Source organism: Streptomyces sp. NPDC002181 (assembly GCF_042890485.1).
Taxonomy (GTDB): Bacteria; Actinomycetota; Actinomycetes; order Streptomycetales; family Streptomycetaceae; genus Streptomyces.
Genome location: NZ_JBIASC010000002.1, coordinates 621,962 through 679,632, shown reverse-complemented (window position 1 = coordinate 679,632; position 57,671 = coordinate 621,962). Strand labels below are relative to the sequence as shown.

The 57,671-nt window shown below is 73.4% G+C and carries 43 protein-coding genes and 1 riboswitch (2 of these 44 running past the window's edge); of the genes, 28 read left to right on the top strand and 15 right to left on the bottom strand.

Annotated elements, in window-relative coordinates; all coding sequences use genetic code 11:
• Positions 1-393 carry the beginning of a germacradienol/geosmin synthase gene (locus ACFYXV_RS09215; RefSeq protein ID WP_389382446.1) on the bottom strand. The gene continues 1,839 nt to the left of window position 1, outside the view, so only the first 393 of its 2,232 coding nucleotides appear in the window; the start codon lies at positions 391-393; its stop codon lies beyond the left edge, outside the window.
• Positions 394-600: 207 nt separating this feature from the next.
• Between ACFYXV_RS09215 and ACFYXV_RS09210 the strand changes: the two genes are divergently transcribed.
• Positions 601-1,095, top strand: coding sequence for a hypothetical protein (locus ACFYXV_RS09210; RefSeq protein ID WP_389382445.1), 495 nt, complete (start codon positions 601-603; stop codon positions 1,093-1,095).
• A 75-nt stretch (positions 1,096-1,170) separates the two neighbouring features.
• Here ACFYXV_RS09210 and cobN read toward each other — a convergent pair whose 3' ends face one another.
• Positions 1,171-4,779 carry a cobaltochelatase subunit CobN gene (cobN, locus tag ACFYXV_RS09205; RefSeq protein ID WP_385466933.1) on the bottom strand — a complete coding sequence of 1,203 codons (3,609 nt, stop codon included), beginning with the start codon at positions 4,777-4,779 and terminating at the stop codon, positions 1,171-1,173.
• Positions 4,780-4,811: 32 nt separating this feature from the next.
• Positions 4,812-4,949, bottom strand: a riboswitch (cobalamin riboswitch).
• A 139-nt stretch (positions 4,950-5,088) separates the two neighbouring features.
• Between cobN and cobG the strand changes: the two genes are divergently transcribed.
• Genes cobG through ACFYXV_RS09190 form a run of 3 tightly spaced genes read left to right on the top strand, consistent with a single transcriptional unit; the run spans position 5,089 to position 8,626 of the window.
• Positions 5,089-6,480, top strand: a complete 1,392-nt coding sequence (cobG, locus tag ACFYXV_RS09200) for a precorrin-3B synthase (RefSeq protein ID WP_389382444.1) — start codon at positions 5,089-5,091, stop codon at positions 6,478-6,480.
• Complete coding sequence (locus ACFYXV_RS09195) at positions 6,477-7,124, top strand: precorrin-8X methylmutase (protein ID WP_385466939.1); 648 nt, start codon at positions 6,477-6,479, stop codon at positions 7,122-7,124. The genes cobG and ACFYXV_RS09195 overlap by 4 nt, the downstream gene beginning before the upstream one ends.
• Positions 7,121-8,626 (top strand): precorrin-2 C(20)-methyltransferase, encoded by a 1,506-nt coding sequence (locus ACFYXV_RS09190; protein WP_389382443.1) that lies wholly within the window; start codon positions 7,121-7,123, stop codon positions 8,624-8,626. The genes ACFYXV_RS09195 and ACFYXV_RS09190 overlap by 4 nt, the downstream gene beginning before the upstream one ends.
• 49 nt (positions 8,627-8,675) lie before the next feature.
• Here the strand turns inward: ACFYXV_RS09190 and ACFYXV_RS09185 are convergent, their stop codons facing one another.
• From ACFYXV_RS09185 to cbiE, 4 genes are read right to left on the bottom strand one after another with little or no spacing between them, the layout of a single operon-like run.
• Entirely contained in the window at positions 8,676-9,344 is a 669-nt protein-coding gene (locus ACFYXV_RS09185; RefSeq protein ID WP_389382442.1) for a hypothetical protein, read from the bottom strand.
• 42 nt (positions 9,345-9,386) lie between these two features.
• Positions 9,387-10,157, bottom strand: a complete 771-nt coding sequence (locus tag ACFYXV_RS09180; RefSeq protein WP_389382441.1) for a cobalt-precorrin-6A reductase — start codon at positions 10,155-10,157, stop codon at positions 9,387-9,389.
• The gene (cobM, locus tag ACFYXV_RS09175) at positions 10,147-10,896 is read right to left on the bottom strand and encodes a precorrin-4 C(11)-methyltransferase (protein WP_389382440.1); all 750 of its coding nucleotides are present in this window, start codon (positions 10,894-10,896) and stop codon (positions 10,147-10,149) included. The genes ACFYXV_RS09180 and cobM overlap by 11 nt, the downstream gene beginning before the upstream one ends.
• Entirely contained in the window at positions 10,893-12,191 is a 1,299-nt protein-coding gene (gene cbiE, locus ACFYXV_RS09170; RefSeq protein ID WP_389382439.1) for a precorrin-6y C5,15-methyltransferase (decarboxylating) subunit CbiE, read from the bottom strand. The genes cobM and cbiE overlap by 4 nt, the downstream gene beginning before the upstream one ends.
• Before the next feature lie 169 nt (positions 12,192-12,360).
• Between cbiE and ACFYXV_RS09165 the strand changes: the two genes are divergently transcribed.
• Together ACFYXV_RS09165 and ACFYXV_RS09160 are read left to right on the top strand one after the other, a co-directional pair.
• Complete coding sequence (locus ACFYXV_RS09165) at positions 12,361-13,293, top strand: oxidoreductase (RefSeq protein ID WP_389382438.1); 933 nt, start codon at positions 12,361-12,363, stop codon at positions 13,291-13,293.
• A gap of 127 nt (positions 13,294-13,420) precedes the next feature.
• Positions 13,421-14,836 (top strand): NAD(P)/FAD-dependent oxidoreductase, encoded by a 1,416-nt coding sequence (locus tag ACFYXV_RS09160; protein WP_389382437.1) that lies wholly within the window; start codon positions 13,421-13,423, stop codon positions 14,834-14,836.
• A gap of 13 nt (positions 14,837-14,849) precedes the next feature.
• Here the strand turns inward: ACFYXV_RS09160 and ACFYXV_RS09155 are convergent, their stop codons facing one another.
• Positions 14,850-15,815, bottom strand: coding sequence for a trypsin-like serine peptidase (locus ACFYXV_RS09155; RefSeq protein ID WP_389382436.1), 966 nt, complete (start codon positions 15,813-15,815; stop codon positions 14,850-14,852).
• Positions 15,816-16,041: 226 nt separating this feature from the next.
• Here ACFYXV_RS09155 and ACFYXV_RS09150 point away from each other — a divergent pair, with 226 nt between their 5' ends.
• From ACFYXV_RS09150 to ACFYXV_RS09100, 11 genes are all read left to right on the top strand, one after another.
• Complete coding sequence (locus ACFYXV_RS09150) at positions 16,042-17,109, top strand: phosphatidylinositol-specific phospholipase C domain-containing protein (protein ID WP_385466964.1); 1,068 nt, start codon at positions 16,042-16,044, stop codon at positions 17,107-17,109.
• 46 nt (positions 17,110-17,155) lie between these two features.
• Positions 17,156-18,220 (top strand): tRNA (adenosine(37)-N6)-threonylcarbamoyltransferase complex transferase subunit TsaD, encoded by a 1,065-nt coding sequence (gene tsaD / locus ACFYXV_RS09145; protein WP_385466967.1) that lies wholly within the window; start codon positions 17,156-17,158, stop codon positions 18,218-18,220.
• 110 nt (positions 18,221-18,330) lie between these two features.
• The gene (locus tag ACFYXV_RS09140) at positions 18,331-18,987 is read left to right on the top strand and encodes an O-methyltransferase (RefSeq protein WP_389382478.1); all 657 of its coding nucleotides are present in this window, start codon (positions 18,331-18,333) and stop codon (positions 18,985-18,987) included.
• Between the two features lie 48 nt (positions 18,988-19,035).
• A complete protein-coding gene (locus ACFYXV_RS09135) occupies positions 19,036-19,809 on the top strand; it encodes a tyrosine-protein phosphatase (RefSeq protein WP_389382435.1) in 774 nt (257 codons plus the stop codon).
• 128 nt (positions 19,810-19,937) lie between these two features.
• Positions 19,938-20,771, top strand: a complete 834-nt coding sequence (locus ACFYXV_RS09130) for a serine protease (RefSeq protein ID WP_385466976.1) — start codon at positions 19,938-19,940, stop codon at positions 20,769-20,771.
• Between the two features lie 105 nt (positions 20,772-20,876).
• Complete coding sequence (locus ACFYXV_RS09125; RefSeq protein WP_383343797.1) at positions 20,877-21,209, top strand: DUF6968 family protein; 333 nt, start codon at positions 20,877-20,879, stop codon at positions 21,207-21,209.
• 25 nt (positions 21,210-21,234) lie between these two features.
• Positions 21,235-21,834 carry a DUF421 domain-containing protein gene (locus ACFYXV_RS09120; protein WP_383494418.1) on the top strand — a complete coding sequence of 200 codons (600 nt, stop codon included), beginning with the start codon at positions 21,235-21,237 and terminating at the stop codon, positions 21,832-21,834.
• A gap of 240 nt (positions 21,835-22,074) precedes the next feature.
• A complete protein-coding gene (locus ACFYXV_RS09115) occupies positions 22,075-23,322 on the top strand; it encodes a hypothetical protein (protein ID WP_389382434.1) in 1,248 nt (415 codons plus the stop codon).
• A gap of 113 nt (positions 23,323-23,435) precedes the next feature.
• Complete coding sequence (locus ACFYXV_RS09110) at positions 23,436-24,317, top strand: hypothetical protein (RefSeq protein ID WP_389382433.1); 882 nt, start codon at positions 23,436-23,438, stop codon at positions 24,315-24,317.
• Entirely contained in the window at positions 24,314-25,426 is a 1,113-nt protein-coding gene (locus ACFYXV_RS09105) for a hypothetical protein (RefSeq protein ID WP_389382432.1), read from the top strand. The genes ACFYXV_RS09110 and ACFYXV_RS09105 overlap by 4 nt, the downstream gene beginning before the upstream one ends.
• A 68-nt stretch (positions 25,427-25,494) precedes the next feature.
• Positions 25,495-27,852 carry a hypothetical protein gene (locus ACFYXV_RS09100; RefSeq protein ID WP_389382431.1) on the top strand — a complete coding sequence of 786 codons (2,358 nt, stop codon included), beginning with the start codon at positions 25,495-25,497 and terminating at the stop codon, positions 27,850-27,852.
• On the opposite strand, the gene ACFYXV_RS09095 is transcribed toward ACFYXV_RS09100, so the two are convergent.
• From ACFYXV_RS09095 to fxsA, 3 genes are all read right to left on the bottom strand, one after another.
• Positions 27,833-28,846, bottom strand: coding sequence for a hypothetical protein (locus tag ACFYXV_RS09095; RefSeq protein ID WP_389382430.1), 1,014 nt, complete (start codon positions 28,844-28,846; stop codon positions 27,833-27,835). The two genes, ACFYXV_RS09100 and ACFYXV_RS09095, sit on opposite strands and share 20 nt — an antisense overlap.
• 102 nt (positions 28,847-28,948) lie before the next feature.
• Positions 28,949-32,635 (bottom strand): FxSxx-COOH system tetratricopeptide repeat protein, encoded by a 3,687-nt coding sequence (gene fxsT / locus ACFYXV_RS09090; RefSeq protein ID WP_389382428.1) that lies wholly within the window; start codon positions 32,633-32,635, stop codon positions 28,949-28,951.
• Positions 32,636-32,798: 163 nt separating this feature from the next.
• The gene (gene fxsA / locus ACFYXV_RS09085; RefSeq protein WP_385466999.1) at positions 32,799-33,014 is read right to left on the bottom strand and encodes an FxSxx-COOH cyclophane-containing RiPP peptide; all 216 of its coding nucleotides are present in this window, start codon (positions 33,012-33,014) and stop codon (positions 32,799-32,801) included.
• Between the two features lie 240 nt (positions 33,015-33,254).
• On the opposite strand from fxsA, the gene ACFYXV_RS09080 reads away from it, so the two are divergent.
• From ACFYXV_RS09080 to ACFYXV_RS09065, 4 genes are all read left to right on the top strand, one after another.
• The gene (locus ACFYXV_RS09080) at positions 33,255-34,502 is read left to right on the top strand and encodes an FxsB family cyclophane-forming radical SAM/SPASM peptide maturase (RefSeq protein ID WP_385467002.1); all 1,248 of its coding nucleotides are present in this window, start codon (positions 33,255-33,257) and stop codon (positions 34,500-34,502) included.
• Positions 34,499-35,881, top strand: a complete 1,383-nt coding sequence (locus tag ACFYXV_RS09075; RefSeq protein WP_389382427.1) for an aKG-HExxH-type peptide beta-hydroxylase — start codon at positions 34,499-34,501, stop codon at positions 35,879-35,881. Before ACFYXV_RS09080 ends, ACFYXV_RS09075 begins: the two co-directional genes overlap by 4 nt.
• Before the next feature lie 153 nt (positions 35,882-36,034).
• Positions 36,035-40,717 (top strand): HEAT repeat domain-containing protein, encoded by a 4,683-nt coding sequence (locus ACFYXV_RS09070; RefSeq protein WP_389382426.1) that lies wholly within the window; start codon positions 36,035-36,037, stop codon positions 40,715-40,717.
• Positions 40,718-40,813: 96 nt separating this feature from the next.
• Positions 40,814-42,292, top strand: coding sequence for a protein kinase (locus ACFYXV_RS09065; RefSeq protein ID WP_389382425.1), 1,479 nt, complete (start codon positions 40,814-40,816; stop codon positions 42,290-42,292).
• Between the two features lie 177 nt (positions 42,293-42,469).
• On the opposite strand, the gene ACFYXV_RS09060 is transcribed toward ACFYXV_RS09065, so the two are convergent.
• Positions 42,470-42,664 (bottom strand): hypothetical protein, encoded by a 195-nt coding sequence (locus tag ACFYXV_RS09060; protein WP_389382424.1) that lies wholly within the window; start codon positions 42,662-42,664, stop codon positions 42,470-42,472.
• Between the two features lie 1,101 nt (positions 42,665-43,765).
• On the opposite strand from ACFYXV_RS09060, the gene ACFYXV_RS09055 reads away from it, so the two are divergent.
• From ACFYXV_RS09055 to ACFYXV_RS09040, 4 genes are all read left to right on the top strand, one after another.
• Positions 43,766-45,010 carry a helix-turn-helix domain-containing protein gene (locus tag ACFYXV_RS09055; protein ID WP_389382423.1) on the top strand — a complete coding sequence of 415 codons (1,245 nt, stop codon included), beginning with the start codon at positions 43,766-43,768 and terminating at the stop codon, positions 45,008-45,010.
• 318 nt (positions 45,011-45,328) lie between these two features.
• Positions 45,329-46,123 (top strand): TIR domain-containing protein, encoded by a 795-nt coding sequence (locus ACFYXV_RS09050; RefSeq protein WP_389382422.1) that lies wholly within the window; start codon positions 45,329-45,331, stop codon positions 46,121-46,123.
• The gene (locus ACFYXV_RS09045; RefSeq protein ID WP_389382421.1) at positions 46,120-48,105 is read left to right on the top strand and encodes a hypothetical protein; all 1,986 of its coding nucleotides are present in this window, start codon (positions 46,120-46,122) and stop codon (positions 48,103-48,105) included. Before ACFYXV_RS09050 ends, ACFYXV_RS09045 begins: the two co-directional genes overlap by 4 nt.
• Positions 48,102-49,436 (top strand): hypothetical protein, encoded by a 1,335-nt coding sequence (locus tag ACFYXV_RS09040; protein WP_389382420.1) that lies wholly within the window; start codon positions 48,102-48,104, stop codon positions 49,434-49,436. The genes ACFYXV_RS09045 and ACFYXV_RS09040 overlap by 4 nt, the downstream gene beginning before the upstream one ends.
• On the opposite strand, the gene ACFYXV_RS09035 is transcribed toward ACFYXV_RS09040, so the two are convergent.
• Together ACFYXV_RS09035 and ACFYXV_RS09030 are read right to left on the bottom strand one after the other, a co-directional pair.
• The gene (locus tag ACFYXV_RS09035; RefSeq protein ID WP_389382419.1) at positions 49,418-49,984 is read right to left on the bottom strand and encodes a very short patch repair endonuclease; all 567 of its coding nucleotides are present in this window, start codon (positions 49,982-49,984) and stop codon (positions 49,418-49,420) included. The two genes, ACFYXV_RS09040 and ACFYXV_RS09035, sit on opposite strands and share 19 nt — an antisense overlap.
• A 1,351-nt stretch (positions 49,985-51,335) precedes the next feature.
• The gene (locus ACFYXV_RS09030; RefSeq protein WP_385467021.1) at positions 51,336-52,508 is read right to left on the bottom strand and encodes a magnesium and cobalt transport protein CorA; all 1,173 of its coding nucleotides are present in this window, start codon (positions 52,506-52,508) and stop codon (positions 51,336-51,338) included.
• A 157-nt stretch (positions 52,509-52,665) separates the two neighbouring features.
• Between ACFYXV_RS09030 and ACFYXV_RS09025 the strand changes: the two genes are divergently transcribed.
• Positions 52,666-53,835 (top strand): winged helix DNA-binding domain-containing protein, encoded by a 1,170-nt coding sequence (locus ACFYXV_RS09025; protein WP_389382418.1) that lies wholly within the window; start codon positions 52,666-52,668, stop codon positions 53,833-53,835.
• A 45-nt stretch (positions 53,836-53,880) separates the two neighbouring features.
• On the top strand, positions 53,881-55,563 hold the full coding sequence (locus ACFYXV_RS09020; protein WP_389382417.1) for an AMP-binding protein: 1,683 nt from the start codon (positions 53,881-53,883) through the stop codon (positions 55,561-55,563).
• 105 nt (positions 55,564-55,668) lie between these two features.
• On the opposite strand, the gene ACFYXV_RS09015 is transcribed toward ACFYXV_RS09020, so the two are convergent.
• Both ACFYXV_RS09015 and ACFYXV_RS09010 read right to left on the bottom strand, forming a co-directional pair.
• Complete coding sequence (locus ACFYXV_RS09015; protein WP_385467030.1) at positions 55,669-56,160, bottom strand: glutathione peroxidase; 492 nt, start codon at positions 56,158-56,160, stop codon at positions 55,669-55,671.
• 158 nt (positions 56,161-56,318) lie between these two features.
• Entirely contained in the window at positions 56,319-57,206 is an 888-nt protein-coding gene (locus tag ACFYXV_RS09010; RefSeq protein ID WP_389382416.1) for a hypothetical protein, read from the bottom strand.
• Between the two features lie 303 nt (positions 57,207-57,509).
• On the opposite strand from ACFYXV_RS09010, the gene gcl reads away from it, so the two are divergent.
• On the top strand, positions 57,510-57,671 hold the 5' portion of the coding sequence (gene gcl / locus ACFYXV_RS09005; RefSeq protein ID WP_383343722.1) for a glyoxylate carboligase. 1,626 nt of this gene lie beyond the right edge of the window; only the first 162 of its 1,788 coding nucleotides appear in the window; its start codon is at positions 57,510-57,512; the stop codon falls past the right edge of the window.

The following is a 57,671-nucleotide window of genomic DNA, read 5'->3' as shown; positions in this document are numbered from 1 at the left end:
CAGGCCCGCCTCGACCGGGTTCGCCGGCTCGGGGAACCCGTCGGCGAGGTCCATCGGCATGAAGGCGGCCAGACCGTCGAGGTACTTCTTCGCGCCCGCACGGTCCTGGGTGCGCTTGTAGACCTCCAGGAAGTGATCGTCGAAGAAGAAGACCCACACGTACCAGTCGGTGACCAGGTTCAGCGCGTCGCCGCCGCAGTCGGGGTGGGTGTACGAGCACAGCAGCGCGTAGTCGTGCGAGTCGAGGTCCCGCTCGTCCCACACGCCCGAGCCCTCCAGCATCCCGAAGCCGCGGGCCCACCGCTTGGTGTGGGCGCGCGCGGCGTCCAGATGGGGGTTCAGGCGTGCCGGGTACGGCACGTAGAAATCCGGCAGTTGAAACGGCTGCGTCACGGCGGGCTGGACCTTTCGTCCGGGGGCGCGGAGGGCTCCCTTGCCTGCGGCCCCCCGCACGAGATCAGCACCCGCCTACCCCTGCCGCCCCCGGGATAAGGAACACTTCACCGCATCAGGTGACGTGAGAGCCGTTCAGTGGCGGCGGGGGCGCGTGGGAGATAGGCCCCGCGCCCCGGAGTCCCGTCGGGGGGAAGAGTGGTGGCAGTGCGGCGCGGCAGAGTGTCCGGCGTGATGGTGATCGCGGCAGCGAGCGTGACGGTGCTGAGCGGATGCGTGCCGTTCGGTTCCGGTGGGGCCCCGGCCGCGCGTTGCGTCTCGACACCGGTTTCCCCCTCGGTCCTGGAGAAGTACTCGCTGCCCGAGCTACCCCGCAGCGACGACGTGCGGTTCTGTGAGGCGCCGGACAAGGACGGCTCCTCGGCGCAGCTGTCGTTCCGGAGCGGTCCGGAAGACGCCGACTCCTACCTGAAGAGCCTCGACCTCGATCCGGCCACGTTCACCGACCTGCCGCCCGACACCCTCGCGGAGCTGGCGCGGGAGGACGGCGACGGCTGGAGCCTGACGCGGGGCGAGGCGTACCGGCGGGGCACGAAGGCGAGGGATTGGAACGGCCAGTGCCTCGTGGACTACACGGCCTACGTCCGCAAGAGCGCCGACCGGGACGGACGGGTCTACCTCGCCATGTACTGCCAGAGCTGAGCCGGGCGCCCGACACGCAGGGCGCCCGGCCCGCCGAAGGGGTGGGCCGGGCGCCGTTCGGTGTGCCGGGGCCGGTTACTCCGCCTCGGCCTCCAGGTTGCCTTCCGTGTCCAGGTAGACCTGGCGCAGGGCTTCCAGGACCTGCGGATCCGGCTTCTCCCACATGCCGCGGGACTCGGCCTCCAGGAGACGTTCCGCGATGCCGTGCAGGGCCCAGGGGTTGGCCTCCTCCAGGAAGGCGCGGTTGGCCGGGTCCAGGACGTACGTCTCGGTCAGCTTGTCGTACATCCAGTCGGCCACCACGCCCGTCGTGGCGTCGTAGCCGAAGAGGTAGTCGACCGTGGCCGCCAGCTCGAAGGCGCCCTTGTAGCCGTGGCGGCGCATCGCCTCGATCCACTTGGGGTTCACCACGCGGGCGCGGAAGACGCGGGAGGTCTCCTCGACGAGCGTGCGGGTCTTGACCGTCTCAGGGCGCGTGGAGTCGCCGATGTACGCCTCCGGGGCCGTGCCCCGCAGCGCGCGGACCGTGGCCACCATGCCGCCGTGGTACTGGAAGTAGTCGTCCGAGTCGGCGATGTCGTGCTCGCGGGTGTCCGTGTTCTTCGCGGCCACCGTGATCCGCTTGTACGCGGTCTCCATCTCCTCGCGCGCCGCCCGGCCCTCCAGGCCGCGGCCGTACGCGTAGCCGCCCCAGACCGTGTAGACCTCCGCCAGGTCGGCGTCCGTACGCCAGTCGCGGGAGTCGATCAGCTGGAGGATGCCGGCGCCGTACGTGCCCGGACGCGAGCCGAAGATGCGGGTCGTCGCACGGCGTTCGTCACCGTGGACGGCCAGGTCCGCCTGGGCGTGGGCCCGGATGAAGTTGTCCGAGGCGGGTTCGTCCAGGCCGGCCGCCAGCCGTACCGCATCGTCCAGCAGGCCGATGACGTGCGGGAACGCGTCGCGGAAGAAGCCCGAGATGCGCAGGGTCACGTCGATGCGTGGACGGCCCAGCTCGTCGAGCGGGATCGGCTCCAGGCCCGTGACGCGGCGCGAGGCCTCGTCCCAGACCGGGCGGACGCCGAGCAGGGCGAGCGCCTCGGCGACGTCGTCGCCGGAGGTGCGCATCGCGCTCGTGCCCCACAGGGACAGGCCGACGGAGGCCGGCCATTCGCCGTTGTCCGTGCGGTAGCGGGTGAGCAGGGAGTCGGCCAGGGCCTGGCCCGTCTCCCACGCGAGGCGGGAGGGTACGGCCTTCGGGTCGACGGAGTAGAAGTTCCGGCCCGTGGGAAGGACGTTCACCAGGCCGCGCAGGGGGGATCCCGAGGGGCCCGCCGGGACGAAGCGGCCGTCGAGGGCCGCCACCACGTGCGCGATCTCGTCCGTCGTGCCGGCCAGGCGCGGGACCACCTCGCGGGCGGCGAAGTCCAGTACGGCGACCACGTCCGCGGAGTGTCCGGCCGCGACCGAAGCCACCGCCTCCGGCGCCCAGTGCGCGTCCTCCATCGCCTGCACCAGCGCGCGGGCCGCCGCCTCCGCCTCGTCGGCGGTGGTGCGGGTGGCGGCGGACTCGTCCAGGCCGAGCGCCTCGCGCAGGCCGGGCAGGGCCGTCGTACCGCCCCAGATCTGGCGGGCGCGCAGGATCGCGAGGACCAGGTTGACCCGGGCCTCACCGGTCGGGGCGCCGCCCAGGACGTGCAGTCCGTCGCGGATCTGGGCGTCCTTGACCTCGCAGAGCCAGCCGTCGACGTGCAGCAGGAAGTCGTCGAAGCCCTCGTCGTCCGGGCGCTCCTCCAGACCCAGGTCGTGGTGGAGCTTCGCGGCCTGGATCAGCGTCCAGATCTGCGCGCGGATCGCCGGCAGCTTCGCCGGGTCCATGGCCGAGATCTGCGCGTACTCGTCGAGGTGCTGCTCCAGGCGCGCGATGTCCCCGTACGACTCCGCGCGCGCCATCGGCGGCACGAGGTGGTCGACCAGGGTGGCGTGCACGCGGCGCTTGGCCTGGGTGCCCTCGCCCGGGTCGTTGACCAGGAACGGGTAGATCAGGGGGAGGTCGCCGAGCGCGGCGTCCGGGGCGCAGGCAGCCGACAGGCCGGCGTTCTTGCCCGGCAGCCACTCCAGGTTGCCGTGCTTGCCCAGGTGGATCATCGCGTCGGCGCCGAAGCCGCCGTCCTCGGCCCGTGCCTGGATCCAGCGGTACGCGGCCAGGTAGTGGTGCGAGGGCGGCAGGTCGGGGTCGTGGTAGATCGCGATCGGGTTCTCGCCGAAGCCGCGCGGCGGCTGGATCAGGACGAGCAGGTTCCCGCGGCGCAGCGCCGCGAGGACGATGTCGCCCTCCGGGTTCGCGGAGCGGTCCACGAACATGTTGCCCGGCGCCTCGCCCCAGTGCTGCTCCACGCTCTCGCGCAGCTCGGCGGGGAGCTCGGCGAACCACCGCTTGTAGTCGGCGGCCGGGATGCGGACCGGGTTGCGGGCCAGCTGCTCCTCGGTCAGCCAGTCCTGGTCGTGGCCGCCGGCCTCGATCAGGGCGCGGATCAGCTCGTCGCCGTCGCCCGAGACCAGGCCCGGGACCTCCTCGACGGGGCCGAAGTCGTAGCCGCCCGCGATGAGGGTGCGCAGCAGCTCCACGGCGCTGGCCGGGGTGTCGAGGCCGACCGCGTTGCCGATGCGGGAGTGCTTGGTGGGGTACGCGGACAGGACGAGCGCGACCTTCTTGTCGCGCCGCTCGATGTGCCGCAGCCGGGCGTGGCGGACGGCGATCCCGGCGACGCGGGCGGCGCGCTCGGGGTCGGCCACGTACGCCGGCAGCCCGTCCTCGTCGAGCTCCTTGAAGGAGAACGGGACGGTGATCAGGCGGCCGTCGAACTCCGGGACCGCGACCTGCGTCGCGGCGTCGAGCGGGGAGAGGCCCTCGTCGTTCTCCTCCCAGGCGCTGCGCGAGCCGGTCAGGCACAGGGCCTGCAGGATCGGCACGCCGAGCCCGGCGAGCGCGCCCGCGTCCCAGGACTCGTCGTCGCCGCCGGCCGAGGCCGTGGCGGGCTTGGTGCCGCCTGCCGCGAGCACCGTGGTGACGATCGCGTCCGCCGACTCCAGTTCGGCGATCAGCTCCGGCTCCGGCGCGCGCAGGGAGGACACGTACAGGGGTACGGGCGTGCCGCCGGTCTCCACGATCGCGTCGCACAGCGCGTGCACGAAGGCGGTGTTGCCGCTCATCTGGTGGGCGCGGTAGTACAGCACCGCGATGCGCGGCCCGTACGGGCGCACCGGCGTGCGCTCCAGCGGGCCCCAGGTGGGCGCCGCGGCGGGCGGCTCGAAGCCGTGGCCGGTGAGCAGCACGGTGTCGGAGAGGAAGCGCGCCAGCTGGTCCAGGTTGGCGGGGCCGCCGTGCGCGAGGTAGCCGTGCGCCTCGGCCGCGATGCCGATCGGGACCGTCGAGGCCTCCATCAGCTGGGCGTCCGGGGCCTGTTCGCCGGTGAGGACGACCACCGGGCGGGTCTGTTCCGGCGCCAGGAGCAGGTCGAGGCCGTCCTGCCAGGCGCGCAGGCCGCCCAGGAGGCGTACGACGACCAGGTCGACGCCGTCGAGCAGGGCGGGCAGGTCGTCCAGGGGAAGGCGGGAGGGGTTCGCGAACCGGTACGGCACGGGGCCGTCCGCGGCGCGGGCGCTGAGCAGATCGGTGTCGGACGTCGACAGCAGCAGGATCATGCGGCGGCATGCCTTCCTCGGGGTTTCCGCGCCCCGGGCAGTGTGGACAGCGGGAGTTCCTGACTCACCCGGCGGATCGCTCCGCGGGTTCACAGTGGCGGGACCGCGCCGGATTCGCACCGGGCTTCCTCCCAGCGGGCCACGTGGCTCCGCCGGGGGTCATCTTAGGTGGCGTTCTCCCTGGCCGGGAGTGGGGGTGGTCCGCGCACGGGGAGCGGATCGGGGCAGGTCGGGCGGAGGGTGGGGCGCAGGGGGAGGGTGGTGACGGACACAGGTCGAGGTCGGTCAATCGTGGGTATGCTCGCCGCCATGCCGCCCCAGCCCCCTTCCGCCGCAGTGCGGGACGAACCGGTCATACGTGACCGCGGTGACGCCTGCCCCGGTGCGCTGCGGCTGCACGCGGCGGACGACGGGTACCTGGCCCGGATCCGGATACCCGGCGGGATGCTCGACGCGGACGCGGCCCTGCTCCTGGCCGACGCGGCGGACCGGCTCGGCGACGGGCACGTCGACCTCACCTCGCGCGGCAACGCGCAGCTGCGCGGGCTCGGCGCGAGCTGCGGGGGCGAGCTGCGGGGCGTGCTCGTACGCGCCGGGCTGCTGCCCGCGCCCACCCACGAGCGGGTCCGCAACATCGTCGCCTCGCCCCTGACCGGCCTGGACCGGCGCGGTCTGCCCGACGTGGCCCCCTGGGTCGCCGAGCTGGACCGGCTGCTGTGCGCGAGCGCGCCGGCGGCCGGGCTGTCGGGGCGCTTCCTGTTCGCCCTCGACGACGGCCGCGGGGACGTGACCTCGCTCGACGCCGATGTGAACCTGACCGCCGTCCGGGACGGGGGCGGGGACCGGGCGCTGCTGTGGACCGCCGACCCGGCGGACGCGCTGCTCGTCGGCGCGGCCGACGCGCCGAAGGCCGCGCTCGTGGCCGCGGAGTACTTCCTGGACGCCGTCCGGGCGGCCGGTACCCGGGCCTGGCGGGTGTCGGAGCTGCCCGCGGAACACGCCCTGGACCGCGAGGGGTTGGGCGGGAGGCTGGCCGCCGCCGGGATCCCGGCCCCCGCCGCGCCGGGCTCCGCGGCCGCCTCCTTGCGCGGACCGGCCCCCGAACCGGGTGTGGTCGAGGGGCCCGGCGGCGCCGCCGCGCTCAGCGTGCTGGCGCCGCTGGGCCGTCTGAGCACCGCGCAGTGGCGCGCCCTGGCCGCGCTGACCGGCCGTATCCGCCTGACCCCCTGGCGGGGGATCGTCGTCCCCGGCCTGCCCGCCGGAGCCGCCGGGGAGGCGCTCGCCGCCCTCGCCGAAGCCGGACTCGTGACCGGCTCCGACGATCCCTGGCGGTCCGTCACCGCCTGTACCGGGCAGCCCGGTTGTGCGAAGTCCCGCGCCGACGTGCGCGCCGACGCGCGTGCCGTCGTAGCGCAGGCGCAGGCGCAGGCGCAGGCGCAGGAACGGGAACGGGAACAAGCGCGGGCACGGGTGCGTACGCCGGCGCAGGGGACCCGCCTGCTGCCCGTGCACTGGTCCGGCTGCGAGCGCCGGTGCGGGCACCCCCGCGGCACCGCCTGGGCGGACGTGGTCGCCACCGCCGACGGGTACGACCTCTCCGCGGCCGGACAGACCCCGCGCCGGGGCGTCCCGGCCTCCGAACTTCCCGCGGCCCTCGCGGCCGTACGCCGCACCACCTCCCACGACGCAGCGAAGAAATGAGCGAGTACACAGTGTTCGAGTACGAGAAGGACGGCGCGGCCATCTACCGCCAGTCCTTTGCCACGATCCGCGCCGAGGCGGACCTCTCCGGGCTGCCCGCCTCCGTCGCCCAGGTCGCGGTGCGCATGATTCACGCCTGCGGAATGACCGACCTGCCCCGGGACCTCGGCTACACCCCGGAGGTCGTGCTCCGCGCACGGGCCGCGCTGCACGCCGGCGCGCCGATCCTGTGCGACGTCCAGATGGTCGCCAGCGGGGTCACCCGCAAGCGGCTGCCCGCCGGCAACGAGGTGATCTGCACCCTCTCCGACCCCGCCGTGCCGGCCCTCGCCGCCAGGATGGGGACCACGCGCAGCGCCGCCGCGCTCGAAGTCTGGCGCGACCGCGGGCTGCTGGAGGGATCGGTGATCGCCGTCGGCAACGCGCCGACCGCCCTGTTCCGGCTGCTGGAGATGATCGAGGAGGGCGCCCCGCGCCCCGCCGCCGTCATCGGCGTCCCCGTCGGCTTCATCGGCGCCGCCGAGTCCAAGGACGCGCTCGCCGCCCACGCCTCCGGGCTCGACCACCTGATCGTGCGCGGCCGGCGCGGCGGCAGCGCCATCGCGGCCGCCGCCGTCAACGCGATCGCGAGCGAGGAAGAATGAGCAGCGCAACCACCTCCGGGAAGCTGTACGGCGTAGGGCTCGGCCCGGGCGACCCCTCCCTGATGACCCTGCGGGCCGTCGAGGTGATCGCCGAGGCGCAGGTCATCGCGTACCACAGCGCCCGCCACGGCCGCTCGATCGCCCGCTCGATCGCCGCGAAGCACCTGCGGGCCGACCACATCGAGGAGCCGCTGGTCTACCCGGTCACCACCGAGACCACCGACCACCCCGGCGGCTACCAGGGCGCGATGGAGGAGTTCTACGAGGCCTCCGCCGCCCGCCTCGCCGCGCACCTGGACGCCGGGCGGACCGTCGCCGTGCTCGCCGAGGGCGACCCGCTCTTCTACGGCTCGTACATGCACATGCACAAGCGGCTCGCCGACCGCTACGAGGCCGAGGTGATCCCCGGCGTGACCTCGGTGAGCGCCGCCGCCGCCCGCCTCGGGACCCCGCTCGTCGAGGGCGAGGAGGTGCTGACGATCCTGCCCGGCACCCTGCCCGAGGAGGAGCTCACCGCCCGCCTCGCCGCCACCGACTCCGCGGTCGTGATGAAGCTCGGCCGCACCTTCCCGGCCGTGCGCCGGGCCATGGAGGGCAGCGGCCGCCTCGCGGAGGCCCGGTACGTGGAACGCGCGACCATGGAGGGGGAGCGGACCGGCGTCCTCGCCGACACCGACCCCGACAGCGTCCCGTACTTCGCCGTCGCCGTGGTGCCCAGCCGCATCGGCAACCCGGGCAGCGTGCCGTCCGGGCCCGGCGAGGTCGCCGTCGTCGGCACGGGACCGGCCGGACCGCTCTGGCTCACCCCCGAGACGCGGCGTGCGCTGGCCGACGCCGAGGTGCTCGTCGGGTACACCACGTACCTGGACCGCGTCCCCGCCAAGCCGGGCCAGATCCGGCACGGCTCCGACAACAAGGTGGAGTCGGAGCGCGCCGAGTTCGCGCTCGACCTCGCCCGGCGCGGCAGGCGCGTGGCCGTGGTCTCCGGCGGGGACCCGGGCGTCTTCGCCATGGCCACCGCAGTCCTTGAGGTCGCCGGGCAGCCGGAGTACAAGGACGTGCCCGTACGGGTCCTGCCGGGGGTGACCGCCGCGAACGCGGCGGCCGCCGCGGCCGGGGCCCCGCTCGGCCACGACTACGCCACCATCTCCCTGTCGGACCGGCTCAAGCCGTGGGAGGTCGTCGCGGAGCGGCTGCGCGCCGCCGCCGCGGCGGACCTGGTGCTCGCCCTGTACAACCCGGGCTCGCGCAGCCGGACCTGGCAGGTGGCCCAGGCCAAGGAGCTGCTGCTGGAGCTGCGTTCGGAGCGGACCCCGGTGGTGGTCGCGCGGGACGTGGGCGGCCCGGAGCAGTCGGTCCGCATCCTCGCGCTCGGCGAACTGGAGCCGTCCGAGGTGGACATGCGCACGATCCTGCTGATCGGTTCCTCGCAGACACAGGTCACCGAGCGGCCGGACGGCTCCCGCGTCACGTGGACCCCGCGCCGCTACCCGGAGCTCTGACCGGCCGGCCGGCCGGCCCCGGGCGTGGCGACACGTCCGGGGCCGGGGCTCAGCACTGCCAGAGGAAGGCCGCCCGGCCGCAGGGCTCGCAGGCGTGCGCATAGGCGCTGCCGGAGCCGAAGTTGGGGGCGGTCAGGGGATCCGGACCCTCCTCCAGCTGCGCGACGAACTCCATCGGACGGCCGCAGCCCGCGCAATCGGGCGTCTCGTCGTACTGGAGCCAGTCGGCGACGCCGCCCAGCTGACCGAGGACGTGGCGCCGGGGGCGCCCGCTCCGCTCGGACCAGGCCTTGGCCGCGGCCCCGTACTCCGGCCCGGCCACCGCCACCCGCTCGACGGTACGGACCGCCCCGGGCTGCCGGACGTCCTCGTCGTCCTCCTCGTCCGCTTCCTCGTCCGTGTCCCCGTCCTCGGAGGCGGGGAGCGCGGGCAGCGGTATCGGCACGAGCCCGGCCGGCGGGAAGAGGTACGCCCTGTTGCCGCCGGCCGTGGCGCTCCACTCCTCGCACCCGCCCGGGTCGTTCGCGCACATGAAGACGGCGAGGACCCCGCGCCCGCCGTCGAGGACCAGGTGCGCGATGAACTGCAGCGGCCCCGAGCAGGCCGTGCAGGTGGGCCACGGGGTGCCCGCGGGGGCCAGCGGAAGGCCCCCGACACGGGTGACGGGGGCATCGGGTGCGGCGGAGCCGTCGTGGATCAGCAAGGTGGTGGCGCTCATACCGAAGAGAGTAGGAGCAGCCGCCGACAACAGCCGGGCGGGTCAGGCCCGGGCCGCCCCGAGCCATTCCAGGGCCGTGTCCGTGTCCCCCGCCTCCGCGACGCCCTCCGGGACCCGGGGCCTGCGGACCAGCAGGACCGGGATCCCCGCCTCGCGGGCCGCGGTCAGTTTGGGGGCGGTCGCGGAGCCGCCGCTGTCCTTGGTGACCAGGACGTCGATCCGGTGCCGCGCGATCAGCTCCCGCTCGCCCTCCAAGGTGAACGGGCCCCGGTCGAGCAGGACTTCGAGCCGCGGCGGTACCGGCGCGTCCGGCGGGTCCACCGAACGCACCAGGAACCAGGTGTCGGTGAGGTGCGCGAAGGTGTGCAGGCCCATGCGGCCGGTGGTCAGGAACGCGCGGGAGTCCAGGCGGGGCAGCCGTACGGCCGCCTCGTCGAGCGAGTCCACGAAGGTCCAGTCGTCGCCCGGCCGCGGAGTCCAGCCGGGGCGCCGCAGCGCCAGCAGCGGCACCCCCGTGAGCGCCTGCGCCTCGGCGGCGTGGAAGCTCATCCGCTCCGCGAAGGGGTGGGTGGCGTCCACGACGCGGGTGACGTCGTGGGCGACGATCCAGGCGGCCAGGCCCGCGATGCCGCCGAAGCCGCCGATCCGCGTATCGCCCGGCGGGAGCACCGGTGAGGCGACCCGGCCCGCCAGCGAGGTGGTCACATGGCAGGAGGGGTCGGCGGCCAGCGCCTCCGCGAGGCGGCGCGCCTCCGTTGTGCCGCCCAGGATCAGGACGTGGTGGGCCGGGAGGGGGGCCGGTTCAGCAGGCATGCCGGTCGCGCTCGGCGGAGTAGAGGTGGCTGTCGCGGAACTGCTCGGCGCCGAGCGTACGGCCGACCACGATGACCGCGGTGCGGACCAGGCCCGCCTCCTTCACCTGCGCGGCGATGTCCTCCAGCGTGCCGCGCAGGATCAGCTCGTCGGGGCGGCTGGCCATCGCCACCACCGCCACCGGGCACTCGGCCCCGTAGTGCGGCAGCAGTTCGGCGACGACCCGGTCCACGTAGCGGGTGGCCAGGTGCAGCACCAGCAGCGCCCCGCTGCGGCCGAGCGTGGCCAGGTCCTCGCCGGGCGGCATCGGCGTGGCCTGCTGGGCGATCCGGGTCAGGATCACCGTCTGGCCGACGGTGGGCACCGTCAGCTCCCGCTTCAGCGCGGCCGCCGCCGCGGCGAACGCCGGGACGCCGGGGACCACCTCGTACGGGATGCCGGCCGCGTCGAGCCGCCGCATCTGCTCCGCCACCGCGCTGAAGATCGACGGGTCGCCGGAGTGCAGCCGCGCCACGTCCTCGCCCGCCGCGTGGGCCCGTACGCATTCGGCGATGATCTCGTCGAGGTTCAGCTGCGAGGTGTCGACCAGGCGGGCGTCCGGCGGGCACTCGGCCAGCAGTTCGCGCGGGACCAGGCTGCCCGCGTACAGGCAGACGGGGGCGGCGGCGATCCGTCGGGCACCGCGCACCGTGATCAGGTCGGCGGCGCCGGGGCCCGCACCGATGAAGTACACGGTCATGTCGTCTGGTCCTCTTCCTCGTTCTGGTCCTGCGCTGTGGGATCGTCCGGCCGCGGCCAGGGCTTGGTCACGGTCCACTGGGTGACCGGCATAGCCTGCCGCCAGCCCGTGAAACCGCCGACCGCCACCGCGTGCGCGACGGCCAGTTTGACCAGGTCGCCGCCGTGGCGCCGGTAGCGCTCGGTGAGGACCGCCTCCGATTCCAGGGTCACGGTGTTGACCACGAGCCGGCCGCCCGGGGCCAGCGCCTCCCAGGCCGCGTCCAGCAGGCCCGGGGCGGTCAGCCCGCCGCCGATGAACACGGCGTCGGGGGAGGGGAGTCCGGCGAGCGCGCCGGGCGCGGCGCCGGTGACCACGCGCAGCCCCGGGACGCCGAGCGCCGCCGCGTTGCGGGTGATGCGGGCCGCCCGCTCCGGGACGCGCTCCACGGCCACCGCCCGGCAGGAGGGGTGCGTGCGCATCCACTCGATGCCGATCGAGCCGGAGCCGCCGCCGATGTCCCACAGCAGTTCGCCGGGGGCCGGAGCCAGGGCGCACAGGGTGGCGGCCCGGACGTGGCGCTTGGTGAGCTGGCCGTCGTGCTCGTACGCGGTGTCGGGCAGGCCGGGGGTCGCGCCGAGCCGGGGGACGGAGCCGTCACGGTCCCGGCGGCACTCCACGGCCACCACGTTGAGGGGGTCGCCGGGCGCGTGGTCCCAGCTCTCGGCCCGTCCCTCGTACGCGTCCTCGCGCTCGGAGCCGAGCTGTTCCAGCACCCGCATCCGGCTCGGCCCGAAGCCCCGCTCCCGGAGCAGAGCGGCGATCTCGCCCGGGGTCACCGCTCCGGCGCTGAGCACCAGCACCCGCCGCCCCTCGTACAGCGCGGCCGCGAGCCGGGCCACCGGGCGGCCGACCACCGTCACCACCTCGGTGTCCTCCACCGGCCAGCCCAGGCGGGCGCAGGCGTACGAGACGGAGGAGGGGTGCGGGTGGACCCGCAGGCCGTCCGGTCCGAGCTCCTCGGCCAGGGCCCGGCCGATCCCGTAGAACATGGGGTCGCCACTGGCCAGCACGGCGATCCGGCGGCCCGCGTGCTCGGCCATCAGCTTCGGCACGGCGGGCCGCAGCGGGCTCGGCCAGGCCACCCGCTCGCCGGCGCAGTCGCCGGCCGGCAGCAGGTCCAGCTGGCGCGGCCCGCCGATCAGCACCTCGGCCCCGGTCAGCGCGGACCGCGCGGCGGCGGTGAGCCCGGCCCAGCCGTCGGCGCCGAGGCCGACGACCGACACGGGTGGGGGGAGCGGCGGTGCGGAGCTCACTGCGCGGTACCTCGGGAACGGGAAGGGGAGCGGGCGGACGGACCCGCAGCCTACTGGCCCGGGGGACCGGCCCCCGGCTCCGCCCCCGCGTCAGGGGAGGTCTACCCTCGGTAACCCCAAGGTGACCGCACCGCGCACCCCACCGTCCCACCGTCGCGAGGGAGCTCACATGCCTGGCTGGAACGCCGAGAACATCCCCGACCAGAGCGGCCGCACCGCCGTCGTCACGGGTGCCAACAGCGGGATCGGCTACGTCGCCGCCCGCGAGCTCGCGCGGCGCGGAGCCGACGTGGTGCTGGCCTGCCGCAGCGCCGCGCGCGGCCGGGCCGCGGTGGTCCGGCTGCGCGCCGAGGTCCCGGGGGCGAAGGCGGACTTCCTCCCGCTGGACCTGGCCGACCTGGCCTCCGTACGGGAGTTCGCGCACGTCCACGGGCAGCGCAGGCGCTCCCTCGACCTGCTCGTGAACAACGCGGGCGTCATGGCCCTGCCGTACGGGAAGACCGCCGACGGGTTCGAGACCCAGTTCGGCGTCAACCACCTCGGCCACTTCGCGCTCACCGGACTGCTCCTGCCCCAGCTGCTGTCCGCCGCCCCCGGGGCCCGGATCGTCACCGTCTCCAGCGGGTTCCACGCGCTCGGCGACGTCGACCTCGACGACCTGAACGGAGAGCGCGGCTACCGGCGCTGGATCGCGTACGGCCGTTCCAAGACCGCCAACCTCCTCTTCACGCACGAGCTGGCCCGGCGCCTCGCAGCCGCCGGCTCCGGGATCGTCGCGGCCGCCGCGCACCCCGGCTACGCCTCGACCAACCTGCACGTCGGTGCCTCGCTCCAGGAGGGCCACCGGCCCATGTCGCGGCTGATGGGCCTCGGCGCCGCCGTCCTCGCCCAGCCCGCGGCCTCCGGCGCGCTGCCCACGCTGTACGCGGCCACCGCCCCGGAGGTACGGCCCGACGCGTTCTACGGGCCGCGGCTCGGCTGGCGCGGGGCGCCCGCTCCCTCCTGGCGGGCGAAGTGGACCTTGGACGACACCTCCGGCGAACGGCTCTGGGCCGCCTCGCAGAAGCTGACCGCCGTCGCGTACGGGTTCTCCGCGCGCTGAGCCGGCGGCGGTGCGGGTCCCGGGCGGGGCCGCTCCCGCGTGAGCCCCCCGTCCGCCCCCGGGGTGCCTCGGGGCGCCCCGGACGGGACCTGATCCGCCGGGCGGCCGGCGCGGGAGACTCGGCGCCATGGACGACGACACGGACAACCACCCAGAAGTCCACGAAGCCCACGATCATGCGGTGGTCCTCGGCGCAGGCCTGGCGGGGCTGCTGGCGGCGCGGGCACTCGCCCAGCGGTTCGCGCGCGTGACCGTGGTGGAACGGGACGAACTGCCGGACACCGGACCGGCCTTCAGGCCCGGTGTACCGCAGTCCCGGCACGTGCACGTGCTCTGGTCGCGGGGCCTGGACCTGATGGAGGGGCTGCTGCCGGGGGTCACCCGCGAGCTGCTGGCGGCCGGGGCGGCACTGATGGAGACGCCGCGCGACTTCCTGTGGCTGAGCCCGGCCGACTGGTTCCACCCGGTTCCGGGGTCCCGGATCCTGATCGGCAGCCGGGAGCTGCTCGACTGGACGGTCCGCCGGGAGGTGCTGCGGGACGAGCGCATCCGGGTACGCTCCGGCGCCATGGTGACCGGGCTCGTCGCCGGTCCCGACGGCCGCTCCGTCACCGGCGTACGGCTGCGCGAGGGCGACCCGCTGGCGGCCCGCTTCGTGGTCGACGCGACCGGGCGGACCTCCCGGGCCCCGGCCTGGCTCGCCGCCCTCGGCCACCCGGCCCCGGCGACCACCCGCTACGACTCCCACCTCGGCTACGCCAGCCGCTACTACGAGATCCCGCCGGATCCCGCGCGCCGCTGGCAGGGGATCTACGTACAGGGCCGCCCCGAGAACCCGCGCGGCGGCGTGCTGGTGCCCCTCGACGACGGCCGCTGGCTGGTGACCCTGACCGGCAACGGCGAACACGCCCCGCCGACCGGGGAAGAGGAGTTCCTCGAGTTCACCCGGAGCCTGCGCTCCCCGGTGCTCTACGACGCCCTCCGCGACGCCAAACCGCTCTCCGCGCCGACGAGCTACCGCAACACCGCCAACGAATGGCGCCACTTCGAGCGCCTCGACCGCTGGCCGGCCGGATTCGTCGTGATCGGCGACGCCGTCTGCCGGGTCAACCCCGTGTACGGGCAGGGGATGACGGTGGCCGCCCTCGCGGCGGACGCGCTGGCCGGCGCCATCCGGGGCCTGGCACCCCGGGAGATCGCCGCGGCCTCCCGGCGGATCCAGCGCCGTACGGCCGCCGCCTCCGACGTGGCCTGGCAGATCGCCACCAGCGAGGACATGCGGTACCCGGAGACCGACGGGCCGCCGCCCGACCGGGCCACCAAGGTCCTCCAGGCCTACATGTCCCGGGTGATCGTGGGCGCCAACGCCGACCCGGAGATCTCCCGGCCCTTCTTCGGCGTGCTGTCGCTGGCGCTCTCGCCGAACGTCCTGCTCAGCCCCGGCACCGTGATGCGGGTCCTGTCCAAATGGCGGCTGCCGACGGCCCCGGAGACCGCCGACTACCCCTCGCACCACAAGGCCCCGGCGGACTCGGGCCCGTAGCGCGGGGGCATCGCTAGCGGGCCGCCGCGGCGCGCTCGTACACGGCCCGCACGCCGTCGCCGAACAAGCTGCTGTACGAGGTCTTCTCGTCGCCGCCCCCGTCGCGGCCGCCGACCACCCCGATCAGGGTGTGCGCCTCGGTCAGCACCGGACCACCGCTCGTGCCGTCGGGTACGTCCGCGCAATCCAGCCGCAGTTGCGCGGGCCCCTCGGCGCGGGCGGTGTTGAAGCACTCCACCGGGTACTCGGTGGCGTTCGGATAGCCCACGACCCGGGCGGGTACGGGCAGTTCGGGCCCGAACCGGACCGTCTGGGCCCCGGTGGCGTCCTCCAGCCGCTCGCCGGGGTGCCCGGGGCGGCGCACGCGCAGGAAGGCCACGTCGTAGTCGGGGTCCTGATCCTCGGTCCAGCGGGGGTCGACGTCGATCCGGGTGGGCACCCAGACCCCGTACGGGGCCCCGCCGTCGCGGTAGCCGGGGGCGAAGACGAGGTTCGTACGGAACCCGAGGACCCCGCGGTACACGCAGTGGGCGGCGGTGGCGACGAGGTCGCCGCCGGGGGAGTGGACCACGCTCGCCGAGCAGTGGTGGTCCTGGTCGGCGTCCTCGCCGGGGGAGAACAGCGCCCCGATCGCGGGCTCCGCGGCGGCGGGCCGCGCGATCAGGGGGTCGGAGGGCCGCCAGCCGCCCGTGCCCTGCGTGCCCGTGTCCCGCGTGCCCGTGTCCCGCGTGCCCGTGTCCTGCGCGGCCGGGCCCGGACGGGGGACCTCCCGCGCCGGGCCCGCCAGTACGGCAGCCGCCGCGCGGTCGCCGGACGCGGCGTCCTGTACGTAGCTGCCCTCCGCGGGATCCCCGTCCGCCACGTACGCCGCCATGTCGTGCAGCTTCCACAGCAGCCCGGCGCACCCGATCAGCACGGCGCAGCCGACGCCGACGAGCAGGGTGACCCGTACGGCCCGCCCGCGAACCCTGGTGAACATGCCGTGCCACTCTCCGCCGGGAAACGCCGGTCGGCGTCCCGAGCGGCTCCCTGTTCGACGGACGGCGCGGCGGCGCCGGTTCCGGCTCGGAACGTGTCCGTCCTCACAACGGCGGCGCCCGGCCGGGGTACGTCATCCGCCGTCCTTCCGCCCTTCACCCGACTCGCCTAATCTCCGCGCGAGTTGAGACACGGGCGCATCGACTGGACGGACAGGAGCCGAAAGCATGAGATTGCGGAACCGGATGGCGGGCGCGGTGGCGGCGGGCCTCGCGGCCCTGACGGCGGCCCTCGTACTGGGCGCGGCCCCGGCGGGGGCGGCCCCGGCCAAGGCGGTACGGGCCGCCGCCGACCTGCCGTACGCGGGATCGACGGGCGTCGGCGTGCACAACGCGTACGAGAAGGCCAAGTACCCGTACTTCGCGGACGCCCTCGACTCGGGCGCGGCGATGCTGGAACTCGACGTGTGGACCAACTTCTTCGGCAGCTCCTGGCGGGTCTCGCACGACAACCCCTTCGGCAACGACAACAACTGCGAGAACGCCACCAGCCCCGCCCAGCTGCGCACCAAGTCCCGCAACCAGAACCTCGCGGGCTGCCTCTCCGACATCCGCAGCTGGCACGACGCCCACCCCGGGCACCGCCCGGTCGTCCTCAAGCTGGAACTCAAGGACGGTTTCGCCGCCAACCTGGGCCGCGGTCCGGCCGAGCTCGACGCGCTGCTGAACTCGAAGCTCGGCGACGCCGTGTACCGACCCGGCCAGCTCGCGGCCGGCCACCCCGACCTGGACACCGCGGCCCGGGCCGGCGCCTGGCCGAGCCGCGCCGCGATGGCCGGGAAGTTCCTGGTGGAGCTGATCCCGGGCACGCTGGAGGAGGGCAACGCGAACGACACGCTGTGGACCGACCGGGAGTACGCCCAGTACCTGCGCTCCCTCGCGGCCGCGGGGCGGCTCGGCCAGGCCGCCGCCTTCCCGGCCGTGCACCGGGCCGAGGCCGGCGACCCGCGGGCGCGGTACGCGGACGTGGCGCTCCGCCCCTGGTTCGTGGTCTTCGACGGGGACGCGAGCGCGTACGCGGGCGGCTCGATCGACACCGCCTGGTACGACCGCAACCACTACCTGCTGATCGCCACCGACGCCCAGGGCGTGGCGCCCGCCATCGACGGGGTGCATCCGACCGAGGCCCAGGCGCGGGACCGGGTCGCCCTGATGGCCGCCCACCACGCGTCCATCGCCTCGGCGGACTGGTACCCGCTGCCTTCGGTCCTGGCCACGGTGGTCCCGCGAGGCTAGTACCCTTATTGCGAACTATTCGCAATAAGGGTCGGGTGCAGGTGTGATGGCGGGTTCTCCGGTGGTGCTCGGCATCGAGTCCTCCTGCGACGAGACGGGCGCGGGCATCGTGCGGGGCGGCCGGCTCCTCGCGCACGTCGTCGCGTCGAGCATGGACGAGCACGCCCGCTTCGGCGGGGTCGTCCCCGAGATCGCGGCCCGCGCCCACCTGCACGCCTTCAACCCGGTGGTCCGCCAGGCCCTGGAGCAGGCCGGGCTGCGGGCCGACCAGCTCGACGCGGTGGCCGTCACCACCGGCCCCGGCCTCTCCGGCGCGCTCCAGGTCGGACTGGCCGGGGCCAAGACCCTCGCGTACGGGCTGGGCGTACCGCTGTACGGGGTCCACCACCTGGCCGGGCACGTGGCCGCCGACACCCTGGAGCACGGTCCGCTGCCCGAGCCCTGCGTGGTGCTGATCGTCTCCGGCGGCCACACCTCGCTGCTGCTCGTGCGGGACCTCGTGCGCGAGCCGATCCTGCACCTCGGGGACACGCTGGACGACGCGGCGGGGGAGTGCTTCGACAAGGTGGCCCGGGTGTTCGGCCTGCCGTACCCGGGCGGGCCGGCCATCGACCGGGCGGCGCGGGGCGGCGACCCGAAGGCGGTCCCGTTCCCGCGTCCGCTGACCGGCGGGCCGCGCGGGGAGGACCCGTACGCGTACTCCTTCTCCTTCTCGGGGCTGAAGACGGCCGCCGCCCGCTGGGCCGAGGGCCACCGGCAGCGCGGAGAGCGGCTGCCGGTCGCGGACGGGGCGGCCTCGCTCCAGGAGGCGGTGGCCGACGTGCTGACCCGCAAGGCGGTCGCCGCCTGCCGGGAGCACGGCGTGAGGACGCTGGTGGTGGTCGGCGGGGTGGCGGCCAACTCGCGCGTGCGGGCCCTGGCGGAGCGGCGCTGCGCCTCGGCGGGGATCGAACTGCGGGTGCCGCCGATGACGCTCTGCACGGACAACGGTGCGATGATCGCGGCGATCGGAGACCTCCTCGTCCGCGCGGACGCGCCCCCGGCCCCGCTCACCCTCACGATCGACCCGTCCGCCCCGCTGGAGTACGCGGCCCTCCAGCCGGTGGCCTGACGGCACGGCACGGCCCGGGCGGGCCGTTGCCGCTCCGGGGCGCCGTCGTTGGGCAGTCCCGAAGGCGTGATCACGGGACCCGCGAAGGGACGTACGACGTGGACAGGGACATCGACGAAGTGAAGACGGTGCACCTCACCGACGAGGTGTACGCGTACCTGGTCGCCCAGGCCGAGCCGCGGAGCGGCGTGCAGGAGGAGCTCGTCGAGCGGACCCGCGCACTCGGCCGCGAGGCGCAGATGCAGGTTCCGCACGAGCAGGGGGTGTTCCTGACCCTGATGGGCAAGATGCTCGGCGCCCGCCGGATCGTCGAGGTCGGCACGTTCACCGGCTATTCGACGCTGGCCCTGGCAGCGGGCCTGGTCCCCGGCGGGCGGGTCCTGACCTGCGACGTCTCCGAGGAGTGGACGTCGATCGCCCAGGAGGCCTGGAAGGCGGCCGGGGTCGGGGACCGGATCGAGCTGGTGGTCGCCCCGGCGCTCGAGACGCTCCGCGCGCTCCCGCAGGAGCCGGTGATCGACCTGGTGTTCCTGGACGCCGACAAGCAGGGCTACCGCGCGTACTGGGACGAGCTCGTGCCGCGCCTGCGGCCCGGCGGGGTGATCCTCGCCGACAACGTCCTGTACGGGGGAGAGGCGGTGGACGCCGGCGCCGAGGGGAACGCCCTGGCCATCCGGGAGTTCAACGCGTACGTGCGCGGCGACGAGCGCATGGAGTCCGTGATGCTCCCGATCGCGGACGGGCTCACCCTCGCGCGGAGGCGCTGAGGGACGATCGGGCATCCTGGGGCTCAACCGCAGACAGAGGAGCCCCAGTTGTCCGACCCGAGCACCGGCACGCGCACGTCCGGGCACCGCCGCCACATCGACTTCGACCGCCTGCACAACTTCCGCGACCTGGGCGGCTACCGCTCGGCCGACGGCCGTACGGTGGCCTGGGGCGCGCTGTACCGGTCCGATTCCCTGGGCAAACTCGCCGGGGCCGCGGCCGGGGCCGACTGGGAGCGCTTCCTCGGCCTCGGCATACGTACGGTCATCGACCTGCGCTACCCCTGGGAGATCGAGGCCAAGGGCCGCATCCCCGAGCCGGAGCGGTTCACGTACGCCAACCTCAGCATCGAGCACCGCCCGTACGACCAGGCCGCGATCGACCCCGGCATCGACCCCTGGCGGTACCTCGCCGACCGGTTCGCCGAGGTGACCGAGGACGGTGTCGACGAGATCCGCCAGGCCGTCGAGCTCATCGCGGCCGGCCCCGGTCCGACGGTCTTCCACTGCACCTCCGGCAAGGACCGCACCGGCCTCATCGCCGCGTTCGTGCTGACCCTCCTCGGCGTGTCCGAGGAGGAGATCCTGGCCGATTTCGCGCTGACCGAGCTGGCCACCGCCCGCCTCACGGCGGACTGGCACGCCGCCAACCCGGGGCGCGTCATGCGCTGGCCCTCGTACGGACGCGCCCCGGCGGAGATCCTGTCCCTCGTCCTGGCCGACCTGGCCACGCGCTACGGCTCCCCGGCCGGGTACCTCGCCACGCGCGTCGGGATCACGCCCGCGACGGAGGCCCGGCTCAGGGACCGCCTGCTGCGCTGACCGGCGCCTCGGAAACCTGAAACCCGCCAACTCTGGCCACATCCTTGCCAGTTGTCGGGGGCATCCCAACAATGCTCATGACAACCGGAGGATCTTCGGTTGCATCGTCATCAGAGGGGAACCCCCACATGCGCAAGCCTCTCGTCGGCGCCGTGCTGTCGCTGCTCCTGACAGGAGTGGCGGCAGCACCGGCCGTGGCGTCAACACCCCAGCACGAGGCGGCGGCCGTCACCGTGAACTACGCGGGTACGGTCGCGCTCAGCAACTGCTCCGGCTCCGTCGTCCGCGTCCCCGGCTCGCAGCCGAACGACCCCGCGCTCGTCCTCTCCAACGGGCACTGCATCGAGACCGGCTTCCCCGGGCCGGGCGAGGTCGTCAAGGACCAGTCCTCCAGCCGCTCGTTCTCGCTGCTGAACGCGTCGGGCTCGCGCGTGGCGACGCTGCGGGCGAGCAAGATCGCGTACGCGACGATGACCGACACGGACATATCGATCTACCAGCTGACCAAGACGTACGCGCAGATCCAGAGCCAGTACGGCATCTCCGCGCTCACCCTGAACGACGCCCGCCCGGTGCAGGGCACGGCGATCAAGGTCGTCTCGGGCTACTGGAAGCGGATCTACAGCTGCAACGTGGACGGGTTCGCGTACCGCCTCAAGGAGGGTGACTGGACCTGGAAGGACTCGGTCCGCTACACCTCGTCCTGCAACACGATCGGCGGCACCTCGGGCTCCCCGGTGATCGACACGACGACGGGCAAGGTCGTCGCGGTCAACAACACGGGCAACGAGGACGGGCAGCGCTGCACGGAGAACAACCCGTGCGAGGTGGACGAGACCGGCAAGGTCACCGTCCGCCAGGGCATCAACTACGCCCAGGAGACGTACATCATCGTCCCGTGCATCGGCGCGGGCAGCAAGATCGACCTGACCCGCGCGGGCTGCACCCTGCCGAAGCCGTAGCGCACGGGGCCGCCCGCCCCCGGCGGGGCGGGCGGCCGCCTGTACGCGAAACCGACGGGGAGCGGGCCAGACTGGCCCCATCGAAGTCGACCGGAGGCCGAACGCATGAAGAACCACACGGTGATCGCCACCCGCCGCCTGGAAGCGGTCGCACGGGACGGCGGGACCTTCCCGGTCACCCTCCAGCTCGGAGCCCCGTACCCCGATCCGGACCCGGCCGGCGACTGGATCTGCCCGTGCGGGCTCGAAGGCCTGTCCGAGACCACGTACGAGATCCACGGGGTGGACGGGATCCAGGCCCTGGCCCTGGCCGCGGAAGTCCTGGGCAGCCGGCTGACCGAGGCCGCGCAGGCCCGCGGTCTGACCTTCGCCTGGGGCGGGGAAAGCGGCCTGAGCGCGGCCGAGGTCCTGCTCCGGCCGCATACGGCGGGTCGCTGACACCGGCCGTGACGGATGTGCCAGCGTGGACGGGGTGCATGCCGCCCACGACGCCCTCACGCCCTTCCTGCACGGCGACATCCCGTACCTGGAGAAGGCCCTGCGGACCATCGGGGTCTACGTACTGATCCTGGCGCTGCTCCGGATCGTCGGCAAGCGTCAGCTGGCGCAGCTCAGCAGCTTCGACCTGGTGGTCATGCTGCTGCTGGCCAACGTCGTGCAGAACGCCGTGATCGGCCCGGACGACTCGGTCCTCGGTGCGGCCTTCGGCGCCGCCGTCCTGCTCGGGGTGAACACCGTGGTGGTCAGGGCGGCAGCCCGCCACGAATGGCTGGGCCGCCTTCTGGAGGGCACCCCCACGACCCTGGCCCGTGACGGCCACTGGCTCACCTCGGTGATCCGCCGCAACGGCCTGCGCCGCGCCGACCTGGACGCGGCGGTCCGCCACCAGGGCGGCGACGACGTCACGGAAACCACGGAGGTCACCCTGGAACCGGGCGGAGCCCTCGTGGTCCAGCTGGCGGAACCCAACCAGTCGGCGGACAAGTCCGACATCGCGGCCCTCAAGGCCGCCCTGGCCGCCCTCGACGAGAAAGTGGACGCTCTGCGCGGCCGGTCCCCGTAGCCGGTGTTCGGCGGCAGTCCCCACCGGGCATCTTCCTGGCACGACCGCGCAGAAGCGGTCGAGGCGCGTCGTCCTGTGTCGTTCCGTGTCGTCCATTCGGGTCGAAGAGTCAACTCCCGTACAGGTGACGGGAGTCCGGCTTTCGATTCGGCGCCCGCGCCCCCTACGATTTACCTGGCTCCGCGGCGCCGACGCATGGGGGTGCAGGGCGACGTTCGCGGGCCGGGAGGGGGAGAGGCTGTGACGAAAGGCGGACGCGTCCGGTCCTGGCGGCTGCCGGAATCGATCCCGGCGGTCGTGGCCGGGGGGCTCGGCGCGCTGCTGGTCGGCGTGACGATCGGGCTGTTCACGCAACCGGCGGCGCTGGTCGGCAGTGGCGGCTACCTCTACGCCACGGGGCTCCTGCTCGCCGTCGGCCTGTACGGATCCACGTACTCGATCGATCTCGGCGCCCTGCGCTCGGACCTGTCCGCGGTGGTGGCGGCCGTCACGCTGGGCGTCGTGCTGAAGGCGTCCCTCATTGCGGGCGTGATGGTGCTGACGTTCGACCGGCCCGAGTACCTGGTGCTCGGCATCGCGGTGGCCCAGATCGATCCGCTGTCGGTCGCGGCGCTCGGCAAGGGCGACCGCATGTCGCCGCGCGCCCGGTCGCTGCTCTCGGCGTGGGCCTCGTTCGACGATCCGATGACGGTGGTGCTGACCCTGTACGTCGCGGCCTACGCCTACACGGCCGCGGGGCACGAGGGAGCGCCGGCCGTCGCGGGCGGCGGGACCGGCGGCTACGTCAGGGGCCTGGGCCTCAACGCCGCGCTGCTCGCCGGAGTCCTGTTGCTGTGGTGGGCCGGACGCAGGGCGCTGCGGGCGCTCGCGGGTCCGCGGGCGGCGGCCGCGGCGCTCGCGGGCACGCCGGCGGGCCGGCGCGCCGGGGCGGCGCTCACGGGAGCGCTGGTGGTGGCGATGATCGCGGTCGCCGCGTCCGGCATGCTGATGCCCGCGGTGGCGCTGGCCGGTCTGGTGGTCCGTACGGGGGCGTTCGACAAGGTCGTCGACCGGGCCGTCGCCGTGGCCTATCCGGCCGCGTTCCTGGCGCTCGGCCTGTTCCTGGCCCAGGGCGTGTCGCTCCTGCCCGGACTGGTCCTCGGCGCGGCCGCGTTCGGCGCCCAGGCGGCGGTCGCCCTGGGCGTCATGCCCCTGTTCGTACGGGGACTGGAGCGGCGGGACCGGATCGGACTCGGACTGGGGCAGCAGAACGGCATCACGGCCGTCCTCATCGCCCTCGCCCTGGAACGCGACTTCCCCGGCACGGTCTCGATCGTCGGCCCCGCCGTCCTGGTCGTCAACCTGCTGCACGGCACCTCACAGGCGCTGCTCGCCCATCCGCCGTGGCCGTGGCGGCGACAGGGCGGGCCGGAACGCGGCACGGGTGGGGAGCGTCCCTCCGAGGGGGCGGCGCGGAAGTCGCTGGCCAAGGGGCGGTCGCCCGCCTGACGTCCGCAGCGGCCGCCGCGGCGGTGCGGGCGTCGGTGGCGATGGCGCCTGCGGGGCCCGGGGAACGAGTCGAGGAACCGGTACGGGGCAGTGGCCGGAGGGGGAAGGTGCACATGAGGCGGAGAACGCGGCACGGCCGCAAGGGGCTCGGGACCGCCGCCGTGGGCCTCGTGCTGCTGGCGGCCGCCCCGGCGTTCGCCGCTCCCGGCGGATCCAAGGAGCGCGACGTCCAGCTCGTGTACTGCCTCGACACCTCGCACCGGGCGGAGCTCTTCACGGCCGCCGCACGCCTGGGCCTCCTGCAGCCCGCGGCGTCGGCCCCGGTCTCGGTCATGGCCACGGACTCCGTGATGCCCACGGCCTCCGTCGGGAGCATGACGCCGCAGGCGTGGTCCGTGCGCCGGCGGGACGATTTCGCCCGGGCCTGTTCGGCGCTGATGGGGGCGGCCTCCGACGGTCCGGGGGCCGCCGCCGAGGAGAAGAAGGAGGGAGACGGCTGGCTGCAGACCTTCCTGACCTCGCTCCCCCTCCTCGCGGTGGGCTCCCTGCTCACCCTCGGCGGGCAGTCGTGGGAGCGAGTCTCAGCCGAACGCCGCCTGCTGAAACAGCAGTTGGAGAGTGGCAGGACGTCCTTCCGGGCGGCTGCCCGGGAGTACCTCAGGAACTACGAGGAAGATCCGGCGGCGGACCACACGGCGGTGCTGACCGCGCGCGAGGCGCTGGGCGCGGCCCTCGCCCAGGTCACCGCGGACCGCGCGCGGCGGGCGCGGGCCCACCGGCTCGCGGACGAACTGCCGCTCGCCGGGCCGCTGCCCGAGTTCGCCGCCGGCCGACGGCTCGGAACCGACGCGCGCGCCCGGCAGGCACAGGAGGCACGGCTGTCCGTGGACCGTAAGCTGAGCGCCGTGTCGGATCTCAACCGGCGCGGGCTCTACTGGAGATGGCGTACCGCACGCGAGCGGCCGGCTCGCACGACCCCGGGAGCGTCCGCATGACGGTGCCTCCGCAGCACAACCCGTACAGCGTGCGCGTACCGAAGAAGAGGCAGGCCCTGCGCAACGCCGAGTCCCCGCCCCGGGTCGACTACCCGCTGGTGCCCTGGAGCGAGACGAGCCACAGCGAGCAGTGGGTGGACGTCGATCACGCCAAGGCGCAGGTGGACACCTTCCGCAAGTGGCTGGAGAGGCTCCCGGACGTGGTCGACAGCGGGGTGAACTACGGCTCGCTGGTGGTCGTGACGGGCCCGATCGGCATGGGCAAGACCACCCTCATCCACCGGTGCGTCCACGAGGCGCAGGAGCACATCGAACGGATGGACCCGGATCCGCCCCTGAAGCAGGTCGTCGCGATGACGGCCGGCTACGACAACATCGGCGACGTCATCAGCCTCGACGACAACGGCCGGTTCGCCACCGTTCCGGCCATCAACGCCGGCATCGTGAAGCAGGTCGTCGGCGAACTGCGCACGAAGCTCACCCACGTCGACACGGGCATTTCCAAATGGTCCCCGGGCGAGGCCTTCGAAGCGATCAGCGAACTCCTGGAACAGCAGGACGCGCTGCTCTTCGTCATCGTGCCGCACATTGCCTGGAAGGACCCCGGCGTGCGCAGCGAGTTCCTCCTGACCTGCCTGAAACATGCGCGGAGCCGGATCATCCTCTTCGCCGAGATCAGCCACGGGGCGACCGACCGGGCCAAGGAGGTGGTCAAGGAGGTGGTCAGGCATCCCGCGGTCACGCACCTTGAGCTCGGCCACCTGAAGGGGGACGACAGGGTGGCGTTCAGCCAGGCGGCCCGTTCGGGCCACCCCGACCCGGACGCGACGCTCCTGACCGACTGGGAGCCCGCCGACGTGAGGGAGCTGCGGCTGGTCTACCACGCCGCGGCCGAACACCAGATACGCGCGGGCGAACCGGTCCGGATCACGGCCCGCGAGCTGAGCCACCAGGCGGAGCGGCTCAGACGCGAGGCGAGGGAGAACCTGCTCGGCGCGCTCGCCGAAGACTCCCCGCCCGAGCCCTCCCCGCCCGACCCCTCCCCGCCCGGCCACTCCCCGGCCGAAGACACCCCGCTCGGGAGGCCCGCCCCGCCGGCGGGCCCGTGACTCCCTCCCGCGTCCCCACCCGCCCGCCGCTCGGATCGCCGTCACCGGAAACACGAGGAGTGCCCGCCGTGGCCCCAGACAGTGGAGACATCTGGCACAGCAACCCCTTCCCCCTGAGTCCGGTCGTGCGCCTCGGCCCGTCGGCCGACCTCGGAAACGTGCCGGTCGAGGCGGCGGACTCCGGCAACGCGACGGTCGGGACGCCGACCACCGTCGAGCTCACCGGGCTGGTCGACGACTACCTCGGCAGCCGCCCGACCGGCGGCCGGCGCGGCAGGGTGATCGCCCTGGTGGGTGAGTTCGGTCTGGGCAAGAGCCATGCGCTGCGCAAGGTGTACGCCGATCTGAGCCGGCTCTCGGACCCCCTGGCCATGTGGATCATGGACGAGCCGGTGCAGGACATGGGGCGGATGTACCGGGACCGGTTGCGCGGCCCCGGTGACACGCCCCAGGGGAAGCGCGCCTTCGAGGAACTGGTGCGGAACTACTACGCGTACGCGACGGCCAACCGCGTCGACACACAGGGCAGCGATCCGCGGCTGGGCCCGCTCGGCGAGATCGCGGCGGGGCTCCGGGGCGGCAGCCTCGACCCGGACAAGGTCGTGTCGGCACTGCGCTACGACCCCGAGGTGATCCACGCGGACCTGCGCCGCACGCTGGGCGAGGTCACCGAGCACCGCCGCTTCGCCACCGCGCTGGCACTGCTCCAGGATCCGTCGTTCAACAGGATGGTGTGGGACTGGCTGAACGGCGGCGAGCCCGCCGAGCCGCTGCGGGAGCGGGGCATCACCGAGGCCATCGGGCCCGCGGCGGGGCAGGGCGGCCACGAGGACGCCGCGGGCATCGACCGGGTGTTCGACACACTGGCGGTGCAGGCCGTCCTGCACGGCCGGGTCGGCAAGCCGTACGCGCTCCTGATCGACTCTCTGGAGAAGGTGCTCGAATGGCGTGACGAGCACCGGCGCACGTTCATGGACGCCTTCGAACGGCTCGTCAACATCTACGCGAGCCGCGGCGGCCTGCTGGTCTTCTGCGTCTCTCCCGGCGGGCTGGGGGAGCTCCGGCAGAGCGTGCACGAGCGGCTGGTGCAGCTGTGGCCGAGCGGATTCGACGAAGGGCTCACCGCCGAGCTGGTCGCCGCATACGTCCACGCCGGCCGGGGCGGGAGCGGCGCGCCCCGCGCGGTGGCGCCCGACGGGTCGGCCGGCCCCTTCGACGCGGAGGCCGTGCGCCTGTTGCACGAGCTGACGGACGGGGTGCCCCGCGAGGTCCTCAAGACCTGCCGCCAGGCCTGGCAGCTCGTCGAGGACGAGGACCGGCGCGAGGGCGGCGGGGGCGCGGTACGGGACGTGCCGGCCGCCAGGGTGCTGCAGGCGGTGCGCGATCTGCACGAGGGGGTCGCCCGGCGTCAGGTCGAGACGGACGTGCGCAAGGCCCTGGACATCGGCCAGTGGCGGATCGCCTCGCGCGATCCGGTCCCGGCCCGGCTGTCGGCCCCGCCGGGAGGCCGTGAGGAGGTGCTGCACTGGCTCTCTCCCGCGCCGAACGCCTACCTCGCGGTGATCCTCACCCGCTCCGTCCTCGTCGCCGACGACGCCGAACGGATCGCCGCCCAGGTGCACGGCCTGCGCAGTGCGGTGCGTCCGGGGCGGTGCGAGGTGCTGCTCGTGGTCAACGGCCACGTTTCGCAGGCCATGCAGGACCGTCTCGGGCGCTCGATCGGGTCCCGGCCGCTGGTGTACCGGCAGGGCGGCTTCGCCGAGAGGGCGGACCAGGCGCTGCGGAAGCTGGACGGGCGGCTCGCGGACGGGCGCCGGGAGGAGGGCCTGGTCCAGCTCGGCGAGCGGATGCGCCGCGACCTGGAGCAGCAGACCGCAGAACTCGCCGAACTGCGCCGGGCGATGGACTCGTGGACGCCTGAGCCCCGCGCGCGGTCCGCGGCGCCCACCGCCGGCGAACGGCGCGCCCCGTCGCCGGGAGCACCGGCGTCGGTGCTCGTCGAGGACCCGTCCGGGGCGGAGCCGGCCGCCCTGGATCTGCCGGGACCGGTACGGCGCCGGTTCCAGGAGGCCCTCGCGGTGCTCGACACGGTCACCCGGCGCGTCGCCGGCACGGCCGTGAAACGGCGTACCACGGCGACGGCGGCGGAGCTCGGCGTGCTCGGCTGCGCCACTCTGGTCCGCGCGCTCACCGAGAACTTCCGCGGCGCGGTGGCCGCTTGGCACCGCGCCGCCGTGCCCGGTGCGCCGACCGAGCGCCAGTGGGGCGAACTGCGCAGGATCTGCCGGGAGTACGAGAGCGCGGTCGAGATCCTTCCGGTGCACCTGCTGGGCAGCCCCGGCCCCCCTCACCCGCTGACCGCGGCCCGAACGGTCGAGGTGCTCGCGGAGGAGGTGTGGGGCACGCTCAGCGCGGCGGCGCCGTGAGCCCCCGTACCGCGCCCGCGAGTCGCTGCAACTGCGCGTCGGCATTGGCCACTTGGGTCTGGTCGAGGGTGACACCGACGAGGAACTCGCGGGACGAGGTCCAGACGAGGTAGATCGCGCCCTCCTGTACGTCCAGGACCAGCCGCTCCACGGCCGGACGGTCCGCCCGTGCCGGGGCGACGAGGCCCAGGGCGTCGGCGAGGCGTATCAGATGGCCGCGCAGGCTCCTGGAGAGCTCCCGGTAGGCGGTGCGCCGCGTGCGGACGCTGACGCCGAGGAACTTCGGCCCGAGGTCGTCCGATTCGAAGACGTCGCCCGCGCACACCAGGGTCCAGTCGCGGTAGTAGGCGGCGTACTGGAGGTCGTTGGTGTTCAGGTGGCCGAGCCACAGGGCGCGCAGCCGCTCCTCGTAGGCGGGCTCGGGCGTGGCGGCCGTACCGAAGTCGACGCGCAGCCTGGTGCGTCCCTCGTCGACGCGGGAGAGAACGGGCCTGGCCGCCGGGTCTCCGCCGGGCAGCTCGTCGGGCAGCCGGTGCACCTCCGTACGGATCCGGGTGACCAGCGCGTTCATGGCCGTGTCCATGGCGTCGGTGCCCTCGGCCGAGTCGGTGACCGCGGCCAGGTACTCGCCCGGCTTCACGCGCCCGCCCCACAGGCAGCCCTCCCCGTTGGCGACGACGGTGCGCATCAGCTCTCCGGTGCCGAGCGGCTGCAGGAGCACTCCGACGTCCTGGGTGGAGAGCAGCAGTCGGCTGCCGGGCAGCGACTCCTCGTCCCGTTCGTCGCCGAGGTCGCCGACCATGGCGCCGAGGGGGCGCCGGTCGGTGCGGCAGACGACGAAGTCGAGGATGCCGTTGCCGAAGTGGGACAGCGATCTGATCCCCGGGGTCGAGGAGACCGCCTCGTCGCACAACGAGGTTATCCGGCCGAGCCGTTCGGGAGCCCAGTGGTGCTCCGTCAGCGTCTGGGTGCCATGCGGTGCGGGGGCTGCCACGTGCACGTCGCCTTTCGGTGGATGACCGGTGTCCTCGGGGTCCTGCTGATTCGTACTGGTTCCTGCCGGCTCCTACAGGTTGCTACAGGTCCCGTCGAAGTCCTACAGGCCCGGCAGCTCCAGATCGATGTCGAAGCCCGACTGCGGGACCGGGCGCGGGTCGCCCGGCGCGGTCAGGCGGGCGTGGTGGGCCTTCACGCGCCGGCCGTCCGGGCGGTGGGCGACGCCCAGGTCGCGGAGGCGGGTCAGGGCGGTGCCGGCGAGTTCGGCGGCCTCCTGCGCATGCCCCGCCGCGGCCAGGGTGGCGGCGAGGGAGTTCTCGGCGGCGGCCACCCACGGGTGTGCCTGACCGAGTTTGAAGGTGAGCCGGGTGAGGGCGTGCCGGCCGGTCGCCTCCGCGGAGGCCAGGTCTCCCGTCGCCCGCAGGTAGACGCCGTGGCGGACGTCGCTGAGCGCCGTGTACGGGTGCGTCACGCCGAACCGCTCGGCCAGCGAGGTGCCGCACAGCCGCGCCTGGAGCTCCGCCTCGTCCGCCTTGCCGAGGGCGTGCAGGTCGGCCGCGTAGCTGAACTGGCAGCGCAGGGTGTCGATCCGGTCGGCGCCGAAGCGGCTGACGTACAGCTTTAGGGCGCGCAGATCGCGCTCGTGGGCCATCTCGTACCCGTAGCGCGGGTCCTTGGCGGCGGGGAAGCCGTCGGCGAGGCGGCGCTCGCTGACGGCGAGGCCGACCTCCGTCCTCAGCCGCGCCCCGTCCCAGACGTCGCCGTGCCGGCGCAGCCGCTGCCGCAGCAGGTCCCGGGCCTCGCCGTCACGTCCCATGGCCCGGTACAGGTAGGCGAGCAGGTCCGCCTCGGCCCAGGCGGCCGGGTCGCCCTTGCCCTTGACGGCCTGCTGGTAGCGGAAGCGCTCCTGGACCCGGCCGAGGGCGGCGGCGACGCGCCCCGTGAGCGCCTCGTTCAGGGCCAGGTTGTGCTCGACCTGGAGGGTGGCGGGGTGCTGCCGCCCGAGCAGCAGGGTGAGCCCTTCCACGGAGGGTCTGAGTTCCGTCAGGGCGTCCTGGAACCGGCCGAGGGCCCGCAGGGTCGCGGCGTGCGAGTCGGCCGAGAGCAGGGTGCGGGGGTGGACGAGGCCGAGGAGCCTGCGGTGGCCGCGCAGGGCTTCCCGGGAGAACACGCGGGACTTGTCGTACGCACCGGCGAGCCGGTGGGCGCGGGCGGTGAGGTTGAGCAGGCGCAGGTACTCGGGCGTGGGCTCGTCGCCGTCGGTCCACCACGCCTCGCGGGCCTTGTCGGCGATGTCGAGCAGACGGGCGAGGTCGGTGCTCTCGGCGCGCGCACCGAGAGCCTGCAGGTGTCGCAGCAGTGAGCGGCGTACGCGCGGCCGGTCGTCCTCCCACAGCCTGAGCGAGTACACCTCGCGCGCCCAGTCGGGGGGCAGGTCCTCGTCCTGCCGTACGTACTCGGCCAGTACGCCGCGCAGCACGGACTCGATGCGCTCCCGGGCCCGGTCCTCCATGCCGTCGCGGATCAGGTCGCGCAGCGCGTGGTGCTGCGTCAGGGGCTGGTCCCTGCGGTCGAACTCGACGTTGAGCAGGCCGACCTGGGCGAGCGCCCAGAGGGCCACGCTCACCATGTGCTCGTCGGGCAGCTGGACCTGGTCGGGATGGCGGACGCCGCCGTCGCCGTCGGGGGGCACCGGTCCGGCGGAGTCGTCGCGGGACAGCTCGGACAGGATGCGGCGCGAGCGGAGCAGTTCCAGGCCCATCCCGCGCCCGGTGAGCAGGGAGGCGGCCTGGAGCAGCCAGTCCAGCGCGTCGGCGGCGGGACGCTCGGTGCGCCAGGCGGCGGCGCCCGGCGTGAACCGGGCGAACCGCCGGGCGACGTGCACCATGACGGCGAGGGAGGACACCGCTCCGGTCGCGCTCTCGCCGAGGAGCCCGGTCTTGCCGGCCCGGTACTCGGCGAGGAGGTCCGCGACGGCCGCGCGGGCGGCAGCTTCCGGCGCCATGTGGTCCTCGCGCCGGTGGGAGGCGGCCCGCTCGGCCAGGCAGCGGGCGGCCAATTGCAGGGGGAGCGGGACGAAGTCGACGACCGCGGCGATCTGCCGGGCCTGGTCGGCGGTGAGCTCCGGCAGCCGCTCGCCCAGCAGGTCGCCGCTCTCCTCCCGGGTCATGGCCGGCATGGCGCAGGACGTCAGGAACGGCGGGCGCGTGTCCCCGGGCGGCTCCTGCGCCGGCCGGACGCGGCTGGTGATCAGCACGTGGCCCCGCTCGTGCGGGATGGGGAGCAGCCCGTTCAGTTCGGCGGGGTCCGTCGCCCCGTCGTAGACGATCAGCCAGCTGTTCTCGCCGTCGGGGCGCGAAAGGCGTTCGAGGAGCGGGGAGACGTCCCCGTCGGCGGCCACGGCCGCGAGCCGGTCCTCGGCCGTACCGAGGCGTCCCGCGAGCCGCACCAGGCTCCTGCGCAGGCGCTGCGGGTCCCAGGAGCGCACCCACCACACCACGTCGTACCCGGGACCGTGGCGATGGCACAGCTCGCGGGCGGTCTCGCTCTTGCCCCAGCCGCTGGGGCCGTGCAGCACCAGGGCCGCGCCGTCGCGGCCGGCCTCCCGCAGCGTCTCGTCGAGGGAGGCGAGCAGGTCGTCGCGGTCGGTGAAACCGCCCCTGCGCGAGGTGACGTTGGTGATCTCGGGCAGCCGGGGGAAGCGGGCGCCGGGGGCGCCCTCGCGGGGCTGCCCGGAGCCCAGGCCGAGGCCGGAGTAGAGGATCCGCAGGGCCTCGTCCTCGGTGGTGTCGCGCAGGTCGATGCGCTCGTGGTGCGCGGCCTCGGCGTTCGGGAAGGGCGCGTCGACCAGGACGATGCGCACGTCGGTGTGGGAGAGCGCGCCGATCTGGGCGAGGAGGGCGTCGTCGGCGTCGCCCGGGGACAGGAAGAGCAGGGCCGTTCCGGTCTCGGGACGCTCCCCCGTGTAGGTGTCGACCCTGCGCAGTTCGGTGCGGACGCCGCGTTCGCCGAGCCGGTCCCGCAGCCAGGCCGCCCAGGCGACGTGCCGCCCGGAGTGGACGACGGTGGCGTCGGTGAGCCGGGCCTCGCGGCGGGCGCGGAGCCAGTCGGCGAGCTGCGCGTAGGACGGGCGCAGGCCCACGACGCTGCCCGCGTCCTCGGTCTCGACGGCGAGGCTGCGGCTGTCCATGTAGAGGGGGTTGTACGGGATCTCCAGGAAGGGGTACTCGCCCGCGCCGCGGGCCTGGGCGAGCGCCGAGAACTTGCGGCGCACCCGCTCGCGCCCCTCGCGCAGCCGGTCGTGCACCCCGATGTCGCTCTTGAGCCCGAGGGTGAGCAGCCGTACGGGCCGGTCGCCGCGGCGGCCGACGAGCTCCTCGGCGAGGGCCGCGGCTCCGTCGATGGACCAGGCCGTGAGGGCGAAGCAGATCACGAGGGCGTCGGCGAACTCCACCAGCCTGCCCGGTGCCTCGTCGCCGGGAGCGGCCGGGACGGGCGCCTCGATCAGGACGTGGTCGTAGCGCGTCGCGACGGGGTCGTCGAAGAGGGCGGTGAGTTCGCGCGGGGCGGCCCGCCCCACCGCGGCGACCTGCCCGGCCTCCGGTGCGGGCACCGCGACTCCGTCCCCCGGGGCGCCGGGGCGGCCGTCCACGAGCAGCACGCTGCGATTGCCCTCGGCGAGGATGTCCGCCGCGTTGCGCAGGGTGGTGCTCAGCCCGAGGTTCTCGGACGTGGTGTAGAAGACGGCGAACGAACCCGCGCGGCGCTGGGGGTTGACGTCTGGCATGACCTCTCCACTCGGCGAGGTGACAGCGGATGACGATGGACATAACGGGCATGCTGGGGTGCAAGTATAGGGGCCGTCCCCCCTCGTTCCCCGTCGGACGCCCGTGGCGTCCGCAGGACGCGGAAGCTCCGGAACGCGGTCGGCCGCACCGGGCCGCGACCGGTCACAGGCTCTCCGAGAACCCGGTGACGAAGGGATCGCCCGCCGTGTCGTGCACCCGGCGCAGGAGGGCTCCCAGTACCGAGTCGGGGAGCGCGGCCACCTCCTCGGGCGAGAGCCCGGCGATGTCCAGGACGACGGACTCCGCATCGGACGCTGCATCGGACTCCGCATCGGGCCCCGCGGCGGCCGGCTCGGCGCCCTCGGCGTCATCGGTCACGATGTCCACTCCCGGAGGTCGCTGCGGACCGGCGAACCGGTGTCCTTCCCAGGGTAGCGCCGCCACTCGCCCCCGCGGCAACCGCCGAACGCGCCGGAACTGCGCCAACTCCGCCCCTTGTGCCACCCGTTGGCTCGTTCGTGATGTTGACGCTCGGCGCACCGCAACCGAATACTGGACGAACGGAGTGCGCACGTACCGATGCGCGACCGATCGGCGCACGCTTTCGGGGGGGAGCGGATGAGTCGACCGTCACTGCGCCCGGGCCGCCCGCCCTGGCCGGGCGCCGCCGACGTGCTGACGCGTGAGGCGGCCGGCTGGGTCCCGTACCCGTTCCACTCCTTCGTCCTCAAGGTGCACAGCCGGTGCGACCTGGCCTGCGACTACTGCTACATGTACCGCTCGCACGACCAGAGCTGGCGCACGCAGCCGCGCACCATGGCGCCGGCCACCCTCGCGCGGACGGCCGAGCGGATCGCCGAGCACCTGGCCGCGCACGGACTGACGGAGGCCGGCGTCGTCCTGCACGGCGGTGAACCCCTCCTCGCCGGAGACGAGGCGCTCGCCCGCACCGCCGCGGTGCTGCGCGCCACGGTCGGCACGGGCGTGCGGCTCCACCTGGCCCTGCAGACCAACGGCGTGCGGCTGACCGGGGAACGGCTCGACCTCTGCGCGGAGCTGGGCATCCGCATCGGCGTGAGCACCGACGGCGGGCGCACCGCCCACGACCGGCACCGCCGCGGCGCCGACGGGCGCGGCAGCCACGCCCGGGTCCAGGCCGCACTGCACCTGCTCGGCACCGACCGCTACCGGCCGCTGTTCGCCGCGCTGCTGTGCACGATCGACCTGCGCAACGACCCCGTGCGGACCTACGAGGAACTCCTCGTCCACCGCCCGCCCGCCGTCGACTTCCTGCTGCCGCTCGGCAATTGGCACACCCCGCCGCCCGGAGTGGACCCCGCCGGACGCCGCACCCCGTACGCCGACTGGCTGTGGGCCGTCTTCGAGCGCTGGTACGACGCCCCCGCGCGCGAGACCGGCGTCCGCCTCCTCGACGACCTCATGGCGCTCCTGCTCGGCGCCGCCCCGCAGACGGAGGCCCTCGGGCTCGCCCCGGTGCGCTACGCGGTGGTCGAGACGGACGGCTCCCTCTCCCAGGACGACACCCTGCGCACCGCGTACCAGGGAGCGGCGCGCACCGGGCTCGACGTATGGCGCCACGCCCTGGACGAACTGCTGCGCCATCCCGGGATCGCCGCCCGCCAGTGGGGCGCCGACGGGCTGTGCTCCACCTGCCGCGCCTGCCCGCTGCACACCGTGTGCGGCGGCGGCCACTACGCGAACCGCTACCGCCACGACACCGGCTTCGCCAACCCGAGCGTGTACTGCGCCGACCTGACGGCGCTGATCGGGCGGGTACGAGGGCGGCTGGCCGCAGACGTGCGGGGCCTGGCCTGCGCCCGTCCGGCGCCGGCGGAGGCGGTATGACACCGTCGCCGCACCGTCTGTCCGGCGAACTGTTCGACGCGATCGCCGCGGGCGGCGGCGGAGCGGAGGCCATGCGCCTGCTCGCCCGCGCCGAGCACAGCCGGCGTCTCGCGTGCCTGTACGCGATCCGCACCGCCGCCCGGGAGTCCGGAGGTGCGGTGGCCCGGACGGTGGAGAGCGCCTGGGAGCTGCTGGAAACGGCCCACCGGGCGGACCCCGGCGCCGTGACGGCCGTCCTGACGCACCCGGCGGCGGGTCCCGCGCTCGTCGGCCTGCTCGCGCGCCTGAGGCGCCGGCCCGACGGAGCCGGCGCCCCGGCGCACCTGCTCACGGCGCTCGCCGCCGCGGCGGCGGTGCGCGCCCGGGTGCCCGCCCGCGTGCGCTGGCCGCTGACGGGGCCGGACCCCTGGGCGGCGCTGCCCTCGCTCGGCCGGGCCCACTTCCCCGGCGCCCGTCCCGGGGACCACGTGGAACTGCGCGTGGGGACCGCGGGAGGGGCCTCGATCGCGATCCCGGACGCGCCGGTCCCGCGGGCCCCGGTGCCGGTGGCCGGCGATCCGTACCGCAGCGGCGGGCGCTGGCGGGGGGCGCGGCTGCTGGCCGCCTTCGACACGGGCGCCGCCCTCGCCCTCGACGTCCTCGACCCGCCGTCCTTCCCGGCGGCCGCGGCGCGCGCGGTCCACCCCGACGCCGATGAGGCACTCCGCTGGGAGGCGGTGGCCCGGGCGGGCTGCGCGCTGCTGCGCGCCGACCACCCCCGGACCTACGCGGAACTGGCCGCCTGTCCCTGGCTCCTGGTGCCCCTGCGCGCCCCGGCCGGGGGCATCGTCAGCGGCAGCAGTGCGGAGACCTTCGGCTCCATGGCGCTGTCGCTGCCGCCGAACGGCTCCGTCCTCGCGGTGACGATGGCCCACGAGGCGCAGCACAACAAGTTCGCGGCCCTGCTGCACCTCTTCGACCTCTTCGAGGAGGCACGGCAGGGCCCCGAGGAGCGGTACTACGCGCCCTGGCGTCCCGACCCCCGCCCACTGGTCGGCCTCTTCCACGGGGCGTACGCACACCTGGCGGTCGCCCAGTTCTGGGGCAGGCGGGGCGAGACGGAGCGGGATCCGGCACTGCGGGCCCTCGCGCACACCCGCTTCGCCCGCTGGCGCTCCGGGGCCCGGGAGGCGACGGCCGTGATCCTGGACTCCGGCCGGCTCACCCCGCTCGGCCTGCGGTTCGCCGGCCGGATGCTGGAGACCCTCGACGGCCTGTGCCGCGTCCCCCTGCCGGCGTCGGCGGTACGAGGCGCCGAGACGGCCGCGCGGGAACACCTGGCGGCATGGCGCGACGCGGCGGGAAGCACACCGGCGCCCACGGCCGGTCGCGCCTCCTGAAGGCGGTGCAGGGGCCACGGGCCACGGTGCACGGGCCACGGTGCACGGGGCACGGTGCACGGGCCCGTGCGGACGCCGGCGCGGCCACGGGTGCGGGAAGCCCCGGACGCATCCCGTTGGTGGGCCGGCGGGCGGCCCCGTTAGCATCCGACGGTGATCACGCCGGCGGACGAACCCTTCCACGACGCCCTGCGACGGGCCGACGCCGGCCGGCCGGCCGCCCGCCTGGACGCGCGGCACTGCCCGCCGGCCGTCTTCGAAGCCCTCCTGCGGCACGGCGATCCCCGCTTGCGGCACCTGGGGCTGGTCCTTCTGAACGAGCGCGTCACCTCGGGCCGGACGGGCGACGAGCAGGAGAGCGCCGAGCTCGCGGGGCTGCTGCCGGCCGTGGTGGAGGGGCCGCCGGAGGCGGCCCTCGTACTGGCGCGGCTCCACGAGCGACTGGGCCCGTATCGCCGCGGGCTGCGCCGGCCCTCGTGGCGTACGGCCGAGCTGCCGGTACCGGTGCGGATCGCCTGGCTGCGCGCCGAGCTGCTGAACGAGCCGGCGGTGATCCGGAAGGAGCCCCCGGGCGAACTGCTGTACCAGGCCGTACGGGAACTGACCGTGCGGGAACCGACCGTCACTCGCGCGCACCGGCCCGAGCTGCTCGTGAACGAGCTGGCGGACAGCGGTGACCCGGTCTTGCAGGCAGCGGCGCTGCGGCTGGCCCGGCAGGGGCTGCACGCCGGTCTGCTGGCTCCCGCACGGGTTCGCGGCTGCCTGACCGGCCTGCTCGGCTCCGACAGCGCGGCCGTGATCACCGCCGTACTCGGGGAACTCGCCGAACCGTGGGCCGCGTTGACGCCCCTGCCGCCGGGACGCCTTTCTTCCTTCCTCACCGCCGACGCGGTGACCGTGAGGCCCGAGGTGGCCGATGCGGCCGTCGCGGCGGCCGCACGTCACGGGCACCGCGGCCTGCTCCGGCAGGTCGTCGACGGCACGGATCTGCCGCCGGGTCTTCGCCGGCGCGCGATGGAACTGCTCGGTGACCTGGCGGACCGCGGTGACATCGGCGCGCTGACGGCCGTCGCCGCACGGGACCCGCTGCTGTTCGGCGGCCCTGCGGTGGCCTGCCTGCGCGGGCTCCACCGGCGCGGGCACTTCCCCGAGGAAGCGCACGTACCCGCGATCACCGGCCTGGCACTGGCCGACCACTCGATCCCGCCCCACGAGATCGCCACGATCCTGTTCACCTGCAGGCAGGCGATGTTGCGCGTACTGCTCGACGCGGAACCCGGCGATCCGAGCTGGCCGCGGCGGCTCGCGCTGCTGGTCGCCCTCGCCGGGCAGGGGACGGGCGAGCTGCCGGTCGGCGACGCGATCACACGGGTCCTTCCCTCTGCTCCCGCGCCGGGGCCGTTTCTCGACGCGATCCGCGCGCTGCGCCACGCGGGTGCCGAAGACGCCGTGATCGCTCTCCTGCCCTCCGCTCCCGCTGCGGCCCTGGAGGCGCTGGAAGCCATCGGAGGGCACCGGACCACGAAGGCGCTGGGGGAAGGGCTCGGTCTCGCGGGGGCGGAGGGCGCGGGTGTGATCGCGCCGCATCTCCGTGCGGTGCGCAACCGCGCCCTGGAGGTGCTGTGGCATCTGACCGACGATCCGTCACGGCGCGGTGCCCTCCTCGTCCGTCTCGATCCCGCCGACCTTCCGGCCCGCATCGCGGCCGACCTCGGCGGACCGGACGAGCGGGAACTGGCCCTCCTCAGTTCCCATCTGGACCCGGACGAGCCGGTGGCGGCCCTGTGCAGACTGGCCGCCCACGGCGGCGCCCGCACCCTGCCGGTCATCGCGGACCTGCTCCTGCGCGTCGTGGCCGAGCTCGCGGCGTCCCGGGAACCGGGCGCGGACGCCCCGCGGCCCGAAGGCGGCCGGCCGGCCGGGGAGCCCGTGGTGCCCCAGGAGGTCCTGGACGCCCTCCAGGGCCTGGGCCGCCGTCTCCACGAGCGGGGCAGGATCAGGCCGTCCTGCCTGCTCGACGCGGCGACCGGTCGGGAGGCCGGCCACGCGCTCGCCGCGACCGTGGCGCTGGATCTGCTGGACCGCCCCGGACTGTCGAGCGCCGAGCAGACGATCCTGCTCGAACTCCTGCTCCGAACCCCCTACGCGGGTACCCGCGCGCGGGTTCACCGCCTGCTGCGCCGCCGCGACGGGCACGTGCGCAAGCACGTCATCGCGCTGCTCGCGCGCGACGCCGGCGGGGACGATGCGCAGGCGCTGTCCCCGACGCTGATCGCGCTGACCGCCGCCGGGGACGTCCAGAGCGTCCGGCAGGCGCTGCTCGCACTCGGACACGCCCGGGCCCGCTGGGCCTCCACCGCGATCGCCGCGTGTCTCGACCATCCGAACATGAACGTCAAGAAGACCGCCGCCGAGGTTCTGGTCCGGGCGGGCACGCCCACGGCGGTACCGGCACTGCTCTTCTGGCTCGGGCGTCACGACAACCCGGGCCTGCGGGGCCTGCTCGTCGAGGCGCTGCGGGCCGTCCTCGGCGACGCGTACCCGGCGACCGTTCTCGCGGCCGCCGAACACGGAGAGGACCGGCGCACCCGCGAACTGCTGCTGGAAGGCCTCGACCGCAGCCTGCCGGCGTGCTCGGTCCGCGCACTGGACGACCAGGGATCAGGGATCGCACCGGCCCTGCTCGCCCTGGTGGCGGACGGCCGGGTCGGCCTCGCCGCCGGGACGGTCGCAGAACTGTCGGCGGCCAGGGCCCGGCACGGGATCACCCCGCCCGCCGCTTCGGGGCCGGCCCCGGACTTCGGGGCCGACCCGGACGTCAGGTCGCTGGCGGCGGAGGGCTGGGATCCGACGGTCGCCCTGCGCATCGCGCAGAGGCACGAGCAGCCGCACCCCGCCCAACTGCGGGAACTGCGGCCCATGCTGGGGGACTGGCTCGCCCTGGCCGACTCCGAACCCGCCGCCCGGGGCCGCGTACTGAGCCTCGTCCTGCGGCTCTGCCCCGCACCCTGGACGGCCGGGGAGCTGACGGCCTTCGCCCGGCGCACCGGGGTCCTGCTCGACGGGCTCGAAGAGGCCCCGGCCGGGAACCGGCACGAGCTCATCGCGGTGCTCCAAGCGCTGGCGCCGACTCTGCCGGCCGCACGCAAGCTGGCGGTCGCCGACGCGGTACGAGGACTTCCCCCCGAACCGGGGAACCAGTCCGTACTGAAGCTGCTGCGCGCGCTCGGCGCGGTGCTGGTCCGGGCCGACCTGGAGCGGGCCCTCGCGTCGGCCCGCCTGGGCGCCGACCCCTGGCAGGCCGAGACGGACGTGCTGAGGGAGGCGTTCGCAACCACCGCACGAGCCGAAGCGAAGGCCGAAGGGGAAGCCGAAGCGGAGGCCGAGGCCGAGGGCGCGGCGTGGCGGGCCGCGCTGGACGCGGCGGTGCGCACGCCCGGCGGCGCTCCGGAGCAAGTGCGCCGACTCCACCGTCACCGGCCGCACGAAGCCGCACCGGCCGCACCGGCCGTGCCGGGTTCCCGGGACCGTCTGAGCGCCCTGATCGACGTCTACGCCTCGGCCGGCCCCGGGGTACGCCCCGCCCTCATCGACTGGATGACCGACATCCAGCCGCTCGACGCCCCGCCCTGGACCATCGCCGAGACCGCGTACGCGACGGCGCCGCGCCCGCGGACGGTACGCGTCGACGACCTCGACCAGCCCCGTTCGACCGCGCTGCGGGAACGCCTGCTGGCCATGCTGCGGGCATCCGCTCCGGAACACCGACGCAGCGCGGCACTGGCGCTCGTGGAATGGCCCGAGCCCGAAGCCTTGCTGCCCGTGCTCCGAGCGTTCCTGCACGGCCGCGTCGACGTACCCGTCGGCGCCGGCCTGGCCCGCATGCTGAACGCCATCGGCGAGACGGAACTGCGCGCGGACGGCATCCTGCACGAGCGGGCCGCCCTCGCGGCGAGCCGGCTCGACCCGCAGGACCTGGAGCCCCTGGTCCCGCTCCTGCTCGACTGGTGGGAGCACGACCCGCCGGCCGCCGGCTCCGCGGCCGGGCGGGCGCTGCGCCAAGTCCCCGCCGACGTACTGGCGGAGCACCTCGGCGGCCGGCTCGACACCGGCGCCTGGGGGTTCCTCGACCTGCTCCGCGGACGCCCCCTGCTGCGCACCCCCGCGCTCACGCGGACCTGTCGAAGGCTGCGCGCCGAAGGACGCGACGACCTCGCGGACGGGCTGCTCCTCGTCGAGGGTCCGCTGCGCCACCCCGACGCCGCACGGCAGGACGCCGCCGCGCTGGCGGCGCTGCGCGAGCGCACCGTGCCCGCGCCGACGGCGGCATCCCACCCCCCGTCCCGGCAGCAGCTGCTGGACCAGGCACGTACCGGCGATCCGGCGCGCATACGCCCGGCGCTCGCGCGACTGGCCGAGCAGCACCGCGGCCCCGGCCCGGATCCGGACCCGGGCCTGCGGGACCTGATCGGCGAACTGCTGCACCACCCGAAGCCCGGGGTCCGCCTGCACGCCCACCGGACCTCACGGGCCGTGCTGGACCGGCAGACCTACCTCGGCCACACGCAGGTCCTGCTGGACGACCCGCAGCCGGAGGTGGTGCGCACGGCGATCCGGACCCTCTCCCACGCCAGTTGGGCACCCGCGATCCCCACACTGACCGGGCTGCTGGAGCACGCGCACCCCGTGGTCCGCAAGGCCGCGGCCGACGGGCTCACCGTCATGGGACCGCCCTCGGTCCCCGCCCTCAGACACGCCGCCGCCCACGCCCGCCCCGACAGACGCTCCCTGTACACGGAGCTCCTCGAACAGATCGAGGCCGGCGCCCCGCAGTAGCGCCGCCGGCGGGGGACCAGACGATCATGCCCTTACGCTTGGGTCCCGTCAGGCCGTCGACGGACGGCCGGTGAGGAAACGGAGCGTGCGGTGCCGGTGCCATCAGGGCAAGCGCAGGACGGCTACCTGGTCGGCAAGGTGCTCGCGGGGCGCTACCGGGTGACCGAATTGATCGGCCGCGGTGGCATGGGAGTGGTCGCGCGGGCGGTCGACGAGGCACTGGGCCGGGAGGTCGCAGTCAAGGTGCTGCGGGCCTACACCGACGCGAGCCCCGCCGAACTGGCCCAGATGCGGGACCGGATGCGGCGCGAGGCGCGGGCCGCCGCGCGGATCCGGCACGACGGCGTGGTCACGGTGCACGACGTGACCGAGGAGCAGGGGCTCCCGGTCATCGTGATGGAGCTCGTCGACGGGCCCTCGCTCGACGACGTGGTGTCCGAGCGGGGCGCGCTGGACCCGTACGAGGCCGCCGCGATCGGCGCGAAGCTGATGGCCGCGCTCGACGCCGCCCACCGGGCCGGCATCCTGCACCGGGACGTGAAGCCGGGCAACGTGCTGCTGGAGCGGGGCGGCCGGGTCGTACTGACCGACTTCGGCATCGCCACCATGCACGCTCCCGGAGACGAGGAGATGGCGAAGCTGACCCGCAGCGGCCAGCTCGTCGGCTCGCTCGACTACCTGCCGCCGGAGCGCGCGCAGGGCAGGGAGCCCGGCCCGGCCTCGGACATCTGGTCGCTCGGGATGACCCTGTACGCGGCGGTGGAGGGCGTCTCGCCGTTCCGCCGCACCTCCGTGTGGTCCACGCTGGCCGCGATCGTCGCGGAACCGCTGCCCCCGCCCCGGCGGGCGGGGCCGCTCGGGCCCGTACTGCTGGCGCTGATGGCGAAGGCGCCGGAGAGCCGGCCCACCGCCGACCAGGCCCGCGCGATGCTGGAGGCGGTGGCGGGGAGCGGGACGGCTCCCGCCGCGGGGGCCCGCCCCGTCGCGCCGACCCCCACCGCGCCGTCCGTACGGGCACCCGCCCCGGTTCCCGGCTTCGGGCCGCCGCCCGCGTTCGGCGAGGAATCGCTTCCGCAGACCGGCCCGGCGGCCACGGGCCGGGCCGGGCGCCGCGCTCGCGTCGCGACGGCCGTCGCGGTCGTCGCCGTACTCGCCGCCGGCGGCGTCACCTACGCCGTGACCTCGGACGGCGACGACGACCGGGCGCGGGCCGCGACCCCGACGCCGGTGACCGGCGGCGGCTCCGCGACGGCCGACGGGCCGCCGGACACGGCACCGCCCACCCCGGCACGGCCGAGCCCCGTACCGACGGGCTGCGCCGGCTGGACCCCCAGCGACCCGAAGCCGGGCGCCTACGGCTACATCGCGGGCGACCACCACCTGCTGACCGCGCCGTACCAGCCGTGCCCCGCCGGCGCCCTGGTCAAGAACGGCACGAAGCTCTGGTACCAGTGCTACGTCGTCAACTCGTACGGAAACCAGTGGACGTACGTGCGCGTGGACGGAACGAACGCGACCGGCTGGCTGTACAACCGCGACCTCACCCGCCAAAAGGGCTCGTCCCCACCCTGCTGACCGCATCGGAAGCCGTGACGGCCGGTTGTCACACCAGTGGCGGAGGTCGCCGCCAGCGGTGCCTGAGGCGGACGCGACGGCGTCCCAGGCGATGGTCACCCGGTTGCCGATCCACTGGGTGTCGAGTTCCTTGGTCTTCTTCAGGTTCTCGGTGAACCGCAGGTGGGGAGGCTGGCTTCAGCGGCAGAGTTCCATGATGGTGTCGTCGAAGTCGGGGAACTCCTGGGCCGCCAGCTCGATCACGACTGCCGCCGACCGGCGCTGGTGCGGTGCGAACCCTTCGGCGATGGCTGCCAACTCCGGGTTGGGGCGCGCCTTCCAGTCGGGTTCGTACGAGGTGGCGGCTTCCCAGGGGCCGAAGCCGTCGGCCAAGAGCCACAGGAAGTCGCCCAGGTCGCGGGCGACGATGCGGTCGATTCTCCCCAGCCGCTCCCCAACGAGGCTTCATTCTCCCCAGATTCTCCCCACCGGGGGTGGCCCATGAAGGGTGATTGCCGCTGGTCGGGACCCGCGGTCCGCGTGTCAAGGCAGGGTATCCGGAAGAGTGATTGCGAGGCAGGGGCGGGGCAGCCGCTCTCGGCTTGGCGATGCATGAGGTCGGGTGCGGCGGCCCCTTCGCAGGGGAACGGTCCCTCCTGGATGCCGCCCGCTCCTGGGCCGGCGGCGATGTTGCGGAGGAAGAGGTGTACGGCGCGGTTCGGGGCGGACGTGCGCTCGTACCATCGCTCACGCAGCTGCTCGCGGAGGTCGGCCTCAACGTACTTGCGCAGGAACTTCCGGTAGGGCTCGCCGGCCTCCCGGTCCCTGAGGGCCGTGTTGTGGTTGGGGTAGTCGTCGCCCGCGCAGCGGGAGGTGTGGCGGAACTCCAGGCAGGACCCACTTCGGTGCGGCGGGCGGAGGTGGTTGGTTGCGATCAACACTGAGCAGGAAGCGATTCGCCCTGCAGTCAGAACTCCCGCAGCAGCTTCGGATTGCTGGCTACGCCCCCTTCGCGTCAGCGAGCCGGAGGCCATCGACCCGGCCGTGGCCGACTCACTCGTCGATCAGTCGACTATCCACCGCCTTCGCCTGCTGCGGCTTGACCACCTTGACAGTCTCGGTCTCGGATCAGGTGCCACTGGCCATTGGGGCATCTTCCTTGATCGACACATGCACCGTACGACTTGGTGCTCTTGGCGGTGCGATCGGGCGAAGTTACATACCCCGTCACTCTCGATCGATTTGTCCCGAGCATGATCGACTTCGGTCATGGCAACGAACAGGCAGAGCGCAACGGAGGGTGTAAGAGGCAACGGGCAACACTGTCGAACTTCGATCCTCAAGGTAGGCCGCGTGTCAAACTCGCTCTCAGATGCGAAGCGATGGGGATCCGATACGGCGGATGTTCGCCATCGGTCTTCGTGTCGACCAGTGAACGAGAGTTCCAGGTACGGGCTACGACCCACACGTTCGCTATTCAAGGGGAGGCCAATAATGAGTGCAACTTCACCTTTCGGCCCAGAACTTCGTCGCTTACGACAGGATGCGGGACTGACTCTGACCGAGTTCTCCGTGGCGCTCAACTACGACAAGGGGTACCTCAGTAAAGTCGAACGCGGGGAGCGTTCTGCGTCCCCCGAGCTGGCCCGTCGGTGCGACGCTTTCCTCGGCGCGAACGGTGAGTTGCAGCGTCTGGCAGCCCGCCCCGAGACCGAGTCGGACACTACCGAAACCCCCGCAACCCCGAGCCCGTGGCTCGTCGGGCGCCGGGAGGTTCTCGCGGCGGGTACGGGAGCATTGATCGACCTCGGACTGAAACTCGGCGGTCGGGCATTCTCTGCCACCGACCCCCTCCTTCCCTCCTTCCGCACGCAGTTCGACCAGCTACGAATGCTCGGCCAGTCCACCGCGCCAAAGGTCTTGCTCCCCTTGCTGGAGGCCCAGACGCGCACGATCGCCGCTCTGGCCGCCGACAGCCCGTCCGCCACTCGGGCCCCCGCGCTCCTGCTTGCCTCGCGGTTTGCGGAGTTCACCGGCTGGATGGCCCAGGAGGCCGGAGACAGCGCCGCTGCACTCGGCTGGACCGGTGAGGCCGACGGACTGGCACGCGCAGGGGGCGATTCGTACCTCGGTTCCTACGCGCTTGTGCGCCGCGCCCTTGTCACGCTTTACGGCGGGGACGCCGCGAGCACCGTCGCCCTGGCCCGACGGGCGCAGAGTGACAAACTGCCGCCGCGCATCCGGGGACTCGCGGCCCAGCGGGAGGCGCAGGGGCACGCGCTAGTCGGCGACGAACTCGACTGCCTCCGCAGCCTCGACAGGGCACGGGAGCTGCTCGATAGTGACGACGCCCGCAGCGGCGCCGGCCCCGTCATCGGCACCACCAACGTGAGCGATCCGGCGGCGATGACGACCGGCTGGTGCCTGTACGACCTCGGTCGGCCCAAGGCCGCCGCCGAGGTCCTTGACCGGGAGTGCCGTCGCCTCCCGCCGCACGCGCTGCGAACCCGCGCCCGATACGGCTTCCGCAGGTCGTTGGCCCACGCGGCCTCCGGAGAGGTCGAACGCGCGTGCGCGATCGCCGGGGAGCTCTTGGCAGTGATGCCGGCCGTACCCTCGGCGACGGTGAACAGCGATGTCCAGCGTCTCGCGCGGGAACTCTCCCGGTTCCGGAGCAGTCGGGCCGTACACGATCTGCAACCGGCGCTGGCACGGGTGCTCGCCCCCGCGCACGACTGACAAGGACTCCACGACCGATACGGGCTCGAGCCGTGCGTCTCGCCGGACTGCCCGGTCCCTCCAGATCCGACGACCCCCGGCGAGACGCTTCAGTCCCCGCCTGATGCGTCGCGCTGCGCCCTGGCTTCTCGGGGGCTGCCCGCGGTCAGTGACCCGCCGGGCGGTGCGCATCCGTAGGCCCTCCTGTGGACGCCATGCCGTCGCACGGTCGGGCCTCACCACCCGGGTGGACCAGGGTCGCGAAGCCCCGGTTCACAGCACCCGAACTCGTACCCATTCGGCACTGTCTTCCGTCTGCCTCCCACGAAGGGAACCTTCATGCCCAACGTCTTCGTCAACTACCGCACAGGCGACGAGGAATCAGCGGCGACCATGATCGCTCGCGAGTTAGCCCGGCGGTTCGGCAGCGAGCGGATCTTTTTTGCCAGCACCTCGATCGCGCTCGGACACCGCTTCCCAGCGGAACTGGTCAGGGCGGTGGAGGAGTGCGAGGCGCTCGTAGCCGTGATCGGCCCGCGCTGGGCGGAAGTACAGGGGGAAGACGGCCGCTCCGCCATCGAAAGCGACCAGGACTGGAGCCGTCGTGAGATCCAGACCGCGCTCGACCGAGGGATTCTCGTGATCCCAGTGCTCGTCGGAAAGGCCACACGGATCGACCACGCCGTCCTCCCGGACGATCTGCGGGAGCTGGCGGACTGCCAGTACCGGCGGTTCGACCACCGCAACGCAGAGTCGGACCTGACGGCGATCGGCGACGCCCTCGGCCGACTGCTGCCCGAGCTGGGCGCAGTGGACCGCGACCTCCGCGCTGCGCGGGAGCGGGCAGAGGCGAAGCCCCGCAAGAAGTCGGCCCAGGACGCCGGGCACACCAGGATGCGGACGCGCGATGTCGAGCAACGGGTGCGAGGCGGTATCGGAAACCTCAATGGAGACCTGTCCGGCACCTTTGTCAACGAGCCGCAGGGGCCGGTGAACACCGGTCGGGGACACCAGTACAACGCGCCCCACTTCCAGGGTGACAACACCGGGGTCCAGTTTACGGCGGGCGACAACAGCGGTACGGTCCACCAGCGCATCGAGCGCGAGCGTCGACGCTCGGACGACGGACGATGACCGAGCAGGACCGCGTCACCGTCAACGATCCGCGCGGCCCGGTGAACAACGGTGAGGGGCACCAGTACGTCTACTACGGCGCCGGCGCGGACTGGATGATCCGTAGAGGGGTCGAGTCCCTCAGGGTCGCCCGTGAGGATCGGAAGCGCCTGGCCGACCGGTTCGTTCGACCGGTGGGCTACCGCGTTGCTGCCGAACGCCTGGCGAAGCCGGGGTCCGTGGTGCTGCTGGAGGCGCCGCCCGGCAGTGGCCGCCGCGCAGCGGCGATCATGCTGCTGCACGGGCTCGGTGAGGACGAGGGCGCCGACGAGGATGGCGTCCGGTTCGAGGAGCTTCCCGCCACGGACAAGGACACGGACACGGAGGGGAGCCCTCTCGCGCCCGACGAGGGGGACCGGTTCCTCCTCGACCTCTCTGGAATCGCCGACGAGGAGGCGTACACCAAGGCCCAGCGCCTCATGGCTCTGCGTCGTTCACAGGTCCAGGAGGCGAAGGCCCATTTGGTCGTCGTCTTGCCGGCGGGCATGGATCACGCCCATTCGCCGGACCTCGAACCGGACAGGGTGACGCTGCGGCGCCCCCGGGGCGTTGCCGTCGTCACCCGGTACCTCCGCATGGACCGCATGCCCTTCCGCTCCGCCGACTTGCGGAGCGACGACCTGCAGCGCCTGTGTGAACGCTCACCCATGCGGGAACTGGCGCGGCTTGCAGGGCTGATCAGGTCCGCTCGTGAAGACGGTCGGTTCGGCGCCGATTTCGCGGGATGGCTCGAGCAGGCGATGCACGCGGTCAATGATCGTGCCGGTGAAGTGGGCAAGCAGGTGACGACGGTCCGCACTGCGTCCGAGCGGGCGCTGCTGCTTGCGACGGCGGTGTTCGAGGAGGCCCATGCCGACACCGTCTACGAGGCGTGGCACGGCTTGATGAAGACGGTGAGGCACGAGGAAGAGGCGACTACTGAGCTCGCGGGGAGGGACTTCGGGGAGCGGTTGGAGGCGCTCGGGATCGAGCGGGATGCTGACGGAAGGCTGCGCTTCGGGCGGCTGGCATACGCCGACGCCGTACGGACGTACTTCTGGGCGAACTTCCCTGGGGTGCGCGATGAGCTCAGGGACTGGATCGGCCATGCCACTGGTCTACACGGTCTGACCACCGACGACAGAGTGAACGCCGTCGTCCGCTTCGGCGAGCGGTCTCTTGCCGTCGGTCGGCCCGACCACCTCTTCGACCTGGTGGTGCGCTGGACGGATCGTGCAACCGGAGCATCGCGCGACCGGCGAGCTGTGGCCGCCCTCGAACTCGGTCTTAGCCACGAGAGGTTCGGGGGTTGGTTCCGCAGGCGGATGTACGAGTGCGCGAGGTCCGGCCCCTTATCGGATGGTCTCGCCCGCATCCTGACCAACGTCTGCCTCCAGAGCCTCGGCGCGACGCACCCTGATCAGGCGATGGTGCGGCTCCACCACCTCGCCGTACGGAAAGGGGCGGCGGCGGGTGAGGCGCGGGAGGCACTCCTCGACCTCGCCGGCCGCGACCGTCGGCTCTACCGACTGCTCATTGACCGCCTGCGGGAGCGGACGGGCCGGGTGCCGCGCGAGACGGATCCCCATCTCCGCCTGCTTACCGAGCTGCTGAGCAGCGCTCGGGCACCGGATCCGCCACCATGGCCGGACCTGTTCCTGGGCTGGGAGGCGGTCTTCTCGCAGCGGCCGACGGACCTCTGGAACCTGTTGGCGAGTAGCTGGCTGAACGCAGTGGCTGGCGACAGTACGCAGGAGATGGCGCTGGGCTTGATGGTCAGGGCGACGCACAGCCGCGCGGTCGCTCTTCACCGCCTCTACGCCATCGCTTACGACTGGGTGGGACCCACGCGCCACCCGTCGAGGGAGGCTGTCGCCGCCCTCTTCTGGCGGCACATCGACCACGCACAGTACGCCCGCACGCAGAGTACGGGTGGCGGACCACGGACCACGGAGGCACGATGAAACACCGCTTTCCCAGCCTGCTGTTCGTCGCTCTCTGCGGCCTGGCACCGGCTGCGCTCGGGAACCTCCTGCACTGGTCGGCGTGGCTGTGCGGCTTCATGTGCATGGTCACGACCTCGGGTTCCCTACTGCTCGTGATGATGGCCCCCGGCCGTGGCAGCGTGCCGGTCGATCCGCACGAGCCCAGGGAACCCGAGCCGCCCGCGGCGCCGTCGGAGCAGCCGTACGAGGAGACGCGGGTGGTCGACGCGGCGCTGCCGAGCTCGGCGGACGGCTACGACTTTCTCTTCTCCGCAACCGTGTGGTGGAGGCCGGCTCCCGGTCACGACGGCTACTCTGACGGCGCCTCCCCGGCCCTTGCCGTGGCCTCGGTCGTCAGCCGGGCCTTGGCGGTCGTCCACCACGAGGAGCCCGGTCGGGCGAGCTTCGCGCGGTATCTCTTGGAGGGGGAGCTGGGCGTCCCGCTCCCGGACCGGAGCGGACGGGTTAAGGCCCTGGCAGCGGATGTGACGCTGACCCTCGCCCGCGCTGATCGCGAGCGCCTACGGAAGTTGAACGACCTTCGCAAGGACGAGGAGGTCTGGGAGTACGAGCGTCATCACGAGCGCAACAAGCGGCGCTACCTAGGTGACGACGTGCTCAAGAGTGCGGGCAGCGCGGTGGTGTGGTGGCTGGCCCGACACGAGAACGAGATCGAGAAGGCGGTCGACATGATCGGCCCGCTCGCCCAGATCGCGGCGGCGGCCAACGACGAGGAGGTGCCCGAGCTCTTCCGTCACCTGCTCGTCCCGCCCGTGGGTGCGCGAAGCGAGGCGACCGCCGGGGGCCCGCTGTGGGACGGGCACAGTCAAGGAGGAGGGGCGTTCAACCATGAGGAGGAAGTGGGGGCTTCGGACCGGCTGCTCCTGTTGCTGGCGGCGGTGGGCCTGAAGTCGGACATGGATGAGTACACGGTGTTCGTGCACCGTGTGGTGCGGAGCCTGGAGGCAGCCGGGCTGGACGAGGCCGCCGAGGAGATCAGGCGGACCCTCCTCCTTACGTCCGACGAGGGCGGGGGTGAGGGGCCAGAGGGTAGGGCTTCAGATGAGGGAGACAACACCGGGACTTGGTCGCCGCACTTCCCAGCCCCCGAGGGCTCACAGCCCACCGACGCGGATGCGGCCACGTTCATGCCGGGCGCGGCGGCGAGCGACGAGGGTGAACGGATCCAAGGCTGGCAGGAAGCGGCCGAGGGCGATACGCCACGTCCGCACTTCTGGGACACCTTGCAAAACCCGCACGGACCCGCAGCGCCTCACGTACGGGACTCGGACTACAAGGACGGGAGCTGATCCGGTAGGCAGTCGGCCCTCAGAGGCTCCCCTTCACCGCGCCCGTGAGGGGCCTTACCTGCCCCGAGGAGGGGGCCAGGGGGACCCACCAGGCCAGGCTTGATGACGTCCTGGACCCCTAGCCGCAGGGCCAGAGGGTGGTCACGGGCGGCGAGGGCAGCCGTCACCCTTCCGACGGCGCCATCCACGCTTTCGTGCTCCCAGATGCGCAGCGGCAGCCAGCCCAGGAGTACGAGGTGGGTGTCGGTCTCCTCGTCGCGGCGAACATTGTTTTGGAGCTTCTGCTGCCACCAATCGGAGTTGTGCTTCGGAGCGTGCAAGTGTTTCTGACACGCGTGCCAGAAACACCCCTGGACGAACACGGCAGTCCGCCATCTCGTGAAGGTGACGTCAGCACGGCGGCGCGGCATCCCAGGGATGGGCAGGTGCACGCGGTAGCGGAAGCCCAATGCGTGGAGAGCACGCCGCAAGGCGAGCTCCGGCTTCGTGTCTCGGCTGCGTTGGGCCGCCATCACCCTCTGGGCATTGGCGTCCCGCGGCGTTGGCACGCCCCTGCGACCGTCTTGGATCCCCACCCCCGGACAACTGGTGTACGACCGATTCGGTCACCAGCTGTCATCCGGCGCGGCAGATGGTCCGCCACGGCGGACTCTGTTGTCGTCGGTTGCGAGCGGCCTCTCGGGATAATCCTCTTGCTGGCGGGCCAGGTGCCGCCTTACGGCCCGTTCTGGGTGGCACGGCTTAGGTGAGCGCCGCCGCGAGAAAGAGGCCGGTTTCAATCTGCTCGTCGTCGCATGGTGCAGGCGTCTAGGGGTTGAAATATCGCTGCGCTTTCGCCCGCAGCCCACGCTGCTTGAAGATACGTCTCAGTGCGAACGTGGGGATCAGGCGCCGAAGCCCGAAGCGGTAGGTGAGGGCGCGCTCCATCGTGGTGACAGCTGTTGGTTCCCCATCCCGAAGCTGCCCAGATTCATCTCAGTTGCGGTCGTGACGGGCGCGGCGTTCCGCGCGTCGCTGCAAGCCTGCTTGAAGGCTGCATCAAGGCCAGCGAGGTATTTGTCGAAGACCTCGCCGATTATCACGCTCTCCGTCGAGATCCAGGCACGGCTCTATGCGAGTGTCTCCTGAAGATCATGTCCGGCGAATGCGTTCGTGTTGAGGACCTCGGGACTGTTACTGGTGCGCCGACGTATTCGGTAGGGGTACTCGATACGCGCGACCAGGAATTTCATGGTCGCGGCGGACCGTGGCACCAGCACGCAGACCGGTGACGAACGTGTCCAAGGATTCCCGCGACGACGGAGCAGCCCAGGACGAGAGCTAGGACTGACATCACCGGCGTGGATGCCGTTGCGGGTGCGGTGAGAGATGTCGGGCCCATCTACGAGCCTCCTGTTTTGTCTCGGTGGTGCGTAGTGGATGGGTGCCGTGGGCGGGTTGGCCATGCCGAGCGTCTTCGGTTGGCCAGGTACCGGAGCGACGCCAAGCCTCTTCGTAAAGCAGATGCCGGTGGACGAGGGTGACCAGCGTTTCCAGGCCGGACGGTCTGTGGTCCTCGGCAGCCATGAAGGCAACTTAGGGGGAGGGCCGGATACCCGTCCCCCGAACGGGCAGGACGAGGACCTGTCGCCAAGACCGGCGGTCTCCCATCCACGATGAGGCCCGCACCACAAGGGCATCGCCAAAGCGGCCTCAGACGCTGGCCGACGGTTTACCGCACTCTCTGTGACGGGCTGAGCTGGCATGGCAGTGCTCGTCGGCCAGGTCAGCGGTCCGGAGTGGCTGGTCTGAGCCGATGGCATGCTCCCCCCCAGCGTCGCGCATTCTCTCCAGGCCCCCGGATTAACCTCTCGGGTGCGATCGCTATAGCGAACTTGGCCAGGGGCTCTTGCCGACTCTCTACAGCCAGTCCCGCTTTTTGAAGATGACGTACAGGCTTGTACACACCACTGCCATCAGGAGGATCGCGAAGGGGTAGCCCGCCGCCCAGTGGAGTTCCGGCATGGTCTCGAAGTTCATGCCGTAGATCGTGCCGACCAGGGTGGGGGCGAAGAGGATGGCGGCCCACGAGGAGATCTTCTTGATCTCCTCGTTCTGTTCGAAGCCGGCTTCGGCCAGGGCTCGCATTTCGGCGTTCTGTTGTTGGGAGACCAGGGTGGCGTTGACCGTCAGGATTTCCGTCAGGGCCTGGCGGAAGCCGTCCACGCGTTCGCTCGTGTGCGTCACGTGGTCGGCCACGTCGCGCAGGTAGCGCTGGAGTTCCTCGTCCGTGCCGTACTTCGCGAAGCCCGCCATGAGGGCGTGGAGCATGCCGACCAGGGGGCGGGTGGCGCGTTGGAACTCGACCATCTCGCGGGAGAGTTCGTAGATGCGGCGCGAGACCTCCGGGTCGCCGCGGAAGACCTCCGTCTCGATCTCGTCCATGTCGTTCTGGACGCCCGCGACGACGGGGGCGTAGCCGTCGACCACCGCGTCGAGGATCGCGTACAGGGCGGCCTCGGGGCCGAGGGAGAGGAGCTCCGGGGTCTCCTCCATGCGGCGGCGGACCGCGGAGAGGTCGGGGGCGGCGCCGTGTCGGACGGTGATCAGGAAGTCCGGGCCGAGGAACACGTGCAGCTCGCCGAACTCGACCTCCTCCGACGCGTCGAGGTAGCGCGCGGCGCGCAGGACGACGAAGAGGGTGTCCCCGTAGCGCTCCAGCTTGGGGCGCTGGTGGGCCTCCAGGGCGTCCTCCACGGCGAGCTCGTGGAGGTTGAACTCGGCGGCCAGCGAGTGGAGCTCCGGCTCGGTCGGGCGGTGCAGGCCGATCCAGGCCATGCCGTCGGGCTCGTCGCGCAGCCGGCGGAACGTCTCCGCGAGGGTCGCGGGGGAGGCGACGCGCCGGCCGTCGCGGTAGACGGCGGAGTCGATCACGCTGCGGTGGTCCGGGGGCGTGGCCGCCGCCGGTGCGGGCTTCGGGGCGGCCGGCCGGGAAGTGGGCGGCGCGGCGGGCGGGGGCGTGGGGCGGCGCCAGCCGGTCCGCTTCCCGGAGGGGGAGGGGCGGCGGTGGCGGTGGTCCGGGTGCTCCGGCATCGCAGGTCAGCTCCCCAGTCGGACATCTTTACGGTCGGCAAGGGGAAGGATATCGGAAGGCGTAGGGGGGTTCAGGGGGGTGTGGGGCGGTTTGGGACTGCTTCTGCCTCGTGGATTGCGGACCGTTCCTGTCCGCGAGTACGGGTAGCTTGCCGGTATGGGCTCCGTACTCGACACCCGTTCACTGAACCGCGCCACGCTCGCGCGCCAACTGCTCCTGAGCCGCGCCGCGCTCTCCGCCGAGGAAGCCGTCGCGCACCTGCTCGGACTCCAGGCGCAGAACGTGAAACCGCCGTACTTCCAGCTGCACGCCCGGCTCGAAGGCTTCCGCCCCGCCGCGCTCGCGCAGCTGATGGAGTCCCGCAAGGTGGTCCGGATGGTCACCATGCGGTCCACGATCCACACCCACACCGCCCATGACGCGCTGACCCTGCGTCCGCTGGTCCAGGCCGCCCGCGACCGGGAAGTGGGCGCCTTCCGCAAGGGCCTCGTCGGAGTGGACCTGGAGCGGCTCGGCGAGCTCGCCCGCGCCTTCGTCGAGGCCGAGCCCCGCACGATGGGCGAGATCCGCGAGGAGCTGCTCACGCACTGGCCGGCCGCCGACCCGCAGTCCCTGTCCGTCGCCGCGCGCTGCCGGCTGCCGCTCGTCCAGGTCACGCCGCGCGGGGTCTGGGGGCGCAGCGGGCAGGTGCGGCTCACCACGCTGGAGCAGTGGCTCGGTCGGCCGCCGGGCGCAGAGCCGCCGGCGCACTCCGTCGACGACACTGTCCTGCGCTACCTCGGCGCCTTCGGACCCGCCTCCGTCAAGGACATGCAGACCTGGGCCGGACTCACCCGGCTGCGCGAGGCCTTCGAGCGGCTGCGGCCCCGCCTGGCCGCCTTCCGTGACGAGAACGGCGTCGAGCTGTTCGACCTGCCCGACGCGCCCCGGCCCGACGCCGACACCCCGGCGCCGCCCCGCTTCCTCCCGGAGTTCGACAACCTGCTGCTCTCCCACGCCGACCGCACCCGCGTGATCCCCGCCGAGCTCAAGGGACGCACCTGGACGGGGAACCAGGCCCACCGCACCCTCCTCGTGGACGGCTTCGTCGCCGGGCTGTGGCGATGGGAGGACAAGCAGAACAAGGGGGGCGAGGAGGCCAAGGAGGGCAAGGATGGCAAAGAGCAGGGGGGCGAGGCGTCGATCGCCGTCGAGCTGTTCGGGAAGGTCTCCACGGCGCAGAAGGAGCACATCGTCGCCGAAGGGGAGCGCATGATCGCCGAGATGGGCGAGACCGACGGGACCGGCCGGCGCCCCTCGGTGCGCTTCGGGTCAATCCACGGCTGACGCCGCTCTGGTGGGGCGTAGGGGCGGCACGGCACGATGCCTTCCATGACGCACAACACCGGCGCCACCGCCGAGTTCCTCGCCGCACGCGACTTCCTGCTCGAACGGCGCGGGGACTACGAAGCCGCCCACGCCGGATTCACCTGGCCCCGCCCCGAGCGCTTCAACTGGGCCCTGGACTGGTTCGACCACATCGCCGACGGCAACGGCGCCGACGCCCTGCGCATCGTGGAGGAGGACGGCACCAGCCGGTCCGTCTCCTTCGCGGAGCTGTCCGTACGGTCCGCCTCCGCCGCCAACTGGCTGCGCGACCAGGGCGTGGCGGCCGGCGACCGGGTCCTGGTCATGCTCGGCAACCAGCGCGAGCTGTGGGAGGTCATGCTCGGCGCGATGAAGCTCCGCGCCGTCGTCATCCCGGCCACGCCCCTGCTCGGCGCGGCCGACCTGCGCGACCGCATCGAGCGCGGTCACGTACGGCACGTCGTCGTGCGCGCCGAGGACACCGGCAAGTTCGACGAGGTCCCCGGCACCTACACCCGGATCGCCGCCGGAGCCGGCGTACCCACCGGATGGCGGCGGCTGGAGGACATGTACGCCGCCGACGCCCGCTTCAGCCCGGACGGCGAGACCCTGGCCACCGACCCGCTGATGCTGTACTTCACCTCCGGCACCACCGCCCGCCCCAAGCTGGTCGAGCACACGCACGCCTCGTACCCCATCGGCCACCTCTCCACCATGTACTGGCTCGGCCTGCGCCCCGGCGACGTGCACCTCAACATCGCCTCGCCCGGCTGGGCCAAGCACGCCTGGTCCAATCTCTTCGCCCCGTGGAACGCCGGCGCCACCGTCTTCGTCCACAACTACGCCCGCTTCGACGCCGAGCGCCTGATGGCGGAGATGGACCGGCACGGCGTGAGCACCTTCTGCGCCCCGCCCACCGTGTGGCGGATGCTGATCCAGTCCGACCTCACCAAGCTGCGCACCCCGCCCCGCGAAGCCGTCGCCGCGGGCGAGCCGCTCAACCCCGAGGTCATCGAGAAGGTCCGCGAGGCCTGGGGCGTCACCATCCGCGACGGGTTCGGCCAGACCGAGACCACCCTCCAGATCGGCAACTTCCCCGGAGCCCCCGTCACGCCCGGCTCGATGGGGCGCCCGGCGCCCGGGTACGAGATCGTGCTGCTCGACCCCGTCACCGGCAAGGAGTCCCCGGACGAGGGGGAGATCTGCGTGGACCTGCGCACCCGCCCCGCCGGGGTGATGACCGGCTACCGCGACGACCCCGGGCGCACCGCCGAGGCCATGGCGGACGGGCTCTACCGCACCGGGGACATCGCCTCGCGCGACGAGGCCGGGTACCTCACCTACGTCGGACGCTCGGACGACGTCTTCAAGGCCTCCGACTACAAGATCAGCCCGTTCGAGCTGGAGAGCGCCCTGCTCGAACACGAGGCCGTCGCCGAGGCCGCCGTGGTCCCGGCCCCGGACCCGCTGCGCCTCGCCGTGCCGAAGGCGTACATCGCGCTCGCCGCCGGCTGGGAGCCCGGCCCGGAGACCGCCCGGGCGCTGTTCGCGCACTCCCGCGCCGTGCTCTCCCCGTACAAGCGGATCCGCCGCATCGAGTTCGCGGAGCTGCCGAAGACCGTGTCCGGCAAGATCCGCCGGGTGGAGCTGCGCGAGCTGACCGCGGCCGGCTCGGGGGCGGAGTACGACGAGGCCGAGCTCGGCTGAGCAGCCCGTACCGCCACCTGGTACCGCGTACCGCGTACCGGTACGGCCGGGGGCGGGCCGGCCGCATGGCCTGCCCGCCCCCGTACGGTCCGCGCCGCGCGAAGGCTACGCCGGCAGCTGCGCCTCGATCGCCGCGATGACCTCGGGGGCCTCGGGCTCGACGCTCGGCCGGAAGCGGGCCACGACCTCGCCGGCCGGGGAGATCAGGAACTTCTCGAAGTTCCACTGGATGTCCTCGGCCGCCTCGCCGTCGGCGTACGCGGTCTTCACCAGCTCCGTGTACAGCGGGTGCCGGTTGTCGCCGTTGACCTCGGTCTTCTCCAGCATCGGGAAGGTCACGCCGAAGCCGGCCGCGCAGAAGGTCGCGATGTCGTCGGCGGTGCCGGGCTCCTGGCCGCCGAACTGGTTGCAGGGCACGCCGATGACGGTGAAGCCCTTCGTCTCGTACGCGAACTGCAGCCGGGCCAGTCCCGAGTACTGCGGGGTGAGACCGCACTGCGAGGCGGTGTTCACCAGCAGGATCGCCTTGCCCTTGTGGGCCGCCAGGCTGGTGGGCTCGTCGGACAGGGTGGTCAGCGGGATGTCGTACAGGCTCATCGGGCTCTCCTCGGCACAGATACGGATACGTGTTCCGCCATGTGCTCCGAGCCTACGTCCTGCCCCGCGGACCGGTGGACGGGGTGGACGGGGTGGACGGGGCGGACGCGGGGGGCCGGGGCCGACCGGGCCCCGCGCCCGCCACCCCGGGCCGCGCCCTACGCCCCCGCGCCCACCAGCGCGTCCGCCGGGTCGTTGACCGGCTGCGGCATGCCCGTGAGGTCCATGACGAACAGCGGTATCCCGAGGTCGTCCGCGCGGGAGCGGGCGTCCTGCGTGTACCCGGCCAGCGAGAAGTAGACGCTGGTCGCGGAGGCCGTCAGCCCGTTCAGCCAGACGCATTCCACGGCCCGCAGCCCGGCCGGAGCGGTGGTCGGGTCCACCTGGGCCACCAGCCCCGGGGCCCGCAGGTCCACGGCCGCCGTGGGGATCGGCCGCCCGTCGGGCCGGCGGACGTCCTGGAAGCCGAGCCACCGCAGGTACAGCGCGGCCGTGGCCACCGCGTCCTGGGCGGTACGGATGGTCACCGGGCGGAACGCGGGCCGCCGCCCGGGAGCCGCCGGAGGCCCGCCGGGGGCGCCGGTCCCAGCTGCTCCGGAGCCGCCGGAGCCGCCGGAGCCGCCGAAGCCCCCGGGCCCGTCCGGGCGGGCGGAGCCCCCCGGTCCCGTCCGACCCTGCCCCCGTACGCCGCCTCCCCGTCCTCCCCGTACGTCCGGACGCGCCCCCTGTCCCACGCCGCCACCCGGCGCGGACGCCCCGGACGCCCCGGGCGCCACCGGATCCACCGGGTGCACCGCGATCCGCGCCACCGTCCCGCACGACGCGCACCCCAGCTCCGGGTGCGGCCACTCGCTCACCCGCCCGCAGGCCGCGCAGCGCACCGCCACCCACGTCTCGGACCAGGTGCGGTGCGTCAGCGGCGCGGGCGCCGTCGCCAGATCCAGCGGCGGGACGACCGGACTCCCGCACGCGCACGGGAAGACCGGGGCGGCGTAGTCGTTCTCGCGCAGGCACGCCGGGCAGGGCACCGGTACCGCATCCGCCATGAGTACTGCCCCTCCGTCGTCGCTCTGCGTGGATCCATGCTCCACCACCCGCCACCGGCGGGGCGGGCGCGCCCTCGATTCTCCGCTGATATTCGGCCGCGCCCCGGTCGTTCGTACAAGTCGCTTGCGCGACAAGCGGCTTTTGGTGTGTTCCGGGGTCCCGAAGCTGCTTGACGTGCCGTGACTCGCCGCTTAGCTTGTTCCGTATAGCAGAACAAAACTTCCGGATTGCGGAAACCCGCTGGAAGTCCGGAATCCGGAAGCAGCCTGACCGCCTGACCGCCTGACCCGCAGGAGAACTCGATGCCTCGTATGACAGCCGCCGCCGCTGCAGTGGAGATCCTCAAGCGCGAGGGTGTGTCGCAAGCGTTCGGCGTGCCCGGCGCCGCGATCAACCCGTTCTACCGCGAGCTCAAGAACGTCGGCGGCATCAGCCACACCCTCGCCCGCCACGTCGAGGGCGCC

What these genes read in the sequence shown, in the direction of transcription:
- cobN (WP_385466933.1), bottom strand. Translation starts at nt 4,779, where the DNA reads ATGATCCTGCTGCTGTCGACGTCCGACACCGATCTGCTCAGCGCCCGC.
- cobG (WP_389382444.1), top strand. Translation starts at nt 5,089, where the DNA reads ATGCCGCCCCAGCCCCCTTCCGCCGCAGTGCGGGACGAACCGGTCATA.
- ACFYXV_RS09195 (WP_385466939.1), top strand. Translation starts at nt 6,477, where the DNA reads ATGAGCGAGTACACAGTGTTCGAGTACGAGAAGGACGGCGCGGCCATC.
- ACFYXV_RS09190 (WP_389382443.1), top strand. Translation starts at nt 7,121, where the DNA reads ATGAGCAGCGCAACCACCTCCGGGAAGCTGTACGGCGTAGGGCTCGGC.
- ACFYXV_RS09185 (WP_389382442.1), bottom strand. Translation starts at nt 9,344, where the DNA reads ATGAGCGCCACCACCTTGCTGATCCACGACGGCTCCGCCGCACCCGAT.
- ACFYXV_RS09180 (WP_389382441.1), bottom strand. Translation starts at nt 10,157, where the DNA reads ATGCCTGCTGAACCGGCCCCCCTCCCGGCCCACCACGTCCTGATCCTG.
- cobM (WP_389382440.1), bottom strand. Translation starts at nt 10,896, where the DNA reads ATGACCGTGTACTTCATCGGTGCGGGCCCCGGCGCCGCCGACCTGATC.
- ACFYXV_RS09165 (WP_389382438.1), top strand. Translation starts at nt 12,361, where the DNA reads ATGCCTGGCTGGAACGCCGAGAACATCCCCGACCAGAGCGGCCGCACC.
- ACFYXV_RS09160 (WP_389382437.1), top strand. Translation starts at nt 13,421, where the DNA reads ATGGACGACGACACGGACAACCACCCAGAAGTCCACGAAGCCCACGAT.
- ACFYXV_RS09155 (WP_389382436.1), bottom strand. Translation starts at nt 15,815, where the DNA reads ATGTTCACCAGGGTTCGCGGGCGGGCCGTACGGGTCACCCTGCTCGTC.
- ACFYXV_RS09150 (WP_385466964.1), top strand. Translation starts at nt 16,042, where the DNA reads ATGAGATTGCGGAACCGGATGGCGGGCGCGGTGGCGGCGGGCCTCGCG.
- tsaD (WP_385466967.1), top strand. Translation starts at nt 17,156, where the DNA reads ATGGCGGGTTCTCCGGTGGTGCTCGGCATCGAGTCCTCCTGCGACGAG.
- ACFYXV_RS09130 (WP_385466976.1), top strand. Translation starts at nt 19,938, where the DNA reads ATGCGCAAGCCTCTCGTCGGCGCCGTGCTGTCGCTGCTCCTGACAGGA.
- ACFYXV_RS09125 (WP_383343797.1), top strand. Translation starts at nt 20,877, where the DNA reads ATGAAGAACCACACGGTGATCGCCACCCGCCGCCTGGAAGCGGTCGCA.
- ACFYXV_RS09110 (WP_389382433.1), top strand. Translation starts at nt 23,436, where the DNA reads ATGAGGCGGAGAACGCGGCACGGCCGCAAGGGGCTCGGGACCGCCGCC.
- ACFYXV_RS09105 (WP_389382432.1), top strand. Translation starts at nt 24,314, where the DNA reads ATGACGGTGCCTCCGCAGCACAACCCGTACAGCGTGCGCGTACCGAAG.
- fxsT (WP_389382428.1), bottom strand. Translation starts at nt 32,635, where the DNA reads ATGCCAGACGTCAACCCCCAGCGCCGCGCGGGTTCGTTCGCCGTCTTC.
- ACFYXV_RS09080 (WP_385467002.1), top strand. Translation starts at nt 33,255, where the DNA reads ATGAGTCGACCGTCACTGCGCCCGGGCCGCCCGCCCTGGCCGGGCGCC.
- ACFYXV_RS09075 (WP_389382427.1), top strand. Translation starts at nt 34,499, where the DNA reads ATGACACCGTCGCCGCACCGTCTGTCCGGCGAACTGTTCGACGCGATC.
- ACFYXV_RS09055 (WP_389382423.1), top strand. Translation starts at nt 43,766, where the DNA reads ATGAGTGCAACTTCACCTTTCGGCCCAGAACTTCGTCGCTTACGACAG.
- ACFYXV_RS09050 (WP_389382422.1), top strand. Translation starts at nt 45,329, where the DNA reads ATGCCCAACGTCTTCGTCAACTACCGCACAGGCGACGAGGAATCAGCG.
- ACFYXV_RS09045 (WP_389382421.1), top strand. Translation starts at nt 46,120, where the DNA reads ATGACCGAGCAGGACCGCGTCACCGTCAACGATCCGCGCGGCCCGGTG.
- ACFYXV_RS09040 (WP_389382420.1), top strand. Translation starts at nt 48,102, where the DNA reads ATGAAACACCGCTTTCCCAGCCTGCTGTTCGTCGCTCTCTGCGGCCTG.
- ACFYXV_RS09030 (WP_385467021.1), bottom strand. Translation starts at nt 52,508, where the DNA reads ATGCCGGAGCACCCGGACCACCGCCACCGCCGCCCCTCCCCCTCCGGG.
- ACFYXV_RS09025 (WP_389382418.1), top strand. Translation starts at nt 52,666, where the DNA reads ATGGGCTCCGTACTCGACACCCGTTCACTGAACCGCGCCACGCTCGCG.
- ACFYXV_RS09020 (WP_389382417.1), top strand. Translation starts at nt 53,881, where the DNA reads ATGACGCACAACACCGGCGCCACCGCCGAGTTCCTCGCCGCACGCGAC.
- ACFYXV_RS09015 (WP_385467030.1), bottom strand. Translation starts at nt 56,160, where the DNA reads ATGAGCCTGTACGACATCCCGCTGACCACCCTGTCCGACGAGCCCACC.
- ACFYXV_RS09010 (WP_389382416.1), bottom strand. Translation starts at nt 57,206, where the DNA reads ATGGCGGATGCGGTACCGGTGCCCTGCCCGGCGTGCCTGCGCGAGAAC.